A 44,221-nucleotide genomic window follows, 5' to 3' on the forward strand; every position below is an offset into this window, starting at 1 on the left:
GCTACAATTCCGTTAAAACTGCACAATCTAACAGATTATGCTACAGGTTCTCAGAAACTGGCGCGTAGTGGAATAGAGCGCAGTCCAAAGGCTCATAATTAGAAAAACCGTTTCTGTAGGAATCCAAAAATGCCCTGTTTTTCGGGTTCGGGTTCCGGGGTTACAGGGGCGTTCTGTTGACGGTCCGGAATGGCGAATCCTATGAAATTCCGTTTGCCAAGCTGCTGCATAAACGTAAAGAGGGACGTTTCCGCTTCTTTCCGAGTCAACTGGTACTGTTTTTGGACCCCCTTTATAATCTGTGAAAGGGTATGCTTACCGTCGCACATCTGCCACACATAAGTTCCGATAGAGTCTAAGACAATAACCCTTCTATCAGGGAGCATAAAGAGTTTACTGGCGAGTCGGATCCAGAGTTTGTCTTTCTGGGGAACAACGAGTGAGGCTTCGCCTTTGTCGTCTATCTCCCAGTTTATCAACTGATTCCGAACGGGGAACGACTTCATAAGCCGAGTCCGATCCATATCCGGACGTTTCTTAAGTTTGAGGGCGTATAGAATTCTGTTTAGCATATTTCTAATTATGGGAATATAGGCGTTGCTCCACTTCGTTTCGCAACGGTTTCTGGTTAATCCTAACGCGACCGGAGATCTTTACGGTTTTTTTACAGGGCTCTCCCCATAATACGCCGATTATCAATATCAATGGCATTTAATACTTTCGGCAACCTTTTGAACGGTCGAACGCACATCGGTACTGCTGATAGACTGGATGACATAGATACGGTTGGACTGATTGCATCGCCATAGATGAAATACAAGGGCTGTCCTCTTGGATAACTTATCAAGCATCAGCACGGGACTGAATGGCACACCATCATAGAGCCGTGTTTGTTCCCCGATAAGCGTCAAACATTCATCCGCCGAATCTGGGTCGGATGTTACTTCAAATCCATAGCCACGAATCGCTTTTGCGTATTTGGCGCGAAACCATGTCTCTAATGGATTTGAGGTATCTTTATAGTCGCTCAGCATCACCTCTGCTGGTCCGTATCGCTCCACACTCAGGCTCCCTTTATCGGGTACGACCGAGGTTACTTCGCCTCTATGATCTTCTAAAGAACCATTATTTCGTAGACGACTGCTTACCAGTTTCGCAAGCCGTACTGCACTCTGAAAGCGGACAGGTTTTGCAACGAAGGCGAACAGCAGGTAGCCACTGAGCAGTTTCTGACGTTCCAGCTTGTATTCTTTTGGAACCCCTAACTTAAGCCCATAAGCACTCCACAATGTTAGTGGTGCGTCCCCGCGGTCTGTAATTGATTCAAAAACCCGAAGGACCGTAGGTCGCCAATTCTCTTTGAGCCGTCCCATCACCTGCACGATCGTAATCCGTTTCCCGGTGTGAAAAATCAGCCCACTTGCACGGATACTCCCCTTCCAACTGAAACCGAGAACGGTGCGTCCCTCAAAGAATTCCGCTTCTTTGATGAAATTAACGTTCCGACGGAAGGAAAGTTCGGTCCCCTTCTTATACGTCTTGCGGATCAGTTTGAAGTATTCGTCGAGTGTCGCGTGAAGATCCGGCTTTTTGCGTCGGGTATGTGCCCATTTAAGTTCAAGGCGAGGCATCTCTGGATCGTCAAGTCGGAGATATCCTGTTTTCTGATCTCCGCTAAGCCCACTCAGTTCCCATGTCGTGGGGATCTCCAATTCTATACCTGCCCACCCAAAAACAGTCCATTCCATTTTTTTATACTTGTCAGTTGCGAGTTATCAGTTAAAGAAGTTTGCAAGTGTTCTAAAGTTTGCAAGTGAGGAAGTTAAAAGCGACAACAGTCTGCGCAACTTCGCAACTTCACAGATTTTAGAACACTTTACAACTTTCTACCAAAAAGGTAAAATTAAAAGGGCTTGACGATTACGGCTTTAGAGACAAGTGCAATTGCAACAGTTCCCATACCGATAAGACCCACGCCGCAGGCAAATCCAGCAGCGAGTACCGGGTTGTACATATACCAACGCCGCATCCCAAATCGCTTGATCATGTAGAACCGTCCAATGACCGCACCGAGTAGCCGTGTAACTATACTTCCTGGATCCGCGCCGATGCCACCGACAATACCGTAGAACCACATTGAGGGGAGTTTAAATACCCACAACATTCCATAGATTGCGAGACTTCCGGTAAACCCGGCAGCGATGTAATCCCCCCGAATCGCTTGAAGCATCTGACTGTTTCCATCCCGCAGCGACGTTTTCCAGAGACACTCATTTGTGGCGTTAATCGGCCACATCATCTGTGCGAATGGATACTGGGCACTCGGGATAGGCGCAATCTTCCAGATAAAGTGAAGCACTATGATTCCACTGACAAGTAGAATCGGCATAATCAGCAGTGTACCCGCGAGATTTGACGTGAAGGTCGTTCCTGTCAATTCAAGGACTCGCCAACTCTGAGTGCCGCGTCCATAGTCCTCGTCTGGGAGTGGCGCGAACCAGATATCTATCTCTTCATAGCGACTTAAAATAAAGGTGATTTCATGTAGATACGGTATCTCAAAAAGGTCGCGTCCCAACACACCGAAGGTTCGGGCAGTAATATACGAATTGATCGGTGTATATAGGAAAGCATAACCTAACAGGAAACTTAACGGGAAATTCGGGACCATCCAGTGAATGAGCCATACAAATCCACCCATACCGATGAGCCACATTAATCCCATCAACCATATTGGGAAATCCCCACGATTCGGCGGCGGTGCGAAGGAACCGCGTTCGCCTGCCACTTTTTGGGCTCTCCGCATTTTAAAGAGCATCGGCACCGAAGCTGCCATCCCTACAACTGCGAAACTAAAGGATTTTCCCATGCCGCCACTCTGCCAGAAATCCAGTCTATTGAACAACTCAACACCGCGGACATCCAAACCCGGAGTCCACTGGTGGAGAATCTCATACCGGTACAGAATCTGTGGGTTCAAGATAAATTGTGTTGCCATTGCTGCGATAAATTCCGTCACCACAATCGGGAACGGCAGCACGAACCCGAAAAGCATCTGTCCGAAGTCGGTTCGGAAGGCGAAAACACCAGTGGGTGCGAAACCTTCTATGCTCTGTGTGAAATCTATCCACGGGATCTTCAGAATCTGAATCGGCTGGCTCATCATGACACCAGTGAGTGAAGGCACACCGATATAGAGGAACCCCCAAATGAGTCCTGCCATGGAACCGATAGAGAAAACACGCCATCGCCAGGTTTCTTCTTTACCTGTCGTTTCTGCGAGTGCAGTTGCCCCCTGAGCACTAATCGGTGCCATTGGGTATGGAAGTCGTTCAAGATCTGCCGTGAGTCGGAACAGAATATACTGTCCACTGACAAAACGCAGGGTTCCCAGCAATTTGCCTATCAGGTAGATGCCGATAGGCAGAAACCAGTCTGGATGTATGAGGCTTCGCGTGAGCACGCCAACGGAATCGCCTGCTGGCACAATCCACTCTGGGATTTTGTCGGCGATTTCATAGGAAGCTGCTTGTGGCGTGTTAATAAAGTAGGCGTACCAAATAAAGTTCCGGTACTGAAGTCCACTTCCGACAGCTGCACCTGTTAATCCGAGGAGCATATAAAGCTCCTGTCGTCGGGCAGTCGTAAAAGAACGCCGCGCGAGCTCAGTGAATAGAATAACGGCAACCCAGGGTGCTGCACCAGCACCGGATTCACCGGATACATAACTGAGATAAATGGAACCTGGCATCATCAGCAAGCCAACGAAAAGTGCTCCAACAAACACCTTGACCGTTAGTCCCGACTCAAAGGTCCGAATACCACCTTCAATGTCGTATCGCTGTGCCCACGCTTGCCATTCATCTGCTTGTGATACTCTTTCTCTCGCCAAATTGAATGTTCTCCTTCCATTAGTTTTAATAGTTGTCGGTTCGGTTTTTTCTTGCGAAAAAACTAACTGATAACTGCTAAAACTGACAACTAATCCTTCTCCTCACCTGAGTCTTCGGTGTCTCGTAATTCTTCCCAGAAATGTGCGCAGAAAATACCAACCGTCAGCACAATGGCTGAGAACATCTGCCATTGCCAACGTCCTTCGAGAGCGAAAATACTAAACAGCCATAAGAAGGTGCCAATGATGATAATAAGACTTGCTAATTTTTCCATGATTCCTCTGATTTATGTGACGGACCCTGATTACGGGAGCATCTCATCACAGCCATAGTTCAGACTTTAATCCGCTGGGGTCGGTACTGGATCCATCTGTCCTGCTTCTTCAGTTTCCGATGTGTCCATACCTTCGGTTCTGCCGCGTTCATGGAACTCTGCTCGAATATCTACACTGAAGGTCCGCCAAATCAGGAGTTGTTTCCGCAGCAGATTGAGGAAACGTCGATTGACCCGTTTCCAAGAGGCAATCTCACCACTTTCACGATGGACATCCAACGTGATTTTGTAGAGATCCTCTTCTTCACCACCTACCGGAGATGTAATAAACTGGATAGACTGGCTCACACCTAAGTCGTAAGGAGCCAACCATACCATCATCCCAATCTGATAGGAATCTTCAGCCTCCACTTGACTGAATGCAACCTGATCTGTGTAGAAGTCACTGGCGGATTCGTCTGCGTGTGCCTCGAAATAGTCTCGCATAAAAACGTTCAGTCCGAGCGCTTCTTCTTCAAGGACGGTAAAGGGTAAGTTGAAGTGCCATACATCCCCTTCAGGTTCTGGGAGTTTCCATTTACGTTCGATATCAGGCACTGCCATCCGTGAAGCCTTGATTGCCGGATACATGGTACTGAGTAGAACGACAAGCATGACAATAATTGTTGCGACAACGGTTGACATTGACGAATAGTTAAGCGTCAGCCCAGCGAGCCAACCGAAATGCACGAGGGTTGTTGCGATGGCTTGGCCCATAAGATAGCCTAACACCGCACCCACGATGGCATATACACATGCCTCTGCAAGGAAGAGGAAGGCGATATGCACAGGTGCAAGTCCGACGGAACTGTAGATGCCGATTTCACGTACCCGTTCATAAACGGCTCCCAACATGGTGTTAAGAACGATAAGCGCGGCGATCAGGATCGGTACGAACAGGTTACCCATACCGCTGAAACTCGTCATTCCGATACTACTGTAGAGATATGTGTCTTTATCGCGTCCTACAAAGAAGTCAAGGGCAATGCGGTTCATGAGTGGTGCCATGATGAGGTCTAACTTATCGATCGCGCCTAACAACTTCGGATCATCCTCTTGGGGCTCCATGTTAACGGCAACACTTCGGAGTGTGCCTCCTTGATTCATAACCACCTGATAAGGAAGGATAGCGACACTGTCTGGCGTGAGATGGAGGTATTTCTGTAATTCACCTTCAAGCGTCTCATCACCCGTTGCACCCCGACTTCGCTGCTGCTGCATCAACTGATAATCAACAGGCGTAAGTTCTTCGCCATCGTTATCAGTAAGATCCTTGAAACCGATACCGAGGACACCAACGACAGTAAAGTCGGCACCGTAAACAGAGACGGTGGCTTTACCCATATCGCTTTCGGTGATCTTGAGCAATTCTGCCATTCCTTTGGGCAGCACAATGGCATAAGGCCACTCCGTCGGCCATTCATTGGCATCTGCTGGGTCAAACCATTTTCCGTATTGGAGGTATCTATCAATACCACTGACACCGGGTTCTGATTCATTCATACCCACGAGCATGTTTGCCGCGAAAGTCAACGCTTCACCCGTGAGTTGATGCGTTGGTGGCGATGTATCTGCTGTGTTTGCCGTGCGTGTAAGTTGGACAAACGATTGGTCGCCAGTTCCTGAGGATTGATACCAAGCGCGCGGTGCGACGACGTTCCGAACGATTAAGATGGACTCTTCGTCTACTTGCTCAATAAACCCACCTTCTTCTAAAGCCCTACGTGCTTCCGCGATGTCAACGGGTTGTTGCCCTTGTTTAACCAAGAGTTCGTTCTTACGTTCCAAAAGCCGTTCTAAGGCGGTAAGTGTGATTTGCGTCTTTTGCATGTCATTCAGCACGGAGGTAAGCACCGGTTCCTCAAGTGGACGCCAATACTGGTCGCGGATAAGAAGTCCGGTATAACGCGGTGTCACTTGCGGAAGGCTCGTTCGATTCGGGTGCATAAAGGTCCGCACAGAGGTAAACGATATAACAGTAAAGGTAAGGATTACCAACGTACAGCAGGTCAGGATCGTCCGTCCTTTCCGTTTCCGCATGTTGGAAATACCCAGACTAAATGCAGCAGCGCTCGCACTCAACCGACCGACATCGGCTTTGTAAACTTTACTGCCCTCTTGTCGGATCTTTTCGAGTTGCTCCTCAAATTTTCGGACAATGATACTGATGACAATAACCGTCAAGGCAAGCACAACAAACGCGATTAGAATAATCACAGGTGTGGTAGTAATCTGGAATGCGGGGTGAACCTGGCTGAGGAAGAAGAATACAAGTAAAAAGATGCCGAATGAACCCAAAATCTGTTTATGGATATTCGGAAAGCCGAAAATGAGCCGTTCCATGAAGTAGGCGAACGGCATCAGCAGGGCAAGATAGAACATCACACCGTTGACGACATCGTTACCCGTCTGTTTGACATCTGGGTATGCGCGTGATTCATAACCCCACGCCGCACGAGCGAGTTTGAGTGCCTGTTGATAGTCGCTTTGGAGCAATTCGGTCTCCGCGCGGGCAAGATAATCGTTCGCAAATTGGTGGAGTTTGTCAAGACGGTCGCTGGAGATACCAAACCGTTTGTAAAGTCGTGAGCGGTTCTCGTCGAGCCACCACATATCTCGGACAACGACGTAAGGTGTGAGGCGAATTTGCCCATTTTCGCGGACGACAAAACCCTCACCGGTATAGAGCGTCGGGTTCTTCATACCGCTTTTTGTTGCTTTGATGAGAAGGAGACGTTTACCAATCTGTCCGTATGCCATGCCAACTTTGATACGCGTGTTAGGTTCACTATACACGAGGGCAATGGGTTCGGCTGCGGACACACCTTCCTGCTGCCACGGTTTGGACATCCCGAACTTCTCCGGTGCACTATCCGTGAGGGCATCGTAGACTTCGAGTTCCCGAAGGGTTCGCAGATACCGCTGATCTACCAAGTCGTAGATAGTTGTAGATACACACGGAAATGTAACAACACGACAACCACGCCTACGGGTGTTGATCGGAATTTTATTGGGAAGTAGTTTCGCACCATAATTCCCCAGATCGGGGGCATACACAATGTCTCCTGAATCTTTGTCCAGAATGTATGCTTCAACTTCTTGAACACCACTGAGACGCCGTGTAGCTCTGCCTTCCATCGCTAATCCAGCCACCTCAAAATTGCCCTTGTTATCGCCCATCACAAACAGGTCGCCGCGGACACCCATCATGGTTTTGTGTTTCCTGCGGAGCGTCAAAATCGGGTAAGGCACCGGTTTATTCGGTAGTGCGGACTCCCGTGCGTCAAATTCAACGACATCACCGAAGAGGTTACAGTAGAAATTCCCGACACGTGCGGCGGTGGGCATTTCTTCGTCCCGAAGTGCTTGGATGAGTAAGGATGCCAATGTCTGTGCTTGTTGATGGAGATTACCGCCTTCTCGTAAATCAACGCGTTCAATCGTATCGAGGGGAGTGTCCGTTAAGACGCGGGCATCTTCAATAGTTGCAAAAGCGATTCCAGTCTTTCCGACAAGCGTGGCGACCTCGCTGTCAAAAGCAATTTTACCCGGAATATAGGTCTTCCACGTCTTTCCGCCGCTTGCGGAGATGGCGTTAACAAAGTTTGACTCACCGCCGAGACCCGCAATCGAAATAAGAGTTTTAATATCCTCTATTTCTTCATCGGAGAAGGTGTCCGGATCTTCGTGTCGAAGTCGGAGCATTGCGTCCAACTGCTCACGTGTCCGGATGTTATTCTTTCGATTTTTCTTTGCGGTGCGGACATCATTTCGGATGAAACGCTCAACCTCTTTGCGGATGTAATCCATATCTTTGAGCATATCCTCAGAGGGTTCACCTTGATTGCGCCACTGTTCAAACTGCATCTTCATCAGTCGGCTCACACCGCTGAGATCGGTGAGTTTGTTGAAGTGCGAACTCAATAACGTTTCAAGCGTCTTGCCTTCGAGGGCGGCTTTGTCAGAGATCCCGTTTGCGACCGTCCATTGGCGTGCCATAACGGCTTGGCGAATTTGATCGTCTGTCCACTGCCAGAGTTTCCGGACACGGACACCGAAATCAGCATCTTCAGCGTAGGAGGCAAGTTTATTGCCGATGCTTGCAAACTCGCGACGCAATACAAATTCGGGTTGCTGATCGTAGAACCATCCCTTGTTGAATACCCCGAACTGATTCGACTGTGAGGAGAGGTCAACGCTAATATAGAGAGAGGTATAATACCGGTTGAACAGGTCTTGTAGCGCGATTGCCGCCTCGATCTGTCCAAGCTTTCGGTTGTATTCATCGGTATCAATGCGCAACATCTTTTCAATACGACTCTGGATGTTACGGAAACGCGCGTTACGGAGGGTCAACATGTTATCGCGTAGCAGTACTTTCGTCTCTTCATCTAAATCGGTATCTAATGTGGGTAACCGTTCAATAAGGTTTTCGAGTGCTACGATATCCGTGTCCGCACGTTTTTTGACGATCGCTAACAATTCTTTTTCGATAATCTGTGATGCGATGCGAGAGCGCAAAGAAAGTGCCTGTTCAATTTCATCATCTGATAGATAGTTTTCCAAAATGAGACGTTCTTCATCCAAGTATTCCCGCCCCAAAGTCTCAGCTGTTGTGATCAAATTCTGGATACGTGTTCGTTCCAATCGAGCGTTCCGGAGTGCAATTTCAAAGATACCTTGTTTATCTTTGAGAAGATCTGCTATCAATACAGCGATATCAGCAGTGTCTCCAGATTCAGATAATCGCTGTCGAAGCTGCGTATCAATAGTGTTGAGACGTTCTATCCCGGCTTTAGACAAAAACTGTCCGCCATAAATCAAAGAATCGCCACTCGGTTTTCCCATCGGCGTTTCTTTGAGCCGCCGGATGCTCGCTTTAATCTCATTTTCAACCGGTTGGCTATCGGGTATTTGTGCCAGAACCTTTTCAAGTAGCTGCGTTTCCCGTTGAATTGCTACTGCTTGGGTGTCATTGGCATCGCGCAGAACACTGCGTGCATCTTTTGCTGTATTGAGTGAGTGTAGATCGAGATGCCGGTCAACTATCTTCTCGGGTGTCCACATCAGCGCAAATTTGCGTTTGTCGCTCATCTCCCAGTTTGCGAGGGTTTTGTTGAGCATCTCGATATCAGGGATGAGTTCTTGTGGGAGGTCGTCCGGTATTGGAACTTGCCAATCTGAACCCTGTTGTACTGGAATAAGATAGGCATTATTAGGATGCGTACTGTATTCGTCGGTACTACCGGTCTCTATCGCGTGAATGAGTTTCTCTACCGCCCATATATCGAGACGCGCAATCGGTAGTCCAAGTGATTCAATCAATTCGCGCTGTGCGGATCGACTCGTGTTGAGTGCAACGCCGCGAACCGCAGCTAATCTACCGACAATATCTCGGAGGAAATGGGTCGTTTGCAAAGCTTCTTTCTTCGAGCGGGCAAGATTTGCTAACAGACGACTCTTCTCTTCACCTGTGAAGCCTTGCTTTTCGCGTTTTCGATTCCTATCCGCCTGTTTCTTCTGTCGTTCTGAAAAGTCCCGCTGCTGCTCCGTAAGGGATTCAATCTCAGACCGTGTTTCTGCCAAGCCATTCAGTGTAGTTGTGAGGGAGTCCAAGTCAGACTTTACGTTGTGGATACCGTGGAAAAAGTCGGCAGGGAGATCGACAAGGACGCTCCGGTCAATGGAGAGTACAAGCCTTCTGCCTAACTCTTCAAATTCAAGGACATCTGTAGAAAGTCCACGGCGAAGTCCGTGCATTGTTGGGGTGCCGGGTGAATCGGTGTCGGAACCGACGATATCTTGTCCAATACCTTCCATAAAAGCACGCATACCGGCAAGCCCTTGGAAGTGTCCATCGACTGCAACAAAGAGGACAGAATAGCCGGGTCGATATTGGGGTTGACTGAAGAGACGCGCAAGTTCCATGAGGGTCGCGATACCGCAAGTTGGATCGGCACCGGGTGCCATTGCCGGAACAACCGACATGGAGTCGTAATAAGCCGTGAGAACGATGAGTTCATCGCGTAAAGTTGGGTCTCCGCCTTCCAAAAATCCGCGTATATTTTGCCCGACGCGGCGTTCCCACGTCATCTTCCCTCTCACACGAACATTGACTTGATCGCCCTGAGTGTGTTGTTCCTCCATCAAATTGGAGAGGGCAGCAGCATCTTCTTGGGATATCCAAAATCGTGGTATGTTTGCAGGAACGGTCCCGAACTTATTTTCTGCTTCTCCTCGAATGGTTGTGTCGGGTTCGATGAAAATCACAGCAGTGCCACCGAGCATTGCTGCATTGATATAACGAGTACTGGAGTTAAAATCGAGAAGGACTATTGCCCCTTTCGGAATAAAGATGTGAGATTCACTCGCAGCGACAAACTCACCGGATTCATCGATTTCTCCATTGTTGTTATTATCTATTCCATCAGTGTCATTCCCCGGAGTTTCATCTGTCCAACCATCGGCATCGTTATCAATGCCATCTGTTGCCCATCCTAAAATTTCAGAGAGCAACGGGATTTCACCGTATTCATCAGTAGTGCCATCCTCGTCATTGTCAATGCCATCGGATGCTTTTTGCAGATGTTCATTAAGTATATCATCGGTAATGCTGGCTTCGGTGATGCGATACCGTCGGGCGAGCGTTGTGAGTGTATCCCCGTCTTGGAGTTTGTACCAAAATCCACCAATGTTAGTGCCATTGAAATCAGCGAGTTCAGCATCATCGCCATCAAGGAGGGGACCAGATAAACCTCCTGTTGGAATAAATACTGTGCTTCCTTCGACAACCGGAGTCGCCAGAAATTTGTTCCGATCGTCTGCAAGGATAACCGTCTCGTCAATTTGGTAACTTTCTGCGATGTCTTTAAGCGTTTCGCCTGCTAATACAGTGTGTTTAATGCCGTCTGCTAATAGCGAGGTCCGCACAAGGTTGGGCCAGAGGGGTGTGAGTTTAAAGGCGTGTAACACATCGCCTTCCGGTGAGAGGACTTCAATGATGCTATCACCTTGGTCAATCGGCACAGTGACGGAAAATTCGCGACTTTCTACGTTCTGCAAACCGGTTTCGACGAAACGATCAAAAATGTATTTACTCCCACTCGCAGCTTGAGGATAACCCGTTACGCGACTGTCGAGACTTGAGAGGCGTGCGATATCCTTTCGAAGGTTGCCTATAGAGAGGTCATCCCGAATCTGAATGGCTGCAGATTGCATGCCGGTACTGGAAACCGCTTGTGCGTATACAGTATCCGAGAGTTGCCCAGCGACAAGCAAAACCGAAAGAAAAAACATTAATACATTTGTTAGTGCACTGAAGTGCCGCTCTCGGTACTCGTGTCTACTATGAATTTTCATCTTGTGAAGTCTCCCGCCTTTTTCTAGTTTTTCAGATTTTCTCCTCAGCGGGCATTTGGGTATTCCTCTGAGAATACGCGAGAAAACAGCGCGCGAAGAGAATGCATCCCGAATTTTAGGAGGCAGTATTTATATTGTATATTATTATTGCAATTTTTGTCAAATTAAAAAAATTTGCATTTAAGGCTTTTTTAGGTTAAAATATATTTCACGCTTTTGCTTCTCATCGAAGTAGAACTCTCTTCAAACTACATTTCACTGCGATACTGCAGCAATACTAAAAAATGTAAAAAAAATCAGCAGCAGTCCAACTGTAATTTTGCTGCCTGATAAGGAGCCAAACGTGGGCAAAGAACCAAGAGACTCGAATATAGACAAAGTCGTCTCACGTATAAAACTACGTCGTCATGAACTGAAGTTGACACAAACAGAACTTGCAAAGGTGGCAAATCTCACACCTGCTGCGATCTCTCAATTTGAATCAGGAGCCCGAAAACCGTCGTTTAAAACACTTTCAAGTCTTTCCGATGCTTTAAAAGTCACTACCGATTACCTACTTGGAAAAGCCAACAAAAGTTACGATGACCTCTTAGCCGACCCAAAGATTAGTGCTATGTTCAAGGGGATGATGGAATTTACGGAAAAAGATAAAGAGACGCTCTACGAGTTCTATGAATTTCTTAAAATGAAAGCGAAACAGTGATTATTGTAATTCGCTATGATGAGACCTCCGATCATTGAGGTAGTCCTTCAACCCGTTAAATCATAGTTCAGACTTTAACGCTCAGTTCCTCTTGGACAGAGGCAAATTTTCCCGAAATTTTGGCGGTTCTCTAAGAGTAAATGTGCCTCACCGGCACGATGAAGTGGTAAAATCCTGTCAATAATAGGTTTCAGTTTTCCTTGGCCAGCGAGATGGACAAGCGTTCGCAGCTCAGCGACTGTGCCGAGGGCAGAGCCCATCAGTGTTAGCTGCTTTTGGTACATCTTTCGGATGTTAATCGTGCCAATGTTCCCTGTTGTCACACCACACGAAACAAGCCTCCCATTTTTAGCAAGACTCGCGATGCTCTGATCCCATGTTGCAGCACCAACATGCTCAAGGACAACATCGACACCGCGTCCATTGGTTACCTCAAGCACAATCTTTGAAAAATCTGTGTCTTTGTAGTTAATCGTAACATCAGCCCCCATCTGTCGTGCGCGTTCCAGTTTCTCATTGCTGCTCGCTGTCGCAAAGACGCTGGCACCCGTTAATTTTGCGATTTGGAGTCCCGCACTTCCGACCCCACCCCCTACACCGAGAATTAAGACATCGTCCTCTGGACGAAGTTGGGCACGCGTCATGAGCATATGCCATGCCGTGAGATACGCTATCGGTATCGCAGCGGCGTTAACAAATGACAGGGTTTCCGCTGGCATCTGAATAGCGTTTTGGGCAGGAGCTTTTACGTATTCCGCGTATCCGCCATTTGTTTGGAAACCGATGAGTTCTTGTGTGTCACACAAGTTTTCGGCACCGCGATGGCAGTCGCTACAGATACCACACGGAATGCAGGGTGCGAGAACAACGCGATCCCCAACTGCAACACCGCGGACTGCGTCACCAATTTCGGCGATTGTTCCAGCGATGTCGGAACCGAGTATGTGTGGCGTCCCCTCCCGACGGAGTTTCTCTTCTATCTCCGGTCGGTTCCGCCGGGCGTGAATATCCAGATAGTTCACCGCACAGGCTTCGACTTTAACGAGAACTTCATCGGTATCAAGCGTCGGTTTAGGTGCGTCTGTGTACTGAAGTACCTCTGCACTGCCTTGTTCTGAGAAAACAATTGCTTTCATATTTTTTCGTTGGGTGGTGGACAGGAAAACAGGCAATAGATAGAGCAAACTTCCTGATTCATGATATGGTTAGGGGTTTAAAGCCTATGTAATACATCTAAGCAATCCGAAAGCCCTAATATCTGTAATTCTCTCTTCGGCAGCAGACAGGAGATGAACTTTAACGCGTTCAAGGGTGATTGTAGTTCCTATGTGTAACCAGACATCAACTCGCAAGCCTGCTGTTGTGATGCAGGTCATCATCTGTCCAGGAAAAGTGTCTTTGAAGAGCACCAACGACTGAATATCGGATAGCCAAGATTCTAATCCCTGTTGGAAAGTTTCTTTATTCTCTTCGGCGACCAGTAGATGAATGTCAATATCTGAATATCTGTCGGCAGTGCCTGTTGCAAAACTCCCTTCAAGCCACGTTCCTAATACGCGCACGTCCGATGCTGCTTTATCTGCAAATGCCTTCAGATATTCTTGATGCATTTCCAATCCTTTACAACAAATTGCTCAGGCATTTTGTGTTTGTTAGTGTGGCGCGAAAAATTACCCATAAGCACCGTGGTTAAGGAAGCCGAGAAGTCTGCGTAAACGAGGACTTGCCTCTTTGTAAACAGACTCAGGCATACTATAGTTCATAAACGGGTAGTATTTATGCCCAACAAGGCGGCGACCGTAGGTCACCTGTGTGATATATCGGGTGCGCTGGCTCTGATTCGGACCCCCGCGATGCCAGACCTGATTGTTGAACATGATAACGCTGCCCGCTTTTCCAAGGTTGTACTGAACTTTGTCCTCCCACTCCGTTCCTTCTATCGGATTCGGAGGCGACGCGCCGAAAAGATGTGAGCCTGGAACAACTTCTGTGCCGCCGTGTTCAATTTCAGTGACATCAGTGAGGTAGTAATTTGCCGTGAAGAGCAGGACTGGCAACCGGACGTTCTTTGGCGGTTCACCGTCCGTTACAATGTAGTGTGGTGCATCGTCTTGATGCCACGACGTAATTCCACCACCGGGGAACGTCTGGAACGAATTGTTGTGAATGACGTGACAATTTTCAGCGACGAGTGCCTCGGCAAAGGAGACAATCGGTTCGAGGTCGAACAATTGCCGGTTGGCTTCACTGTGTTCAAACATTCGATGGCTTAAGTGCATACGACCTGCGGGGCTTCCACCATTTAAGTCATTCGGATCGTTTTCGAGTGCCCACTCTAAATCTTGTCGAAGTTGCGCACATAAATCAGGAGGCAAGACGTTTTGCAAAAATAGACAACCTCGCTCGTGGAACGTCTCTACCCATTCCTGGATTTGTGCTTCGCTGACGATCTGATCTGCCAAGTAGGTTGTTTGTGCCATTTCTCCTACCCTTTTTCGAGTTGTTAAGTTTTCGCTCTGCCTTCCTTGCGCAAGTTTCCTGTAGAGGCTTGCTGGATAATGTTTCGGGCAGGTGTTCGCGAAAGTAGCGAGTGGATCGGGAACTTGCTTACGGAAAAGAAGCGATCAGCAAAGAGGGCAGGTGCGGTTACAAACCGCACCTACCGACCTGTTACTAATGAATTCCTACGGAAACCGACAGCGCAGCGATTTTTACTGATGACTGATAATTCTTGCTAACCCATCGCTGCAGCGACGATAATGCCGAGTGAGATGAGGACACCCGCAACTGCAATACCCGCCGCGGTGTTGTTCTCTTCGGCGATCTGACGGTTTAAGTCGTAGGGGGTCGCCATATCGAAGACTTTGTAGCCTACCATCAAAATGATTAAACCGACGATACTGAAGACAATGCCTTCAATGATAAAACCACCCAAGACTTTAAAGTCTATCATCGGGACATCTCCAGACGCAGCCGCATCGGATTGGGCAACGGCGTTATGTGAGAATAGGACAAAGGCAGTAATTGCGACAGTAACCAGGATAAGCGTAGTGAATACAATCTTCTTAGCCATTTTAATAGTCTCCTTATTTAGTAGGTATCGGTGTAAGACAGCCGTCATTCCCACAACTACTGTCTAATGCTATGCCTCGCAAAGAAGACACTTGTACTCCCTTGCAGAAATTGTAGACTTAATCAGAAAACATCGGTCTTGGTAATAGCAAAACCAGAACAGAGATCTATACTTAAGAGATTTCAAACTTAACGTCCGTGGTAGTGTGCAGATATTTTACCAATATAGCGTCCTTATCTTCGATATAAAGCCATCCGGATTCAACGTCTTCGAGTGTTTGCACATTTGCAATCTCGATATCTGCATATTTGTCCGGTATGTTGACGGGTTCAGAAGCGTCAGCGGGTGTATCTTCATCAGCAATGGGAGGTTCGTCCACTGGTGATAAAAACTGATAGCGTGCTCGAAGGGCTTGTGGCACACGTCCATAACCAACAATAAGGGTGTAGCTCGTTTCGTCCTCGGCATAGCTGAGTTGCCAGTTCAGTTGACCCTTATCGGTTAAGGTAGGTTCATCTACTATTGCACCCGCACTGAGGTGTATCTCCCCGACGATAGCGGTTTTAATTCCCGGATCGACCCCTCGAAGCGTATAAACATTCACCATAATGTCTTCGGGATTCAAGTGGGGTCCCTTGCCTTCAGTGCAGAACCCATAAAATCCATCCGGATAGGTGCCTTTGAGCGCACCGTCTTCCCACTGTTGATACATCGCACTTACCGTGATACCCTCAGCGATTTGAAGCCATCTGTCATTTGGAGTGTGTCGGTTCAAGCGTTGTAAGTAATAAGCGAGAACTAACCCGTTCCATTGAACAGGGACACCGAACCATGGATGCGTGTAAAAAGAGGTCCCGAAGACGGGGATGGAGGCGAACTGCATACCGGGTCGGTCTGGGAGATGCCAATGGTAGAGGAAGGGTAGGGCGGTTGTCGCCCAATGCGTTGCGTGTTTGAGATGTTCTTTTTCTGCTGTCAACTCGTAAGCCTCAACATAAGCACCGATGGCATACGCAGCCGCAAGGACATCTGGTTGATACATCGGGCATTCCCACATTTGTGCCCCGCGTGGCACGGAAAATTGCTGAATGAATCCGAGTGCTTTCAAACCTGCTTCACGCGAGGTTTTATTCCCGGTAATTCGAGCATGTTTCAACAGTAAAAGTGCTGATTCAGCACAGGTGCCAAGTGCTGCTTCACCTGCAGTTCCGAGGGAAGTGGTTTTCGCGTCTGTTGGGTGCCACCGCCAACTTCCATCCGGTTCTTGTGTAGCAATCCGTTGCTGTATTTCTTCCGCCATGTGAGATAATCCGGCACCGATATTGCCGATGTAAAACGGGAATTCCCATCTTAAAATGTGACACGAACCGCGTGCCGCCAATCCTTCTACTCCGGATTCTGCTATGGTGTTTTTGGCAATTTCTAACACCCGTTCTTTCACGTGTTCATCTTTCGTAGCAAGATAGTCGTACCAAAGTAGAGTGCCGAAACCGGGTTCATTCTGCGGTGCCCAGTCTACGCAGTGCCGGGATTTTCGAGTCGCTTCATCCCATGTTGTCTGCATCAACCCGTGCCGTGAGAGTAAAACCTCATCTGCATCACTACGGGGGGGAGGTAACGGTTCAGGGGCACCGTAAGCGTTATTCCAATGCGCTATGGCATCTAAGATAGAAGCATTTCCATCCACGATGATTTCGGTTTTGATGGACACTGGACGCGCCGGTGTGAGTGGATACGGGATAGAAGCCTCTGTCTGGTTCTCTCTGACCCATGCTGGCACAGTCGGGACGAATACGCCGAGGGCGTGATTTTTCTGATACTCATGCCAATTGGGCGAAGCGAATACCGCAGAGAGCATCTGATTCTCACCGTCCCAGGTGTCCAGAGGATTCCAGATGATGCCGACTATGGATTTCTGCATCTCTACTGCCATGACTGGCACTGTGATTTTATAGGGATGCGGGACAAGTCGGTTGTCGAACGGTGGAGCTGCGTCGCGTGTGCTTGAGGAACGTTCATCGTTTTCCAAGAACTCGAGTCCAGGGAAAAGTGCTGCCGTTTTCTTCTCACGATGTCGTCCTTGCCCTGCATAAAGCATCGGACCGCGAAACGCAAGAAGTTCTCTGTTGCCATCCGTTTGCAACTGATATTCCGTTTTCACCCGCGTCGCACTTTCGCTAAGCGTCCACTGCATCTCATAAGTCCACTTAACACCATCTACATCTGTATCCGAACCGCTGAGGCGGACAATTGACTCTCCTTGATTGTTCCCAGCAAGTTGATAGTCTGTAGGTGTAAGTTGCGACGTTTGGCGATTTTGTGATGCATCTAAATAGACAACCTCAGAGAGTGCCGGACAAGTTGCTACCTGCTGGTAGTTACCACCTTTCGCGACAAAGATTATGCAATACGCAAATCCTCCCTCAATCCCCTTTTTGTCAGAAGCGATGGTCTCTTTCTTGTTTTCATTCTTAATTGCTGGTGTTGCTTCGAGCCCACGGACGAAAACGATACGAAGGTGTCTGTTCCCCAACACGACACTACCATTTTCCGTATAGGTATGTAGTTCTTTCACCACCTTGGCGGCAAGTTTAGGGGGCTCAGGGCGGACTACAACGCTTTCTTGGGCTGTTTGGCGTCCCTCGCCTGCTGAGGTTTGGCATTTGAGCGATACGGAAATGGAGACTACAGTCGGATTTGGGAAACGGCGTGCTATCCAAAAAACAGAGACTTCTTCACCCGGTTCAATTTCTTTAATGGTTTGTCTGGGGCGTCCACGCCGTAGTTTCACACCATTGATAGAGATTCGCGCCGTATCCGCTTTACCGAGTGGCGCGGTGCCGGTATTCCGAAGTGTACATTGCACTTCAAAATCTTCGCCCGCGGGGACAACTGCAGCCGTCGCTCCTACGTTTACGATTTCTAATTTCGGCTGTGCCGCGTAAAGCGATATTTGGGCAGGAGGCTTTTCGGATTCGTGCAATTCAAGGCATAAATTTACCACATCGGAAGCCTTCGTTGATGTGGATTGACTGAACTCCCGCAACTGCATCGTGTCATCTTTAAAGTGTAGAATAGCGATTCCACATCGTAGTTCCGGTTCGCTATCTCTTTTCCCTTTTCGGAGGGACATCTCTTTAAATTTCCGTAACTGTGGTTTACCCCATAAAGCCCACGCGTAGTTACTATTGCCTTCTATATTGCATTCCGTCAGAAATGAGATGACGACCTCTTTACCAGCATAGGACGTGAGTTCAATGCTTTCTTCTATCCACTGACATTCGGTTGATATGGATTCAAAACATCTTTCCGGTGCGGCTTCTAAACCTGTATTAAGAAGATCGAAAATTTCGATAGCGAACTTCACACCTCCAGGCTGCCGTTCCACATCGTTAAAAACAACGCCATCCCGTAATCCGATGGAAAAATGTAGGAAGAGCTTCTCTTTTTCATCGACCTCCGGAAGTGACAGTGTGTAGTCGATTTTTGCGGCTTCTATTGGGGTGGGATGTTCAAAGATAGCAGGCTTTGTCACGCCGCCGGAACAATCTATTCCGCTGACGGATGCCTGATCTGTACCGGAAACAGTGCTTTGTTCGAACATCTCTACAAAGTCATAAATTTCTTCAATAATGCCGAGCACTAAGGGTATGGGTTCTTCCTCAGCTTCAGGGGCGGTTGCTTCTGTTTCGGTGTCGCCGCCTCCGTCTGTTTCCTGCGGTAAGGGGTTTTTGCTTGGGGTTTTTGCTTGGGGTTTTTGCTTGGGTGTTTCCTCTGTGGATTTCCCCAAAGTTACCTCGTCTTTATCTGCTTCAACGTCAGAAACCTGGGGGCGCTGCGTTATAGTCCCCTCATTTTCCTGTTCAGATATTACAATTTCCGTTGCAAAGTCTGTCTTATCTTCAGAAACAGGATCGGTGTCTTCCAGTGGCTCAGTTGCTGCATCATCGGACGGCGCGAGGTTGGTGATCTCGACGCCAGGGGTTTCTTCTGCACTGGATGTATCGGGAGGGTTGTTCTCACTGGCATGAACCTCTTCGTCTATAGAGATGGGTAAAACCTCACTGTTAGATTCTGTGTGAGAACTGTCATCATCTTCTATAGCAACAGGGTCCACATCGTCTTCAGACGGTATTTCCTCCGACTCGGACGGCACGTCAGCGTTTTCAATTTCCGAGGGTTCAGGAACCGGGGTATCGGAGGCATCTGATGCTTCAGATTCAGCATCGTTTGTAGAATTATCGTCAGCTGCGAATTCCAATTCCGCTTGCTGTTCGTCACGCTGCTCTGTATCGGAAACCGATGGATCGGTCTCATCCTCCGTATTTCCGATACAAGCGGCTAAAAATTGTTGTACAATATAGGGCGCGGTGAGCATCTTTTAATTATTCCTTGCGGTTCGGTAAGCTGAGTTAGGGATTTGATGTGCCTTTCCGTAGGTCCGCCTTCCACTTCGTTTCAGGCTAAGTGCTTTGGCTTACGACCGGCTCCATTTATGCTTCATTTGTTTCATTTCGTCATTGAGCACTACTTCTGCCGAGGGTGTCTGTGCAGAAGCCTCAATCTGCCACGCACCAGAGGCGTCCTTCAGCACGGGTTTGCGCTGCGCAACAGGTAGCACACCAAAAGGTGTATGCGGTTCAATTTGATACCAGTATGCCACAGAGGAGGTCTCATTGCTGAGATGGTTCCCGTGTCCGTGCTCTATCGTAACCCGGATCTCCTTCTCAAAGCGGATCGGATTTTCAATGTGATAGACGTAGGAGGTCTGATAGCCATCGGTATTGTTTTCGTGGATAGAAGAACCGTTGTGTGCAAAAGCGTTCTGTTGCATGCCCCACGCTTGATTGAGGTAGTCCTCTGAACCGGTGCCGTGCAGATCTGGGGGCCACTTATAACCGTCGACCCAGATCATATCATCACCTTCACCCCACCATGTGCCTTGAAAGTTGGTGATCGAAAGGTTGCAACCGATGTAATGCCCGCTGCCTTCGGCGGACAGAATTAGGTAATTGGTGTCCCACGCGAGGCGTTCCGCGTTGATAATATTGGCTTCGGGGGTGTTCACAGTAATTTCATGTCCCCACCCATCACACGGGTTTTCACGATGGAATTGGGCATGAAAATAGGCAATATCATCGTCGAGCGGCTCAGGGTACTGCTCATAGTCGATGTAGAAGTATTGGCGGTGGGTTGTATCGCCTTCGTTGACGAGTTCGATCCGTGCGCTGCGGTTAAAGGGCATCTGCAAATAGCAATTAAGCGCGCAACCTGTATTGAACTGATTGTTCTGGTGTGTGGAAGCAGAGAACGCAATGGAATCGTAGGAGTTAACGATTTCGTTGCCGAGCCCAAAGAAGTCCCCTAACGGACATAGGACACTCGGGTGCTCCTCATCGTCCCAAAACATTCGGATCAGTACGTTTCGATAACCATTTGGCTGTGTCATCCAGATGTGATTGATGCAGCCGGGTCCTTGAAGATCTGCGATAACACGGGTTTCGCCGGGCTCGACATTCCATGCGTCGCTATTTCTACCTGTTGTGTCCCATGAAGAGGCGCGTAACGAACGTGCTTTTCTAACGCGCGTCAGCGATGACAATAATCCGTCAACGTAAGTCATAATTTCGTTTCCTAATATACATCACGCTGCACGTAAGTGCAGCGTTCAAAAAGTTGTTCCTTACTATATAATTATAGCATATACTACCAGAAAAGCAACAGAAAAATCCAATTTTCTGTTATTCTGTTTCTTCGGAAAGAGGGTTTTTCGAGGTATATGTCCATTGCTGTTTCTGACGAATAAATTTTAACTGTAGCGCGTCTGCTGCATAGTTATTGAGTTCATCAGTGTTTTTTCTCGGCATAGCTGCCGCCGGTTTGAAATTGGTGATGAGTGCTTCCAACATCGGTTTTCTATTGGATTCCTTAGCACCGACATGATAAAAATGTTCCCTTGTGATGACATTAAATTCTGACCATAGATTCGGGATCGCGGGATTTTCTCTATGTTCGTTGCTATGCCAGGTTGAGAGAATAAACTGTGCTTTCGTTGTTTTCAAACCTTCATAGAGCGATTTTTCGTGTGCTTCATTCCAAGTGTTGAAGTAGTCGGTATGTCGCCCGGCATAAGGCGGATCACAATAGATGAGGTCGTTCTCAGTTGCACAAGACAGCGTAATGCGAAAGTCCTGATGCAAAAAAGTCCAATCGCTAAGGCTGGCGCGTTTGGCAACCCATTCCACCTGATTCACGATTTTAGTGATATAGGCTTTAGAGAAGCGTTTCGGCTTATGCCCGAACGGCACATTAAACTCGCCTTTCCTGTTAAAACGGATAAGCCCGTTAAAACAAGCGCGGTTCAAAAACAGAAAGTCTAAAGAAGATTTCTCTACATTAAATCGTTTTCGGACTTCATAATAATGGTCTGCACCGTGCTTAGCTAACTGGGTCCCTTCTGATTCGAGAAATTCGCGGACAACAATCGGAGTTATCACCCCGCTGTTTATTCCCTGATAAAAGGAAATAAGGTGTGGATTTGTATCGCAGAAAAGTGCCTTGCGTGGTTTAAGATTAAACCCGACGACCCCCGACCCCATGAATGGTTCAATCCAAACCCCTTCTCCATTCCATTGGCGTGTCTCATCTATCCACTTAACCAATTTACTTTTGATGCCTTGACATTTTATAGGTGGAATAAGGATCTTCATTTTGAACGTGCTTTCCTTTGTGAGGCGCGCGGAACGACAAGATTTGTATCTCCGCCTCTGTAGACAACGAAATCATGCAGGTTTGTAATTTTTGTCGTTTTGCTCGTGTCATCCTGCACGGTAATCTTCCGGTAATTCATCCAATAGTCATCAAACCATTTTTCGCCCAACTGACCAAACATGCCGTTACCTGATAGAATGTCAGCGATTTTATTGATGCTACCTATGTTTGCAGTATTACCACTACCCCTTCTGTCGCTTGCAATTCTCCATTTCTCAACCGCAAAAAACTGAAAATCTCTAATGACAGAGGGAATTGAGTTCAAGTGTTCAAGCGTATACAACTCTGTTTCATCTACTGATGTAGCACTCGCTCGTGTATAGATAATTCCCAAACAGAAATGTCCCATGTATTCATTGTACGGAAACTGAATGTTTTTACGGTTATCGCGCTCTATGAAATAATTTCCGTGCGAACCGAGCGTGAAGCCATTACAGAATTCTGGATTTTCAGGAAGTCTGTATGTTGTTTTAAAATCAAGTGCAAACTTGTGATCTCCAGTTTCGCTAATCAAGGAAATATCTGGATAGTAATTCTGCTTTTCCGCAGGGATAAGCGTGTAACCGTTTTCTTCCGCGAACGCTAACAATTGGGGCAACAGATGGATTTCCAATAATTTAGATACGATTTTCGTATCTGTTGAAATTGTGTAAATTCTCCGGTAGATATCAATGAAACCTTTGATTGTCCACTGCCCATTAGCAGTCTCAACGTACGAATTGAGTGTTTTAACAAATTCATTGAGTTTTGTGCTAAATACGCTTTTTACTGTTTCTTTCATAAAAATCGGCTCACCTAAAAATTACTAAACTTTGGACAATTTTGAACGCGATACACATTTCGCCCCGCTGGGGCTTAGGGCTTAGGGAAGCACGGTTCCTACAGACATTTCACCCCGCTGGGGCTGCCGCTCTGGGACTTTGACGTTTATTTCTTTATAAGGTGCGTTTGTGTCAAGAACTCTCAGAAAAATCACAAAGGCTTTGAAAATCGGATAGGAACCCGATCAAGATTGTCCAATACCTTAGTAATTACTTAGGACAGCCCGCATCTTTTCTAATCCAATTCGAGCAACTTCTGCGGGATCTTGTTCCCAATAACTCGGATTGAACAATTCCAATGAGATGACACCCGTATAATCTGCGTCTTTCAGAATAGAGATCATCTGTCCCAGATCAAGGATACCGTCACCAGGGTAAACCCTATCAGCATCTGTTTGTTCCGCACGCGCAGGTTCCGCAGGTGCATCGTTGAAATGGAAAACAGCGATTTTATTGCCGGGGATACCTTGTATGTCGTCTATTTCGCCACCGCCGCGATAGATATGGAACGGATCGAGGACAATCGTGCTATCCGGGTGATCTGCCACTTCCATGACTTCCCACGCATGCTTGACTTGATTGACACCATCGACGAAGCCGAGAAATTCCATAGCGGGTTTAACCCCGAATTCGCGTCCGAGTTCAAGCAGTTCTCGATAATTCTCGCCACCTAACTGGAGATCTGCCACTTCACGCGGTGGACTTGAGACGATATAGGTCGATCCAACAGCGGCGGCTTGTGCCATGCGCCGTTTCGCTTCTTCAATCGCTTCCTGATGTTCCTCACCGGTCGTGTTGAGCCACCCGTGCAAGGCGATCACCGTAGGTACTGAAAGTCCGTGATCATCGAGTGCTTTTTTGACATCGGTAAGCGAACCGCCCTGTTCCTCGTGAGCCGTTAAATCGTCATTCCATAACTCGATCGCTGTATAGCCGGTTTCGGCAGCGATCTGAATCTTATCCATTAATCCGGCGGGACGGATTGTGCTCGTGTTTAAGCCTAATTCAAATTGTGTCATTCTCTTTTTCCTTGGACGGGCAATGAATTGCCCTACTACAAACCGGATTTTTCCATCAAACTGCTAATGAAACGGACATCTATACGCGCAAGGTCGATAACGGTGTCCACAGGCTCTCCACTGTATTCGCTATGGAAACTCACGGGACCTGAAAATTCTATTGTTTGTAGCGTATTGACTGCCGTTTCCCAATCAACGAACCCTTTTCCCATTCGGACGACGCTGCCGCCGCGCATACCGGGCGAGCGCGCCAGATCCTTGAACGCCATAACTGCGAGATGCGATTTAACAATGTCCAACGCCATCTCAATCGGTTCCCCGACGATGGAGAGATGCCCTGTATCGGCAAAAACACCGACGTGCTGCGCGTCGAAACCTTTTACGAGGTTCATCACCGCACACGAATTCAGTCCCATGGAGGTTCCAGAATGGTTGTGGATACAGGTCCGGGGTCCGTATTGGGCAGAGAGTTTCGCGAACCCGTCCAATTGCTTACGGATAAAATCGACCTGTGACCAGTAGCCGCCATTTTCTGCGTGCCAGTGCCAGTATCCGAGTTTGATGTTTTCAACACCTGCTTCACCCGCAGCGGCGTAGACGCGACGCGTCTCTTCCTGTCCCGGATCAAGAAAATCCCCCGGTGTTGTGACGAGGGGGATGGACAAGCCTGCGGCGGCGAACTGCTTTGCGGCGGCGGGCAGTGCTTCCGTCGCGTTTTCTGGGTTCACTGGATAGCCCGGACGCACACACAGATCGGCACCGCTCACGCCGACAGATTGCAGCGCGGTAATAATATCTGGAATTTCTAAGCCTTCCAGATGTTTCGTAAACATAATAAATTTCATTTTTTAATTTATGGGCTCCTGGGCTGCCCTCCATTCCTGGCGCAAGCCTATAGAGGCTTGCGGGACAATGGGCAGGTTTTCGGTTACATCGAGAGCAATTAAGGAACTGAACAGTCTTTTAAAGATTTAATCCACGCTTTTTCACCGGATTACGGCACATCGAAACCGGGCTATTCCTTACCAATCAACGACAGAGCCGTCGTCAGGATGGTATGTCACGGGATTCTGCCAATCGTGGTCAATCTTATCTTCAAGGGCGTCTTCATCGAGTTCGATGCCGAGTCCAGGACCCGTGGGCAATTCAACGAATCCGTCTTTGAAGACGAAGGGATTCTTGAGATACCCTTCACCGAGGGTCGTATGCTCCTGCATCAAGAAGTTCGGAATAGAGGCATCCAACTGAATACACGCCGCTAAAGAGATGGGACCGAGAGGATTGTGCGGTGCAATACCACCGTAGTAAGCTTCCGCCATACCAGCAATGATGCGTACCTCGTTGATACCCCCAGCGTGACAGAGGTCGGGTTGGAGAATAGACGCTGCCTGTTTCTCTAAGATTTCGCGGAAACCCCACTTTGTGAACACACGCTCACCTGTCGCAATCGGAATGTGGGTACTTCGCGCGATTTCGGCGAGGGTGTCCACATTTTGGCACTGAATTGGCTCTTCAATGAACATCGGTTGGTAGGGTTCCAACGCTTTAATCAGAACTTTGGCGGTTTGCGGGCTGACCGCACCGTGGAAGTCAATCGCGAGGTCAACTTCTGTGCCTGCGGCTTCGCGCAACGCTGCGAAGTGATCCACGGCTCTGTCGATAAAGGCTTTGTTTTCGATGATACGTGCGGGTCTGCCGCCTGCAGGACCTGTTTTGAATGCAGTGAACCCTTTGTCAATCCACTCTTTGATTCCGTCTGGGTCCCCCCCACCTTTATAGAGCCTGATACGGTCGCGTGTCGGTCCACCGAAAAGTTGATAGACAGGGACCCCCAGCGATTTGCCTGCGAGATCCCAGAGGGCTTGTTCTACACCGCTCAAGGCACTCGTCAGGATGGGACCCCCGCGGTAGAATGCGTGGCGATACATCGCTTGCCAATGGTGGACAACGCGTCTCGGATCTTGACCGATGAGGTAGGGTGCGAGTTCATCGACGGCTTGTGCACACGTTTTCGCGCGTCCTTCCAGAATAGGCTCGCCGAGTCCGACTAACCCCTCATCCGTATGGATTTTCAGAAAGAGCCAGCGCGGTTGCACCAGAAACGTTTCCAATTTTGTTATCTTCATGTTTTAATTGTTCCTTGCGGTTCGGTCAGGGGAGTTAGGACTTTATGCTGCCTTCCGGTAGGGCGTTAGCATTGCTTTCTCGAATCTGTTCTCCAAATGTAAAGCTAAGACAAATTATGCCATTTAAGGAGGACCTAATTTCATTACGAGCTACGATTTTCTATTTTACGGATGCCTTGAAAGTTAATAGGGGCTTACCAGCGGCAATTCCCCACTTGAAACGGATCGTTTCCTATGTTATAATGTTATAGTATCATTTTCTCCTAATTTTTTCAACAATATTAATCCAAGTTGCTACGGACAAGGTTTGAGGAGGGCTCCGCAATGAACCGTGCTTATGTCCATTCCCTAACTGTTGTCATAAGTGTCGCACTTCTGTTTTTGATGTCGTCTTTCCAGAGTGCTGCGACGACATTTTCTGGGCGGGTTGTTGATGAGACGGAGAAACCGGTTTCTGCTCTCCAGTTAGCCGTGCCTGGATTCGCAGTCCCCATACCTCAGTACCGAGATGAACCTGTGTTTCTTCCTTCTCAACAAACTGAAACGGATGAAGTTGGCGAGTTCCAGATTAACGATATTACGTCGCCTGCTGTTAAATTAACACTGCTCCCTGTCCATGCTGCAGACTACGAAATTCGCTCTGTCAAAATTGAGGGGATATCCTTCTATCTTGATCGACATCTGGACTATTTTGGAGGGTTCGCATTTGCTATAGAACCCGGGGCGGATGTTGAAGATATAGAGATAGTTGTCCGTCCTCGCATGCGGATCCGTGGACGCGTTTTGTTAGCGGACGGCACTCCACTTCGCAATGAACGCGTCAGCATCAGGGTAGAACACCGCAACATAGGGGGTGGTGGTGGGAGTGATGGCGGCACGAGAGATCTTGATGATGAGGGTTACTTTGTAGAGTACGTGGAAGAACCTGCCTATTATACTGTCTCTGTCGGGTATCAGACCCAGTCGGCAGAATCTGAAGACATATTGCTTAAAGATGGGGAACGCCATGATAAACTCGTCTTGACGCTCGATGGCAAACCACCTCCCAAGCCTGATCCGGCAGTCGCTGGCGTTCCCGACAGAAAACGCTTTGAAGCCGCATGGAAGCGCGATCGCGAAGGCGTATGGGCAATCAATCCCGAAAACCGGCATGCCTACAAAAGGATTTATTGCGAAAGCCGTGAGGAGGCATACACCCAGGCTGTTGACCAAGGGGTACATCTCGTGGCAATTAACGATGCCGCAGAACAGGCATGGCTCCTTGAAGTCTTTGGACGAGAAAACTTTTGGATTGGACTGACTGACGCTTCAAAAGAGGAGAACCCACACTGGGATAACGGTGAATCGCTCACGTATACCAACTGGAACCTATCAAAAAAGACGGCTAGCGGTGAGGGGACCAGTCAAGATGGTGAAGCACACCAGAATTACACGGTACTCATCGGATTGACAGGAAAATGGCAAGAGACCCGTCAAGGCAGCCCGCTCGCGCGTCTGACTGAGCGAGCCATTCTGGAAAAAGCGCGTTTCACCGTAGGGGCATCTGAGGTGGACAGCGACATTGAAAAACGTTGAACGCATCAAGACACGGGGAGGGGTCAATATGAACCCGACTTATATTACACCAAAGTTGGTCATGCTTACGTTAGTACTTCTGTTTCTTGTAATAGGGATTGAAGCATCAGAAGAGGCATCCAGTGGGTTTTCGGGGAAAGTCGTGGATTTAGATGGAAACCCTGTTGCTGACTTCATATTTGCTATTGAACCCATGCAACGTCACGACGGTTTTCTGGTCCCCGAGAACAGATTTTCATCCACTTCTGAAAAATCAGGGGAAGGCGCGGATCCCTCAGAAATCCCGCGCGTCATATCTAAAGTGCAAACCGATTCAGATGGGACTTTCGTCTTTACGAATGTCCAGCCCGGACTTGTTCGATTGAGTGTGCCTCCCAATATTCCGTTGGATAAGCTTGAGATGTTGGATGCACTGTTTAACTCGGAGACGTTTCCCTCGGTGGAGGAGATCCCAGACGAATTGATGAAGCTAAGCCGGCTTGAACCGGATAAGCGGATTGTCTCTGTTCAAGTCGGGAGGGTCACCTTCTTCTATACGGGAGACCCAGACTTTTCTGAAGGACTCACATTTGCGCTCGAACCCGGCGGAACTATTGAAGATGTTAAAATTACCGTTAAATCACGGCTTCAGATCCGTGGACGTGTTATTTATACTGATGGCACGCCTCTCGCTAATGCCGAAGCAGATCTCACTATGGAGCAGCGTCATGAATTCCTTCCGAATCACGGGGGAACCCATGGGATCGATTTTTTTACGGATGCCGACGGGTACTTTACACAATATATGGATGAACCTGGATTTTATACACTGTCTGTGGAATATAACGACCTTTCTGCCGGGATGGGTCCCTTCTTGCTCAAAGCTGGCGTGCAACCTGAAGAGATCGTCTTAACGCTTGAAGGGAAGCCAGCTCCTGTTGAACTCCCCGCTGATAACATTCCAGCCCCCGGTAACATTGAATTCCGCGAGCCACCGACACCACCGCCAGCAAAAAGCGTGTGGATTATTAATCCCACAAATGGACACGCTTACAAAAGGGTTCATTGTGAAGACTGGCAGGATGCCCAACGCAAGGCTGTTGAGGAAGGCGCGCACCTCGTTTCCATCAACGACGAAGACGAACAACATTGGCTTGAGGTCATCTTTACACACAAACCCTTTTGGATCGGACTCACCGATGTGAAAAAAGAGGGGGAATGGCAGTGGGATAGTGGTGAACCTGTCACTTACACGAACTGGGCGACCCAATCGATTTTCCGTGATAGACTTCCAGACGCTAAGAAAGACTATGTCGTGGTCACCTTTAGACAGGGCGCATGGCAGTCTGCCGGTCCTGAAAGTCCGCTCTGGCGCATGGCACGATGGGCGGTCATCGAAAAAGACGGCTTGCTTTCTACGATAGGGAAGTAGGGTGTCTTTTCACGTTTCAGACGGTTCCGACGCCACGATAGACGGAACCAGCGATAAGGAAGTGTTTCTATTGAAATATGTATTTTTAGGCGGCGCAGGCGAAGTCGGGGCATCGTGTCTGTTAGTATCCGTTGCTGATCGGAACATCCTCATCGATGCGGGGATTCGGGTCAACACGTCCGGTGAAGCCGCCCTGCCAGACTTCAAGACCCTCAGAGAGATGACATCGACGCTTGATGCAATCTTTATCTCTCATGCCCATGCCGATCACGTCGGTGCCCTGCCGTTGGTCCATAAGCTGTTCCCACAAACGCCGATCTATACCACCTTACCCACCCAACGGCTCTCCGCAGTGATGTTAAGCGATTCCGTGCGGGTGCAGGAATTCGGTGCGGAGAAACTCTTTAACCAAGAAGCCGTCGATACTGTCCTCTGGAAGATGGAAACGGTTGAAATGGGGATCTGGCATCCGCTCTGGGATGACTTCCGGTATCAGTTTCACGCTTCCGGACACATCTTGGGCGCCGTCTCTATCCTCTTAGAGACCCCCGAAGGCAAGCTGCTTTATTCTGGAGATGTCTCGGCATTTAACCAGAACACCATCGACGGCATCAAGGATATTAGTTTTTTTAAACCGGATCTGATGTGGTGTGAGGCGACGTACGGCGCATCTAATCATCCGTCCCGCAGTGAAGAAGAGAAACGGTTGGCAACATCGGTTGCAGAAGTCATTGAAGGGGGCGGTTCGGTGCTGATCCCGTCTTTCGCGCTCGGACGCGCCCAAGAGATCATTTTGATCCTCAAGAAGATGCAAGAGGCGAAAACGATCCCGAAGTTCCCCGTCATCACCGACGGGTTAGTGAATGTGATCTGCTCGATTTATGAGTCGCTCCCGCCGCATCTGAGTACAAAACTTCACAATTACGTTCTCAACTCCCGGCAGCCGATTTTCCATACCGCCTCGGTCCGAAAAGCGAAACCGGGTGAACGTGAAAAACTTCTCAATGATGGGAAACCGAAGTGTATTATTGCCTCATCTGGGATGCTAACGGGGGGTGTGTCTGTGTTTTATGCGACAGGACTGGCAGGTAACGAGAAAAACGCCATATTCCTCTCTGGCTACCAAGACGCGGAATCCCCTGGACGTAGACTACAGGAATTGAAATCCGGCGATGAACTCCAGCTCGCGGATAAAACGGTGGAAGTCAAGTGTCGGATCGATCGTTTTGGTTTATCGGCACATTCCGACCAACAACAACTCATGAATATGATCCGCCAGGCTGCTCCGAAGGCACTTGCACTGGTGCATGCTGAACCTGAAGTCGCTGAGGCACTGCGGGAGCGGATCTATAAGGACTACATTATGTATTCGCCTATCAACGGGCAGGTGGAAGATGGAACACAGCGTCCACTCTGGCACCCCCCGGAGAAGAAGGTAAAACCCGAGACACCACCCCCATTGGAGTTTGATATCGCCTTTGGAGAGGCGAATACCTTGCATATCCCTGATGAAATTGCCGATGTCGATCGCTGGAAGGCGTTCATTGAGGGTGAGCATACGGCGCGATTAAAGGGAAATGCGTTGATCATTCGAAAGCGAGAACCGTGAACCCTTCGGCGAAAATGGAATAACTTTTCGCATTCACATCCAGGGTTGGAAGCAGTTTTTGGACATAAATTCTATGGGATTGGACTTAAGCGCGTTCCCGCGACAGGCGCGCTTTCTAAACGGACAAAAAAGTGGTGGCAATGGGATAACGGCGACCCTATCACCTACGCAAACTGGTTACCTAACGATTTCTTTTCTGAGTCCTTAGATGCCAGTGAAAGGGATTATGTCGTTATGAGCCTCCCTGACGGAAGATGGTATGCCGTGAGTCCTGACAGTGTTATCTGGCGTATGACTGAGATGGCGATCCTAGAAAAAGCAGATGTATTTGATAACTCTCCTGCCCAGGGGAAATGAGGAGGTCAGAACAGAAAGAATGTGTAAATTGCGTGTGGGTGCCTTATGAAAGTAAATTTCCGCAATACGCGCAAGCGTTCAACTTGACATCCCCCTTAAACGTTTCACGTTCAGGCGTTAGGTAGGTTTCGTAATTCGTAACACAGTTTGTGTTTTCACAAGTATGTGTAGAAGGAGCGATGTCTCGCTCTGGCGGTTGTGTCAAGATAAGCTGCTCCAGTCCCACAAGGCTGGCAATCAGTGCCATCCGCACCGGGACTGCGTTCGCGGATTGCTCGAAATACGCCGCACGCGGATCGTCATCTAACTCGTAGGCGAGTTCATTGACACGCGGGAGTGGATGCATAATCATCGCATCGGGTTTGGCATGCTTCATAACGGCTGCGTTCAACAGGTAGCTGCCCCGGACGGCTGCCGCATCCATATTCGGTGGAAGCCGTTCCTCCTGAAGTCTATTGACGTAGATGACATCCAGCCTATCAATCACCTCTGTAATACTTTCTACCTCAAGCGGTATCTGCCTATGGCACTGTTCCAGTTGTGCGAGCACCCACGGCGGCATTTGTAAGGGTTTCGGCGCGATGTGAACCAGATTCCCACCAAATCGTGCGACTGCAAGTGCGAAAGAGTGTGCCGCCCGTCCAAACTGAAGATCTCCGCAAATACCGACAGTTAACCCCTCTATCTGTGATTTTCGCTGTATAATGGTATACAGGTCCGCGAGTGCCTGTGTTGGGTGTGTATGGCTCCCGTCACCGCCGTTGATGACTGGGATGTGTGCGTGCTGTGCAATGACGCGCGCTGCACCTGCCCAGTTGTGCCGAACGACAATGAGATCGGCATAGTTTGTTACCATCCGTGCGGTATCGGCAAGTGTCTCTCCTTTGGTAGCGGAGGTTGCTTGTGGATCGGCGAAGCCGAGTGTGCCACCGTTAAGCCGTTCCATCGCACTTTCAAACGAAAGCCGGGTCCGCGTACTGGGTTCATAAAAAAGAGTTGCCAGCAGTTTACTTCGGCAGATGCCTGCCCATGTCTCCAGTTGCGACTGCATGCCTGCGGCGAGTCGAAAGATTTGTTCGATCTCAAAATTCGACAAATCGTCGAGTGTTATCAGATGCCTCATTTGCCTTTTTTTAATTTTCCTTGCGGTTCGGTCAGCGGGGTTTGGCATTTGATGTGCCTATTCGTATACCTGAAGAAACACCCAAGCAAAAACCCTACCATTTCATTACAGGCTTGGTATTTGATCTTAGAAGATCAGTTTCACGCTTTTCAATGGGTATAGGAAGGTGAAAACACCAAGCAAAATACTCCAATACGCCTGGCACGATTTCTCTTATCCTGTAAGTCCTGACTCAGGCAATTGTTGGCGGGTTGACTTGCAAACTACCAACCAATTCTTTAATTGACCCCATATCTGTATTTTTCAGGTAGGCGTGAAGACCCTTCACGACCTCCATTGATGCCTGTGGATTGACGAAGTTGGCTGTCCCGACCGCCACGGCGGATGACCCAGCGATGAAGAATTCCACAGCGTCTGTTGCCGTCATGATGCCCCCCATTCCAACGATAGGAATAGAGACGCTCTTATAAACCTCCCAAACCAATCTTAATGCCACCGGCTTTATCGCCGGACCTGAGAGTCCACCTGTCACGTTTGCGAGTTCCGGTTTCCGGGTTTCCGCGTTGATCGCCATGCCGAGGAGCGTGTTGATCGCAGAAAGCGCGTTTGCACCGGCATCCTCAACAGCGCGAGCAATCAGCGTAATATCTGTGACGTTTGGGGAGAGTTTCACCAGTAGGGGTAGATGGGTCTTTGCCCGGACTTCTGTGACGAGTTGGTGTGCCAATGTCGCATCAACACCGAAACTCATACCACCACAGTCTAAGTTCGGACAGGAGATATTCAGTTCTATACCCGCAACACCATCCACACTGTTCAGTTTTTCAGTTACGATGAGGTATTCTTCGACTGTTTTGCCGCAGACGTTGACAATCACGGGGACATCAAAATCACGTAGATAGGGAAGTTTTTCCGAGATAAAGCCATCTACGCCGACGTTTTGGAGTCCAATCGCATTCAGCATGCCGGACGGGGTTTCCATGATGCGTTGCATCGGGTTGCCGGGCCACGGCACACTCGTAACGCCTTTAACGACCACCGCACCGAGCTGGTTCAGGTCCACAAAGTTGACGTATTCACTACCGTAGCCGAATGTGCCGGATGCTGTCATGACAGGGTTTCGCATCTGGATTCCGCCGATATTTACATTGAGTGATAAATCTGTTGTGTCCATCGTATATAAGCGAAGGGTTTGTAGCTTTAGCGAAAATAATCGAGAATAGCAGGGCAAAACAATAGAATGCCAACTATAACGACGAATACCCAAGATGTCGGTAGGCGTCGTTGGTACAATCCAGTAGGAAAAGTGTAACACCAATATATTTTAGGAGTCAAGGAAATTTTCGTACGCACTTAGCAAGAGATGTTACCAACTCAGATAGACGACACGGAAGTCGAAAATCAATCCCAGAATACTGATGATGGATGCAACGATCACGTCCCCGATAACCAAGCCGATGAAAAACGGAATAGAACGTCTATACAAGCGAACACCGCCTGTTGAAAGCAGGATCCGTTTAATTATCCAGCTGATGAGGAGCGGAAACCAGAGACCAGTAAACGTCCACCAACTGGAGACGACGTAGCCGACGGGGTGCAGGGGCCACTGAACGAATCGCCATCGCAGGAGCAAAAGACTGATGGCGAAAGCGAATCCACCGGTAGTATAAAGCATGCCACTGATGCTCGTTTCGCTCGGATTGTAGAGCCATCCCGCCAGCCTGTTGAAGGCGGCGCGGGCATACCACGAACGTGCTTGTTCTAAGCCGACTTCGTAGGAGAGATGTAGGTGTCCCCAAGCCGCGGAGAGCGCACCTACGAAAATCGCGATTGCCAATACCCACAGCAGCTGGGTCGGATTGAAACGGGTTTGATGTGCGAGTTTCAACCCCTCCAATTGGTGCGGCATTGGGTGTGCGCGATAGGATAGGTGATTCAACCAGAAAAAGAGCGACATTACCGAAAGATTCCGATTCCCAATGCGCCGTGTACCGAGAGCATCTGTCAAGAGCAAGTCTGGACCGGCGTTGTAAAGGTCGTGTGCCGGTGGTCCCAATTCGGCGCGAATGCGGGTAATTGTTATCGACATCGCGAAATAGAGGACGAAAAATAGACCCGCAAACCAGAGCGACATTCCTGCCTTGAAACAGAATCCCATAATCAAAATAAATCCGACAAGCACCCCGATTCCCGCTGTTCTGTAACGTAACGCCTCACCTTCGTCACTCGTAGGGGGTTTTTGCTTGGGTGTTTCTTCGAGGTTTCCCTGCCCGCCCGGACGAGATAACCTCGCCCCTACGAAAATCGTTTGCAACACGACCTTAACGTGTGCGCGTCCCATCCATAATGTCCAGAGGAAGAGGGCTATCCATACACCTCGTATTTGCGCCATTTCTCTCGGAAATCCGATGGCACTTCGCCAACCGAACATCTCACCGACGATCCGTTGGAAGTGCCAAAACAGATGGAAGAACCAGCAAGAAAACCCTAAATCCAGTGGAATCAGGAAACCTACGCCAATCGCAAACGGGAAAAAACTGATACGGAAACCCGGATTGTTCATCGCGCTCCACGGTTTATCGGGGAGTCGGAAGCCGCGATACAACGGAATTGTAGGGAAAGCAGGATCGATTTGGTGTAAACTATAGAGGAGGTTCAGGAGAGCGGCGATGCATAAGCCGACAACCATCATCCGTTTATTAAAAAATAGATGAGATGTCGTTCGTAGGGAGTTTCCTACGTTTGAAGCTGCGCGTGTGATTTCGTAAGGCAGTTGTGCGATCGGATAGGTGAGTCGTTCATGTTCCTGCCACTGCTTGCGTAAAAGCACGTTGAGGCAGAGCATTGTCACCCCGATGACGAGGCAGAACCCCACCCATATCAATGTTGGTAGCAGCCATGCCTCTATGTGTGTCTGAAGATAGAATGTGGATTCACCTTTGTAGAACCCCTGCAGGACCTCTTGTTTTCCGACGACAAGCCATTCGGGGAGGTGTTGATGGAAGAGGTGTGCCCATTCGTTTTCGGTTGTTGCATACCAAAAACCGTTACCCATCAACGGCACCAAGACTTGTAGCATGTCGCGACCTGCGAAAACGGAGGCTTGGCACAGCATCGCATAGATGGTTAACAACTCGCTCTGTGTAAACGCCAATGTTGGACGTAAACGACGCAGGACCGCGCTGAATCCGATAAGGACAAGCAACGTAAATAGAACATTAAAGAGTAATGCCAAACTCGTGGGGCGGTTGGAATCCCAGATATAACTGAGATGTAGAACCCAGTAGCTATTAAAGGGGATGAGAAGGATGCCGATCAGCGTTGCGCGTAGCGTAATAGGACTGTTTGATTTTTTAACGATTGAATCCGGGCTGCTGCGTCCGTTGTCCTTGCGGTATTCCAATTGTGAAGAAACCTCTCATAACCTGAAGCAGATGAAGGAGATAACCAGAGATGGTAATGATGATAATATTTAGTCTCGTTGTTATAATTATGATCTGTGGGGGTGTGCTGCTTGCACGCTTGGCAACGGTTGCCAAATCTAAGAGGTCGTGGATATGGGGATTTTTCATTCTCATCGTGCTTATCTGCGTGCCACTTTTTCTATTGGGTCTCGGCGTATGGTTTCTCCACTTTCGTGGAATATCGTCGGGACAATTTAGTCCATTTGGTTAATAGCGCGTTGCAAAATCAGAGGTTTTCCTCCGCAGATATTTCTTCTTGGGCAACTGGCGTTTTGCCTGCCAGATACAGAAACCATAGCGTAAGTGCGATTGCAATGAGAATCCACAGGACACCCCAAACCTCAGTCGGAATACCTGTGATCTCCGAGAGCATTCGGGCATCCGAACGGAGGTTCGATCTGTCCAGAACATCGCTTTTAATGTCAAGAATCGCGTAGAGACAACTCGTCACACCGATAATACGGAGAACCCAATCGTTGAACACTTCTGGGAGATAGAAACCGATGGCAACCAGCGCGATGCCAAAACCGATACCGAACAGATACGTAAATGTGCTCTCCCCGTAGCCGATGGAGATAGCCACCAGACCGACGCCGATAAGGATACTAATCACTTTATCGAAGTGAGTTCTCGCCGCCAAGAGTAAGATGAGTCCACCCCACAGCAGACTGCCAAGATACCCCGCGGTCAACGTCAAAAACCGGGAGCCGCCTTGTGTCAGGGCATACCCTCCCTGCTGCGGGTTAATCTGGATCTCTACAATGCGACCGCCGGTTGCGACCGCCGCGAGTCCGTGGCTCACTTCATGCATAAAGACGACAAAGATTTTGAGGGGATACACAAACAGGGTATTCCATAAAAACACAATGCCAATGAAAATCAGAAGCAGCGCAATGTAACGTTTAAAAATTGATACCATAGAATCCTTTAAATTGCTTGCTTTTTACGGCAGAATCTGATATAGTATACCATAAGATGCTCAAAATATACAATTCTAAAGGTAAGGGACACGCTTTCAAAGCGTGCCTGTAAAAAAATGAATACATTCGGTCATCTTTTTCGGATTACAACCTGGGGCGAATCACACGGCGGAGCTGTCGGCGTTGTCGTTGACGGGTGTCCACCGCAAATCGACCTGGATATATCCACAATACAATTTGAACTGGATCGGCGGAGACCGGGGCAGAGCCATCTGACGACACCGCGTCAGGAGAGCGATATCGTTGAGATACTTTCCGGTGTCTTTGAGGGAAAGACGCTCGGGACGCCTATCTCCATGCTGGTGTGGAATAAAGACGCACGCCCGTCAGCCTACGAACACCTGAAAGACGTTTACAGACCCTCACACGCCGATTTTACATATCAAGAGAAGTACGGAATCCGAAACTGGCAAGGTGGCGGTAGGGCAAGTGCACGGGAAACCATCGGACGTGTCGCGGCGGGAGCAATTGCGAAGCAAGTTTTGCGCGAAATGTCCGGAACTGAAACGCTCGCTTATGTCAAACAGATTCATACCTTGGAAGCCGAAGTCGATGCAGATATGGTGACGCTTGAAGAGATAGAAGCGAGTCCTGTCCGGTGTCCCGACCCTATTGTCGGTCCGAAAATGGCGGAGCGCATCGATCAGGCGCGGCGGGATCTCGACTCTCTGGGGGGTATCATCGAATCGGTTGCTCGTAATGTGCCTGTTGGACTCGGCGAACCCGTGTTCGATAAACTCAAAGCGGATTTGGCGAAAGCAATGATGTCGCTCCCCGCAACGATGGGGTTCCAAATCGGCTCCGGTTTTGGTGGTGTTACAATGACGGGGTCTGAACATAACGATCCCTTTTATCTCGAAAAGGACGACCAAACGGAGCACATTCGGACGCGGACAAATAATTCCGGCGGTACACAGGGCGGTATTTCAAACGGCGAAAATATTCTGTTCCAAGTCGCTTTCAAACCGACAGCAACAATCGGTAAACCGCAACAGACCGTTGATATGCACGGGAGTGAGGTGACGTTAGAAGCAAGCGGACGACACGATCCCTGTGTTTTAGTGCGAGCCCCCGCTATTGTCGAAGCGATGGCAGCACTTGTTCTCACGGATCATCTACTCCGGCATCGTTCCAGATCTTAAGAGCCAAGGGTTTCCATTCAAGTTCCCGGAATTTTCCAATAGTTATTAACAAACCTTTCATAACTCAGGGGGATCAAAATTAACCAGAAACCACTGCGTAATGAAATGGAGCAGTGGACATTACCTCCCGTTCCATCTTCAGGAATACGCGAGCGCGTCTGCCGTGGCTACTGGCGAGTTTTGTAGGTGGCCTCCTCGCTCTCTATGTCATTGATATTTTTGAAGCACAATAGCGATTGATGTGGTCGGTATTTTCGCCTATTTTTTATTGGCGAAAGCTTTACTTTTTTGATGGGGATCAGAATAATGGCTACAGGATCGGAAATCAAAGGCATCATACCTGATGAAGCGTTGGAAGTCTGCGCTCGACAGATAATTGTGAGCTACTTTCATGAAATGCTGTCCTACAAAAAGGGAGCCAAAGAGGGAACTGATATCGAATTTGTCCACGATATGCGTGTCACCTCGCGTCGGTTACGAGCCGCGATGGACAATTTCGCTGACTGTTTTCCAAAGAGACCGTTCAAAAAACATTACAAAAAGGTAAAGGCAATAACCCGAACCATGGGAGCCGTGCGGGATTTGGATGTCCTCATCGTTCGTTTTGAGACCGAATTGGTGAATCTGACGGAGGGGGAGCGGTCGGACATCCGAGAGGTAATTGAGCACCTACAGCGGAAACGGAAAGACGCACGAGAACCGATGCTAATGCTCTTTGAAGAACTCGAAGAAACCGGTTTTGAGACCGAGTTTTTAGAATTTTTTGCAGATCGCCAATCCACCTTACCGAACTGCAAGGTGTAATTGGAAAGAAAAAGTATACCAAGGCGCGTAGCTCGTAATGTAATCGAGAGCGGGTATACGGAGAGGAACTTGATGGTTATCAACCGACCTCACCGAACCGCAAGGTATAATTAAAAAATGGCGAAGGCGCATAAAATTACCGGTGTTGCACCGCTGCGGAGTTATCGGGAGAACGCACGCATCATTCTCCCACAAAGGCTTGAAGAGGTGTATACGTGGGAACCGTTCATTCGAGACGAGACGAAGCGTGAAGAACTCCACAATATGCGGATCTCCATTAAACGCCTCCGGTATACGATGGAACTTTTTCGTGTGGCTTCTGGATTACCGGCTGATGACCAATACGCTGGGTTTCTCGCCGTAATCGTTGATTTACAAGAGATACTCGGTGATATTCACGACGCTGATGTCGTCTTGGAGGTCTTAGCGGATTATACATCTCAATCGGGAAACCGGGAAGGACAGGTTGATATCCCATCGGGTGTAGCAACGCTCATCGCTCGGACGCAGGAAACCCGCAAAGCGGATTATGAAACGTTTTTGGAAAAATGGGACCAACTCTCCGCCGCAGGTTTCAAACAGGAATTGTTATCATTTTTTCTGTCATAGAAAAACCAAACACGCCTCAACGAACCGCAAGGAGAGTTAAAAATATGAGTGCTAATGTTATCGGTGTGGATATGGGCGGCACTAAGATTCTGTCCGCTGTCATTGATACAGAGGGGAATGTCTTAGCCACAGCCAAAGTCCCAACGAAGGCGGACAGAGACGTATCCGAAGTGATTGATCGGATCGCAGGTTCCGTCCAGAAAGCGATTGACAAATCAGGCGTTGCCTCCGATTCAATTCAAGCGATTGGCATTGGTGCCCCGGGACCGCTTGACCCCGCAACAGGTGTTGTCATTTTCGCACCGAATCTCGGCTGGCAGGACGTTCCACTGAAGACAGAGTTAGAAACACGCACGGGCTTCCCAACTTTTGTTGACAATGATGTGAACGTCGGAACGCTCGGTGAACACGTGTTTGGTGCGGGACAAGGTGTTCAGAATGTCGTTGGAATTTTTGTAGGCACGGGTATCGGTGGTGGCATCATTCTAAACGGTGAATTGTTCCATGGGGCAAGTAAGACGGCTGGTGAAATCGGACATATCATCGTCAAAGCGGGCGGACCCCGCTGTGGCTGTGGCACGCGTGGATGTTTAGAAGCAATCGCCAGCCGCACGGCGATGACAAAGCAATTCCGAAAGGCTATTCTAAAAAAGGGAAAGAAGAGTATAATTTCCGAACTCACCGGCGGTGACCTGAGTGCGATTCGGAGTGGCGTTTTAGCGAAAGCGATCCGCGCAAACGATAAGTTAACCCTCAAAATTTTCAAAAAAGTAACGAAATATCTTGGTATTGGCATTGGTTCTATTGTAAATTTCTTGAATCCGGAGATGATTGTGCTGGGTGGGGGTGTCGTTGAAGCATTGGACGATAAATTCTTGGACGATATCCGTACCGCCGCTGAAAAATACGCGCTGCCCAATACGCTGAGCGGGGTTCAAATTGTACCGGCAAAACTGGGCGATAATTCCGCTATTCTGGGCGCAGCTGCCTTAGCACGACAACGATCCGAAACGGCGTAGCGAAACTGAGACCCGACGGTATCGTTTTACTTTTCTATAGCAAGTTTTGGCTTGCAAGCTGCGCCAAAATCGAGGGAGAGTGAATCCATGTTAGTTGATGATAACAGAGAAGAACACCGGATGATGATTTTCGGCAACGATAGCCGCCTCGTTCAAGAGCGGTTAATCGTGGAAAAAGATGCAAAGCGGGACGGAATCTTGGCACAGAAGGTTCACGTGGACTCCTATACCGTCACGCTGTATGTGTTGCTGAAGGATTACGGACTTACGCCGGTCTTTCGCATCAAGCCACGCATCCGCTTCCATCGCTCTAACTACGATAACCTCTCTTCGAGTGCACCCCTAAAGTATCGTCTTGATGACATCATCCATTTCGCTGAGTTAAAACGCGGCATTGACTTGACAGAAAACATTGATGATGTCAAACTCGCAGAAATCCTCGGAGACGCGCCTGCCCTCAAGGATGTAACAGGGGACCCAGCGTTGCATCTCGTCTCACAACGCGATGTTTTCCTTCGAAACCCTCCTTTTAAAACCAAAACCAAGGTTTTTGGAAAGAATGAAGATGAAGGTGTAGAAGAAGGGAGGATTCAGATTGGGACGTTCCTTGATGCGCTCAATCAACCGAAACAGACTGAGCAGATTTTCAAACGTTTTGCACGCGGGAAAGAATTTGCCCGTGATTTGCGAGAAGCCTTAGCACCTTACGAAGATTTTGAATTTCAGTTTGGACTCTATTCTCGGTATGAACGGCGAGATTGCATATTAGCGGATGGAGATGCGGAAACCAGTGGGAATTATCGTGCCACATTCGACCCATGGACAGCACTCGGGTATATCCGAACTGCCGGCGATGCGCAACAGTTCCAAATTTTAGCACACGAACGCGGCACCCGGTGGGAGCACAAAGTTATGTTGGAGCAACTGGATGCACCAACGCTTGAGCGGCTTGCTACGGAGATCCCTGGACTCCGCCGCCAGTATCTGATCGGACGGGTTTTGTCGAAAAGTCAAACGGCATTGACCCGCTTAGCCGAACTGCGCCAATCGCAACTGAATCTCACAACCGATTTGCATACCGGATATACGCTCCAGTTAGAAATGCCCGTCGCGAAGAAGCGGTTCTCTGTCATAGAACATCGTCGAAAATTGCGGCGTATTTTTAACGGTGGCGGTGCTTATTGCCTGCATCCACTCAACGGGGAGTTTGTTGAAAGGCATCATAACATGGCGAAAGGCATCCGAGAGGGTATCGTCTGGACTTTAGATGCTGTTGATTTGTTTACAGGGCAACCGCCATTAAAGGACCAGAACGAAGAGTTTCTTATCATCAAAACGCCGCATCAGAACAAATTCGTGGTCCGCTCTGCCCAAGAACTTCGCGAACGCCTGCCTCAAAACGGATTTGACAAGTGTTGGAACGAAGCCGTCGATGTCGGTGGGTATACCATCCTCAGCCGGATGACCGGGAGGGTCTATCTCGTGAGCTACGGACGAAGGAATACCGGCAGCATCCGTGAAGGCAATGTTACCCAGGACGATGTTGCGCATTATCTCTCAATTGAATACTTAGGACTGGATCCTGATCGTATTGGAAATTCACGTTTCGGCGTGCCGCTCCATGTCCAGCAGGGTTTCTTTGAAAGAATCTTCAGCAGGCGACCTGTCCCGCCCATCTTTAGCCAGTTGATGCAAACCGAGGCACAGGTCATCGCAGAAATGAAAACCCTCGCGCGGCACTGTAAAGAGAAACTGGAGATTCCGTAACATACTCACCCAACTCTAACGGAGAATGGATATACGAAAAGGCAGTTGAAATGCGAATCCCACATTATCCGAACCGCAAGGAATGTTTAAAAAATGCAAAACTCCAGAAAAGTCCTTATCACCGGGGCATCCGGCTATATCGCCGGACGGATGCTCCCCGAATTTCGTGAACGTTATGAACTCGTCCTGTTAGACGTGAAAACCACGAATCGGCAGGGAGATGAGGTCGAAGGCGTTCAAATTGCTGAACTCACCGACCCCGATCGCGACGCATATAAACACCACTTTGAAGGCGTTGATGCAGTCGTCCACTGTGCATTTAAGGGCGGTAGTTTTGAGAACGAACTTGCCAACGTCCAGATGGCATACAATCTTTATCAGACCTGTATTGAGACCGATGTCCGACGCGTCGTCGTCTGTAGTTCCAACCACGCCGCCGACTATTACGAGCGGCTTATCTGGGCAGATAAATGGGATGTAGTGACCCCAGAGATGCGTCCGCTCTCCGATAACTTCTACGGATGGGCAAAAGAGGCGTATGAGCACCTCGGCTTTGTCTTTGCGACGGGACACGTTGAGGGTAAGAAATTGCAGAACGTCCAGTTGCGTATCGGCGGACCGCGTGAGACAGATATGGCGAATTCTTCAGCGGACGATTTGAAGGCGATGCACCGCGGACTCGGCGCGTATTTGAGCATCCGAGATCAGGTCCAACTCTTCATCAAGAGCATTGAGACAGAAGATATAGAGGACGAAAACGGGGTCCCGTTCCAGATTTTCTACGGCATCAGCGACAATACGCATAAATTCTGGAGTATCGCCAATGCACGAAACGTCATAGGCTATGCCCCGGAGGACGACAGCCAACGCCGTTTTGCTGACCGCTTGGCAGAATTATTACAACAGGCAAAAAAGACATAGCCAGATTTCCTGCTTCTTTTTGTAGGAGCGATCTCTGGTCGCGATCCCCTTTAGAGGGCCTGCGACGGACGTTTTTGCATCATTCGTCCGTATACTGCGCGAGCAAATCGCTTACCTGCTTGTGCGTGAAGTTAGGCAAGTGAAACTCATCTTGAATATTAAAGGGCGAGATGGATCGGTCATAATCAAGTTGTGTAATGTTTTTGACACCAACGATCCCCACGCTATGTGGGCACCGTGTTTTACCGGATAGATAAATATCACGGAGCACGCGCAGAAACCCCGTCACGGCACCGCGTGGAATCGCATCGAATTCGTCAATGATGAGGACAACCCGTTGGTGCTTTAGCAACTCAGCTAACTGTCTAAAGAATCTTCGCAAGGAGAGGTGGTTCGTGAATTGCGCGTTCTCCAGAAACTGTGTGAATGCCTCGGGCAGTGTCTCGCCACGTTTTTGGAAGACATCCACTATTTTCTCAGGAATGTCTTCTGCAAGACCTCCGTAAAACTCTGTAGGCGCACAGCCTTCATACACCTCGAAGTTAAGGTGAATGGGGAAGTAGGTTGGATCTGTGGCGGCAAGTTCTGCGAGTGCTAATTGGAAAAAAGTGGTTTTGCCCGTCTGCCGGGGCGCGAAAAGGACGATGTACTTTCCCTCTTTGACGCGCCTGATAAAGTTGGCAACCTCTGCGGTCCGGGGGACGAGATAGTTATCTTCAGGATATAGGCGGCCTTGGGTTCCAAAGCGTCGCATATTTATTCGCATCTCCAAAGCAATATCTGGCTAAGTTTCTATTTTTAAGAATTATATACCCTGTCACGACTCGGACACGGGTGTATTTGTGTGACTCGACGTTCCTCAATCAGATGCAGCGGTTCTGTGTCGTGTTTTTGCCTGCGAAAATAGTCGATGCAGACATTTTCCGCAATACGGTAAAGCCACGAAGAGAACGCCGATGTCCCTCGGAACGTGTGGATGGCTCGGAACGCCTTTAACCAGGTCTCTTGTGTGAGGTCTTTGGCAACCCCCGCATTCGTGACACGGCGCGTGATGTGGGTATACAGGCGGGAGTGGTATTTGTCTACCAGTGGACTGAAAGCTTCAGGGTCGCCGGCTTGCGTGCATTCAATCAGATGTTTTTCGTCCAGAGTTAACAACGTTTGGGGATTCCTCTGTAGTAATCACTCATATATGCCTTGACCTCTTGAGTCGGTTCAAAGTAAAAAAATAAAACCGCAAAAAAGCGAGAAGCAATAGCACCGTAGGAGATGGAGTGATGATGGATTTTATTGAAATATCTTCCTTACAATACCTTCGCCAAAAAAGTTGATTAAATAGGGTAAATATCCTAAAGTTATAAG

General features: G+C 48.7%; 34 protein-coding genes. 12 read left to right on the forward strand and 22 right to left on the reverse strand.

The genetic code is table 11. The annotated features are described in order from the left end of the window. Positions 1-98 precede the first annotated feature (98 nt). The 5 genes from F4X88_21125 to F4X88_21145 all read right to left on the reverse strand — a co-directional run bounded on the left by F4X88_21125 (position 99) and on the right by F4X88_21145 (position 11,565). Positions 99-572 (reverse strand): PqqD family protein, encoded by a 474-nt coding sequence (locus tag F4X88_21125; protein MYA58786.1) that lies wholly within the window; start codon positions 570-572, stop codon positions 99-101. Positions 573-701: 129 nt separating this feature from the next. Next, positions 702-1,748 carry a hypothetical protein gene (locus F4X88_21130; protein MYA58787.1) on the reverse strand — a complete coding sequence of 349 codons (1,047 nt, stop codon included), beginning with the start codon at positions 1,746-1,748 and terminating at the stop codon, positions 702-704. Positions 1,749-1,903: 155 nt separating this feature from the next. Next, a complete protein-coding gene (locus F4X88_21135) occupies positions 1,904-3,892 on the reverse strand; it encodes a hypothetical protein (protein MYA58788.1) in 1,989 nt (662 codons plus the stop codon). Between the two features lie 89 nt (positions 3,893-3,981). Continuing rightward, positions 3,982-4,167, reverse strand: a complete 186-nt coding sequence (locus F4X88_21140; GenBank protein ID MYA58789.1) for a hypothetical protein — start codon at positions 4,165-4,167, stop codon at positions 3,982-3,984. Positions 4,168-4,233: 66 nt separating this feature from the next. Then, positions 4,234-11,565, reverse strand: coding sequence for an FtsX-like permease family protein (locus tag F4X88_21145; protein MYA58790.1), 7,332 nt, complete (start codon positions 11,563-11,565; stop codon positions 4,234-4,236). Between the two features lie 274 nt (positions 11,566-11,839). On the opposite strand from F4X88_21145, the gene F4X88_21150 reads away from it, so the two are divergent. Further along, on the forward strand, positions 11,840-12,268 hold the full coding sequence (locus F4X88_21150; GenBank protein MYA58791.1) for a helix-turn-helix transcriptional regulator: 429 nt from the start codon (positions 11,840-11,842) through the stop codon (positions 12,266-12,268). 74 nt (positions 12,269-12,342) lie between these two features. On the opposite strand, the gene F4X88_21155 is transcribed toward F4X88_21150, so the two are convergent. The 11 genes from F4X88_21155 to dgoD form a co-directional block, all read right to left on the reverse strand. Next, positions 12,343-13,404: a zinc-binding dehydrogenase gene (locus F4X88_21155; GenBank protein ID MYA58792.1), complete on the reverse strand. Its 1,062-nt coding sequence runs from the start codon at positions 13,402-13,404 to the stop codon at positions 12,343-12,345. An 84-nt stretch (positions 13,405-13,488) separates the two neighbouring features. Beyond that, positions 13,489-13,878 carry a nucleotidyltransferase domain-containing protein gene (locus tag F4X88_21160; protein ID MYA58793.1) on the reverse strand — a complete coding sequence of 130 codons (390 nt, stop codon included), beginning with the start codon at positions 13,876-13,878 and terminating at the stop codon, positions 13,489-13,491. Positions 13,879-13,938: 60 nt separating this feature from the next. Next, positions 13,939-14,748: a phytanoyl-CoA dioxygenase family protein gene (locus tag F4X88_21165; GenBank protein MYA58794.1), complete on the reverse strand. Its 810-nt coding sequence runs from the start codon at positions 14,746-14,748 to the stop codon at positions 13,939-13,941. 254 nt (positions 14,749-15,002) lie between these two features. Next, a complete protein-coding gene (locus F4X88_21170) occupies positions 15,003-15,389 on the reverse strand; it encodes a DUF350 domain-containing protein (GenBank protein MYA58795.1) in 387 nt (128 codons plus the stop codon). A 124-nt stretch (positions 15,390-15,513) separates the two neighbouring features. Further along, positions 15,514-19,719, reverse strand: a complete 4,206-nt coding sequence (locus F4X88_21175) for a hypothetical protein (protein MYA58796.1) — start codon at positions 19,717-19,719, stop codon at positions 15,514-15,516. Between the two features lie 99 nt (positions 19,720-19,818). After that, positions 19,819-20,964 (reverse strand): DUF2961 domain-containing protein, encoded by a 1,146-nt coding sequence (locus F4X88_21180; GenBank protein ID MYA58797.1) that lies wholly within the window; start codon positions 20,962-20,964, stop codon positions 19,819-19,821. 118 nt (positions 20,965-21,082) lie between these two features. Next, the gene (locus F4X88_21185; protein MYA58798.1) at positions 21,083-22,051 is read right to left on the reverse strand and encodes a Dam family site-specific DNA-(adenine-N6)-methyltransferase; all 969 of its coding nucleotides are present in this window, start codon (positions 22,049-22,051) and stop codon (positions 21,083-21,085) included. Beyond that, the gene (locus F4X88_21190) at positions 22,048-22,893 is read right to left on the reverse strand and encodes a restriction endonuclease (protein ID MYA58799.1); all 846 of its coding nucleotides are present in this window, start codon (positions 22,891-22,893) and stop codon (positions 22,048-22,050) included. Before F4X88_21190 ends, F4X88_21185 begins: the two co-directional genes overlap by 4 nt. Before the next feature lie 243 nt (positions 22,894-23,136). After that, positions 23,137-23,952 carry a sugar phosphate isomerase/epimerase gene (locus F4X88_21195; GenBank protein MYA58800.1) on the reverse strand — a complete coding sequence of 272 codons (816 nt, stop codon included), beginning with the start codon at positions 23,950-23,952 and terminating at the stop codon, positions 23,137-23,139. Between the two features lie 35 nt (positions 23,953-23,987). Beyond that, entirely contained in the window at positions 23,988-24,797 is an 810-nt protein-coding gene (locus F4X88_21200; GenBank protein ID MYA58801.1) for a TIM barrel protein, read from the reverse strand. 177 nt (positions 24,798-24,974) lie between these two features. Continuing rightward, complete coding sequence (dgoD, locus tag F4X88_21205) at positions 24,975-26,078, reverse strand: galactonate dehydratase (GenBank protein MYA58802.1); 1,104 nt, start codon at positions 26,076-26,078, stop codon at positions 24,975-24,977. 324 nt (positions 26,079-26,402) lie between these two features. Between dgoD and F4X88_21210 the strand changes: the two genes are divergently transcribed. Genes F4X88_21210 through F4X88_21225 form a run of 4 tightly spaced genes read left to right on the forward strand, consistent with a single transcriptional unit; the run spans position 26,403 to position 31,030 of the window. Further along, the gene (locus F4X88_21210; protein MYA58803.1) at positions 26,403-27,653 is read left to right on the forward strand and encodes a hypothetical protein; all 1,251 of its coding nucleotides are present in this window, start codon (positions 26,403-26,405) and stop codon (positions 27,651-27,653) included. Next, positions 27,640-29,064: a hypothetical protein gene (locus F4X88_21215; GenBank protein ID MYA58804.1), complete on the forward strand. Its 1,425-nt coding sequence runs from the start codon at positions 27,640-27,642 to the stop codon at positions 29,062-29,064. Before F4X88_21210 ends, F4X88_21215 begins: the two co-directional genes overlap by 14 nt. A gap of 1 nt (position 29,065) precedes the next feature. After that, entirely contained in the window at positions 29,066-30,673 is a 1,608-nt protein-coding gene (locus F4X88_21220; GenBank protein MYA58805.1) for an MBL fold metallo-hydrolase, read from the forward strand. Positions 30,674-30,718: 45 nt separating this feature from the next. Next, positions 30,719-31,030 (forward strand): hypothetical protein, encoded by a 312-nt coding sequence (locus F4X88_21225; GenBank protein ID MYA58806.1) that lies wholly within the window; start codon positions 30,719-30,721, stop codon positions 31,028-31,030. A 43-nt stretch (positions 31,031-31,073) separates the two neighbouring features. Here F4X88_21225 and pyrB read toward each other — a convergent pair whose 3' ends face one another. The 3 genes from pyrB to F4X88_21240 all read right to left on the reverse strand — a co-directional run bounded on the left by pyrB (position 31,074) and on the right by F4X88_21240 (position 35,556). Beyond that, the gene (gene pyrB, locus F4X88_21230; GenBank protein MYA58807.1) at positions 31,074-32,201 is read right to left on the reverse strand and encodes an aspartate carbamoyltransferase; all 1,128 of its coding nucleotides are present in this window, start codon (positions 32,199-32,201) and stop codon (positions 31,074-31,076) included. Positions 32,202-32,385: 184 nt separating this feature from the next. Continuing rightward, complete coding sequence (locus F4X88_21235; protein MYA58808.1) at positions 32,386-33,327, reverse strand: dihydroorotate dehydrogenase; 942 nt, start codon at positions 33,325-33,327, stop codon at positions 32,386-32,388. A 192-nt stretch (positions 33,328-33,519) separates the two neighbouring features. Next, positions 33,520-35,556, reverse strand: coding sequence for a hypothetical protein (locus F4X88_21240; GenBank protein MYA58809.1), 2,037 nt, complete (start codon positions 35,554-35,556; stop codon positions 33,520-33,522). 50 nt (positions 35,557-35,606) lie between these two features. On the opposite strand from F4X88_21240, the gene F4X88_21245 reads away from it, so the two are divergent. Continuing rightward, positions 35,607-35,828, forward strand: coding sequence for a hypothetical protein (locus F4X88_21245; protein MYA58810.1), 222 nt, complete (start codon positions 35,607-35,609; stop codon positions 35,826-35,828). A gap of 15 nt (positions 35,829-35,843) precedes the next feature. Here the strand turns inward: F4X88_21245 and F4X88_21250 are convergent, their stop codons facing one another. Further along, the gene (locus F4X88_21250) at positions 35,844-36,536 is read right to left on the reverse strand and encodes a M50 family metallopeptidase (GenBank protein ID MYA58811.1); all 693 of its coding nucleotides are present in this window, start codon (positions 36,534-36,536) and stop codon (positions 35,844-35,846) included. 117 nt (positions 36,537-36,653) lie between these two features. On the opposite strand from F4X88_21250, the gene aroC reads away from it, so the two are divergent. The 6 genes from aroC (at position 36,654) to F4X88_21280 (ending at position 42,859) form a co-directional block, all read left to right on the forward strand. After that, positions 36,654-37,739, forward strand: coding sequence for a chorismate synthase (gene aroC, locus F4X88_21255; protein ID MYA58812.1), 1,086 nt, complete (start codon positions 36,654-36,656; stop codon positions 37,737-37,739). Positions 37,740-38,030: 291 nt separating this feature from the next. Beyond that, entirely contained in the window at positions 38,031-38,543 is a 513-nt protein-coding gene (locus tag F4X88_21260; GenBank protein MYA58813.1) for a CHAD domain-containing protein, read from the forward strand. Between the two features lie 117 nt (positions 38,544-38,660). Beyond that, entirely contained in the window at positions 38,661-39,152 is a 492-nt protein-coding gene (locus tag F4X88_21265) for a CHAD domain-containing protein (GenBank protein MYA58814.1), read from the forward strand. 44 nt (positions 39,153-39,196) lie between these two features. Continuing rightward, on the forward strand, positions 39,197-40,171 hold the full coding sequence (locus F4X88_21270; GenBank protein MYA58815.1) for an ROK family protein: 975 nt from the start codon (positions 39,197-39,199) through the stop codon (positions 40,169-40,171). Between the two features lie 87 nt (positions 40,172-40,258). Next, positions 40,259-41,938 (forward strand): hypothetical protein, encoded by a 1,680-nt coding sequence (locus tag F4X88_21275; GenBank protein ID MYA58816.1) that lies wholly within the window; start codon positions 40,259-40,261, stop codon positions 41,936-41,938. A gap of 93 nt (positions 41,939-42,031) precedes the next feature. Next, positions 42,032-42,859, forward strand: a complete 828-nt coding sequence (locus F4X88_21280) for an NAD(P)-dependent oxidoreductase (protein MYA58817.1) — start codon at positions 42,032-42,034, stop codon at positions 42,857-42,859. A 79-nt stretch (positions 42,860-42,938) separates the two neighbouring features. Here the strand turns inward: F4X88_21280 and F4X88_21285 are convergent, their stop codons facing one another. Next, positions 42,939-43,625: an ATP-binding protein gene (locus tag F4X88_21285; GenBank protein MYA58818.1), complete on the reverse strand. Its 687-nt coding sequence runs from the start codon at positions 43,623-43,625 to the stop codon at positions 42,939-42,941. A gap of 32 nt (positions 43,626-43,657) precedes the next feature. Beyond that, the gene (locus tag F4X88_21290) at positions 43,658-44,017 is read right to left on the reverse strand and encodes a sigma-70 family RNA polymerase sigma factor (GenBank protein ID MYA58819.1); all 360 of its coding nucleotides are present in this window, start codon (positions 44,015-44,017) and stop codon (positions 43,658-43,660) included. Positions 44,018-44,221: the final 204 nt, after the last annotated feature.

This window comes from Candidatus Poribacteria bacterium (assembly GCA_009839745.1).
GTDB lineage: Bacteria > Poribacteria > WGA-4E > WGA-4E > WGA-3G > WGA-3G.

Bases quoted from the DNA above. Each gene is read 5' to 3' on its own strand.
- dgoD (MYA58802.1), bottom strand. From the start codon at position 26,078: ATGAAGATAACAAAATTGGAAACGTTTCTGGTGCAACCGCGCTGGCTC.
- F4X88_21210 (MYA58803.1), top strand. From the start codon at position 26,403: ATGAACCGTGCTTATGTCCATTCCCTAACTGTTGTCATAAGTGTCGCA.
- F4X88_21185 (MYA58798.1), bottom strand. From the start codon at position 22,051: ATGAAGATCCTTATTCCACCTATAAAATGTCAAGGCATCAAAAGTAAA.
- F4X88_21175 (MYA58796.1), bottom strand. From the start codon at position 19,719: ATGCTCACCGCGCCCTATATTGTACAACAATTTTTAGCCGCTTGTATC.
- F4X88_21250 (MYA58811.1), bottom strand. From the start codon at position 36,536: ATGGTATCAATTTTTAAACGTTACATTGCGCTGCTTCTGATTTTCATT.
- F4X88_21285 (MYA58818.1), bottom strand. From the start codon at position 43,625: ATGCGAATAAATATGCGACGCTTTGGAACCCAAGGCCGCCTATATCCT.
- F4X88_21265 (MYA58814.1), top strand. From the start codon at position 38,661: ATGGCGAAGGCGCATAAAATTACCGGTGTTGCACCGCTGCGGAGTTAT.
- aroC (MYA58812.1), top strand. From the start codon at position 36,654: ATGAATACATTCGGTCATCTTTTTCGGATTACAACCTGGGGCGAATCA.
- F4X88_21270 (MYA58815.1), top strand. From the start codon at position 39,197: ATGAGTGCTAATGTTATCGGTGTGGATATGGGCGGCACTAAGATTCTG.
- F4X88_21275 (MYA58816.1), top strand. From the start codon at position 40,259: ATGTTAGTTGATGATAACAGAGAAGAACACCGGATGATGATTTTCGGC.
- F4X88_21160 (MYA58793.1), bottom strand. From the start codon at position 13,878: ATGCATCAAGAATATCTGAAGGCATTTGCAGATAAAGCAGCATCGGAC.
- F4X88_21245 (MYA58810.1), top strand. From the start codon at position 35,607: ATGGTAATGATGATAATATTTAGTCTCGTTGTTATAATTATGATCTGT.
- F4X88_21170 (MYA58795.1), bottom strand. From the start codon at position 15,389: ATGACGGCTGTCTTACACCGATACCTACTAAATAAGGAGACTATTAAA.
- F4X88_21130 (MYA58787.1), bottom strand. From the start codon at position 1,748: ATGGAATGGACTGTTTTTGGGTGGGCAGGTATAGAATTGGAGATCCCC.
- F4X88_21125 (MYA58786.1), bottom strand. From the start codon at position 572: ATGCTAAACAGAATTCTATACGCCCTCAAACTTAAGAAACGTCCGGAT.
- F4X88_21280 (MYA58817.1), top strand. From the start codon at position 42,032: ATGCAAAACTCCAGAAAAGTCCTTATCACCGGGGCATCCGGCTATATC.
- pyrB (MYA58807.1), bottom strand. From the start codon at position 32,201: ATGCCAAACCCCGCTGACCGAACCGCAAGGAAAATTAAAAAAAGGCAA.
- F4X88_21260 (MYA58813.1), top strand. From the start codon at position 38,031: ATGGGGATCAGAATAATGGCTACAGGATCGGAAATCAAAGGCATCATA.
- F4X88_21140 (MYA58789.1), bottom strand. From the start codon at position 4,167: ATGGAAAAATTAGCAAGTCTTATTATCATCATTGGCACCTTCTTATGG.
- F4X88_21235 (MYA58808.1), bottom strand. From the start codon at position 33,327: ATGGACACAACAGATTTATCACTCAATGTAAATATCGGCGGAATCCAG.
- F4X88_21200 (MYA58801.1), bottom strand. From the start codon at position 24,797: ATGAAATTTATTATGTTTACGAAACATCTGGAAGGCTTAGAAATTCCA.
- F4X88_21190 (MYA58799.1), bottom strand. From the start codon at position 22,893: ATGAAAGAAACAGTAAAAAGCGTATTTAGCACAAAACTCAATGAATTT.
- F4X88_21155 (MYA58792.1), bottom strand. From the start codon at position 13,404: ATGAAAGCAATTGTTTTCTCAGAACAAGGCAGTGCAGAGGTACTTCAG.
- F4X88_21195 (MYA58800.1), bottom strand. From the start codon at position 23,952: ATGACACAATTTGAATTAGGCTTAAACACGAGCACAATCCGTCCCGCC.
- F4X88_21165 (MYA58794.1), bottom strand. From the start codon at position 14,748: ATGGCACAAACAACCTACTTGGCAGATCAGATCGTCAGCGAAGCACAA.
- F4X88_21180 (MYA58797.1), bottom strand. From the start codon at position 20,964: ATGACTTACGTTGACGGATTATTGTCATCGCTGACGCGCGTTAGAAAA.
- F4X88_21145 (MYA58790.1), bottom strand. From the start codon at position 11,565: ATGAAAATTCATAGTAGACACGAGTACCGAGAGCGGCACTTCAGTGCA.